Annotated in this window: 40 protein-coding genes and 1 pseudogene; 26 read left to right on the top strand and 15 right to left on the bottom strand. The window is 74.5% G+C overall.

All coding sequences use genetic code 11. The annotated features are described in order from the left end of the window. Nucleotides 1-402: pseudogene (locus tag IEZ31_RS22060) on the top strand (DUF6319 family protein); the annotation flags it as partial. Between the two features lie 689 nt (nucleotides 403-1,091). Further along, nucleotides 1,092-1,820 carry a lysophospholipid acyltransferase family protein gene (locus tag IEZ31_RS22055; RefSeq protein ID WP_190251926.1) on the top strand — a complete coding sequence of 243 codons (729 nt, stop codon included), beginning with the start codon at nucleotides 1,092-1,094 and terminating at the stop codon, nucleotides 1,818-1,820. A gap of 49 nt (nucleotides 1,821-1,869) precedes the next feature. Here the strand turns inward: IEZ31_RS22055 and IEZ31_RS22050 are convergent, their stop codons facing one another. From IEZ31_RS22050 to IEZ31_RS22025, 6 genes are all read right to left on the bottom strand, one after another. Beyond that, nucleotides 1,870-3,030 carry an RNA polymerase sigma factor gene (locus tag IEZ31_RS22050; protein WP_190251823.1) on the bottom strand — a complete coding sequence of 387 codons (1,161 nt, stop codon included), beginning with the start codon at nucleotides 3,028-3,030 and terminating at the stop codon, nucleotides 1,870-1,872. Next, complete coding sequence (locus IEZ31_RS22045) at nucleotides 3,027-3,434, bottom strand: YciI family protein (RefSeq protein ID WP_190251822.1); 408 nt, start codon at nucleotides 3,432-3,434, stop codon at nucleotides 3,027-3,029. Before IEZ31_RS22045 ends, IEZ31_RS22050 begins: the two co-directional genes overlap by 4 nt. A gap of 100 nt (nucleotides 3,435-3,534) precedes the next feature. Beyond that, nucleotides 3,535-4,032, bottom strand: a complete 498-nt coding sequence (locus IEZ31_RS22040; protein ID WP_190251821.1) for a pyridoxamine 5'-phosphate oxidase family protein — start codon at nucleotides 4,030-4,032, stop codon at nucleotides 3,535-3,537. Nucleotides 4,033-4,130: 98 nt separating this feature from the next. Further along, nucleotides 4,131-5,309: an erythromycin esterase family protein gene (locus IEZ31_RS22035; protein ID WP_190251820.1), complete on the bottom strand. Its 1,179-nt coding sequence runs from the start codon at nucleotides 5,307-5,309 to the stop codon at nucleotides 4,131-4,133. Between the two features lie 85 nt (nucleotides 5,310-5,394). Beyond that, a complete protein-coding gene (locus IEZ31_RS22030) occupies nucleotides 5,395-5,946 on the bottom strand; it encodes a LuxR family transcriptional regulator (protein ID WP_190251819.1) in 552 nt (183 codons plus the stop codon). A gap of 91 nt (nucleotides 5,947-6,037) precedes the next feature. After that, the gene (locus IEZ31_RS22025; protein WP_229835728.1) at nucleotides 6,038-8,578 is read right to left on the bottom strand and encodes a LuxR C-terminal-related transcriptional regulator; all 2,541 of its coding nucleotides are present in this window, start codon (nucleotides 8,576-8,578) and stop codon (nucleotides 6,038-6,040) included. Nucleotides 8,579-8,850: 272 nt separating this feature from the next. On the opposite strand from IEZ31_RS22025, the gene IEZ31_RS22020 reads away from it, so the two are divergent. The 4 genes from IEZ31_RS22020 to IEZ31_RS22005 all read left to right on the top strand — a co-directional run bounded on the left by IEZ31_RS22020 (nucleotide 8,851) and on the right by IEZ31_RS22005 (nucleotide 13,862). Then, entirely contained in the window at nucleotides 8,851-10,365 is a 1,515-nt protein-coding gene (locus IEZ31_RS22020) for a dynamin family protein (RefSeq protein WP_190251817.1), read from the top strand. Nucleotides 10,366-10,429: 64 nt separating this feature from the next. Then, the gene (locus IEZ31_RS22015) at nucleotides 10,430-11,248 is read left to right on the top strand and encodes a nucleotide exchange factor GrpE (RefSeq protein ID WP_229835727.1); all 819 of its coding nucleotides are present in this window, start codon (nucleotides 10,430-10,432) and stop codon (nucleotides 11,246-11,248) included. Further along, nucleotides 11,245-13,161, top strand: coding sequence for a dynamin family protein (locus IEZ31_RS22010; RefSeq protein ID WP_190251816.1), 1,917 nt, complete (start codon nucleotides 11,245-11,247; stop codon nucleotides 13,159-13,161). Before IEZ31_RS22015 ends, IEZ31_RS22010 begins: the two co-directional genes overlap by 4 nt. 14 nt (nucleotides 13,162-13,175) lie before the next feature. Next, nucleotides 13,176-13,862 (top strand): hypothetical protein, encoded by a 687-nt coding sequence (locus tag IEZ31_RS22005; protein ID WP_190251815.1) that lies wholly within the window; start codon nucleotides 13,176-13,178, stop codon nucleotides 13,860-13,862. 55 nt (nucleotides 13,863-13,917) lie between these two features. Here the strand turns inward: IEZ31_RS22005 and IEZ31_RS22000 are convergent, their stop codons facing one another. Further along, the gene (locus IEZ31_RS22000) at nucleotides 13,918-15,468 is read right to left on the bottom strand and encodes an Hsp70 family protein (protein ID WP_229835726.1); all 1,551 of its coding nucleotides are present in this window, start codon (nucleotides 15,466-15,468) and stop codon (nucleotides 13,918-13,920) included. A 105-nt stretch (nucleotides 15,469-15,573) separates the two neighbouring features. On the opposite strand from IEZ31_RS22000, the gene IEZ31_RS21995 reads away from it, so the two are divergent. Together IEZ31_RS21995 and IEZ31_RS21990 are read left to right on the top strand one after the other, a co-directional pair. Beyond that, on the top strand, nucleotides 15,574-16,338 hold the full coding sequence (locus IEZ31_RS21995) for a glycerophosphodiester phosphodiesterase family protein (protein WP_229835725.1): 765 nt from the start codon (nucleotides 15,574-15,576) through the stop codon (nucleotides 16,336-16,338). Between the two features lie 26 nt (nucleotides 16,339-16,364). Further along, a complete protein-coding gene (locus IEZ31_RS21990; RefSeq protein WP_229835724.1) occupies nucleotides 16,365-17,741 on the top strand; it encodes an MFS transporter in 1,377 nt (458 codons plus the stop codon). On the opposite strand, the gene IEZ31_RS21985 is transcribed toward IEZ31_RS21990, so the two are convergent. Then, a complete protein-coding gene (locus IEZ31_RS21985) occupies nucleotides 17,731-18,672 on the bottom strand; it encodes an endonuclease/exonuclease/phosphatase family protein (RefSeq protein ID WP_190251813.1) in 942 nt (313 codons plus the stop codon). The genes IEZ31_RS21990 and IEZ31_RS21985 overlap by 11 nt on opposite strands. 59 nt (nucleotides 18,673-18,731) lie before the next feature. Here IEZ31_RS21985 and IEZ31_RS21980 point away from each other — a divergent pair, with 59 nt between their 5' ends. The 4 genes from IEZ31_RS21980 (at nucleotide 18,732) to IEZ31_RS21965 (ending at nucleotide 23,445) form a co-directional block, all read left to right on the top strand. Continuing rightward, a complete protein-coding gene (locus IEZ31_RS21980; RefSeq protein WP_190251812.1) occupies nucleotides 18,732-19,715 on the top strand; it encodes a LacI family DNA-binding transcriptional regulator in 984 nt (327 codons plus the stop codon). Next, nucleotides 19,712-20,911, top strand: coding sequence for an MFS transporter (locus IEZ31_RS21975; RefSeq protein WP_190251811.1), 1,200 nt, complete (start codon nucleotides 19,712-19,714; stop codon nucleotides 20,909-20,911). The genes IEZ31_RS21980 and IEZ31_RS21975 overlap by 4 nt, the downstream gene beginning before the upstream one ends. Nucleotides 20,912-20,960: 49 nt before the next feature. Then, the gene (locus tag IEZ31_RS21970; RefSeq protein WP_229835743.1) at nucleotides 20,961-21,635 is read left to right on the top strand and encodes a thymidine kinase; all 675 of its coding nucleotides are present in this window, start codon (nucleotides 20,961-20,963) and stop codon (nucleotides 21,633-21,635) included. 124 nt (nucleotides 21,636-21,759) lie between these two features. Beyond that, a complete protein-coding gene (locus IEZ31_RS21965) occupies nucleotides 21,760-23,445 on the top strand; it encodes an acyl-CoA dehydrogenase family protein (RefSeq protein ID WP_190251810.1) in 1,686 nt (561 codons plus the stop codon). Here the strand turns inward: IEZ31_RS21965 and IEZ31_RS21960 are convergent. Then, entirely contained in the window at nucleotides 23,427-24,389 is a 963-nt protein-coding gene (locus IEZ31_RS21960; RefSeq protein ID WP_190251809.1) for a tyrosine-type recombinase/integrase, read from the bottom strand. The two genes, IEZ31_RS21965 and IEZ31_RS21960, sit on opposite strands and share 19 nt — an antisense overlap. An 11-nt stretch (nucleotides 24,390-24,400) precedes the next feature. After that, entirely contained in the window at nucleotides 24,401-25,039 is a 639-nt protein-coding gene (locus tag IEZ31_RS21955; protein WP_190251808.1) for a class I SAM-dependent methyltransferase, read from the bottom strand. Nucleotides 25,040-25,278: 239 nt separating this feature from the next. Here IEZ31_RS21955 and IEZ31_RS21950 point away from each other — a divergent pair, with 239 nt between their 5' ends. From IEZ31_RS21950 to IEZ31_RS21910, 9 genes are all read left to right on the top strand, one after another. Next, nucleotides 25,279-25,572, top strand: coding sequence for a hypothetical protein (locus IEZ31_RS21950; RefSeq protein ID WP_190251807.1), 294 nt, complete (start codon nucleotides 25,279-25,281; stop codon nucleotides 25,570-25,572). Then, nucleotides 25,566-26,225: a hypothetical protein gene (locus tag IEZ31_RS21945; RefSeq protein WP_190251806.1), complete on the top strand. Its 660-nt coding sequence runs from the start codon at nucleotides 25,566-25,568 to the stop codon at nucleotides 26,223-26,225. The genes IEZ31_RS21950 and IEZ31_RS21945 overlap by 7 nt, the downstream gene beginning before the upstream one ends. 21 nt (nucleotides 26,226-26,246) lie before the next feature. After that, the gene (locus IEZ31_RS21940; RefSeq protein ID WP_190251805.1) at nucleotides 26,247-27,428 is read left to right on the top strand and encodes a winged helix DNA-binding domain-containing protein; all 1,182 of its coding nucleotides are present in this window, start codon (nucleotides 26,247-26,249) and stop codon (nucleotides 27,426-27,428) included. Between the two features lie 48 nt (nucleotides 27,429-27,476). Then, complete coding sequence (locus tag IEZ31_RS21935; protein WP_190251804.1) at nucleotides 27,477-29,723, top strand: sensor histidine kinase; 2,247 nt, start codon at nucleotides 27,477-27,479, stop codon at nucleotides 29,721-29,723. Then, entirely contained in the window at nucleotides 29,720-30,364 is a 645-nt protein-coding gene (locus IEZ31_RS21930; protein WP_190251803.1) for a response regulator, read from the top strand. The genes IEZ31_RS21935 and IEZ31_RS21930 overlap by 4 nt, the downstream gene beginning before the upstream one ends. A 97-nt stretch (nucleotides 30,365-30,461) precedes the next feature. Beyond that, on the top strand, nucleotides 30,462-30,932 hold the full coding sequence (locus tag IEZ31_RS21925) for a hypothetical protein (protein ID WP_190251802.1): 471 nt from the start codon (nucleotides 30,462-30,464) through the stop codon (nucleotides 30,930-30,932). A gap of 6 nt (nucleotides 30,933-30,938) precedes the next feature. Next, nucleotides 30,939-32,393 carry a multicopper oxidase family protein gene (locus IEZ31_RS21920; RefSeq protein ID WP_190251801.1) on the top strand — a complete coding sequence of 485 codons (1,455 nt, stop codon included), beginning with the start codon at nucleotides 30,939-30,941 and terminating at the stop codon, nucleotides 32,391-32,393. A 12-nt stretch (nucleotides 32,394-32,405) separates the two neighbouring features. Further along, on the top strand, nucleotides 32,406-33,044 hold the full coding sequence (locus tag IEZ31_RS21915) for a hypothetical protein (protein WP_190251800.1): 639 nt from the start codon (nucleotides 32,406-32,408) through the stop codon (nucleotides 33,042-33,044). Further along, on the top strand, nucleotides 33,001-33,912 hold the full coding sequence (locus IEZ31_RS21910; RefSeq protein ID WP_190251799.1) for a hypothetical protein: 912 nt from the start codon (nucleotides 33,001-33,003) through the stop codon (nucleotides 33,910-33,912). Before IEZ31_RS21915 ends, IEZ31_RS21910 begins: the two co-directional genes overlap by 44 nt. An 88-nt stretch (nucleotides 33,913-34,000) precedes the next feature. On the opposite strand, the gene IEZ31_RS21905 is transcribed toward IEZ31_RS21910, so the two are convergent. The 4 genes from IEZ31_RS21905 to IEZ31_RS21890 form a co-directional block, all read right to left on the bottom strand. Further along, on the bottom strand, nucleotides 34,001-34,306 hold the full coding sequence (locus IEZ31_RS21905; protein WP_190251798.1) for an ArsR/SmtB family transcription factor: 306 nt from the start codon (nucleotides 34,304-34,306) through the stop codon (nucleotides 34,001-34,003). Between the two features lie 9 nt (nucleotides 34,307-34,315). After that, the gene (locus tag IEZ31_RS21900; protein WP_190251797.1) at nucleotides 34,316-36,664 is read right to left on the bottom strand and encodes a HelD family protein; all 2,349 of its coding nucleotides are present in this window, start codon (nucleotides 36,662-36,664) and stop codon (nucleotides 34,316-34,318) included. An 85-nt stretch (nucleotides 36,665-36,749) separates the two neighbouring features. Beyond that, nucleotides 36,750-37,508 (bottom strand): ABC transporter permease, encoded by a 759-nt coding sequence (locus IEZ31_RS21895; RefSeq protein ID WP_229835723.1) that lies wholly within the window; start codon nucleotides 37,506-37,508, stop codon nucleotides 36,750-36,752. Further along, nucleotides 37,505-38,419: an ATP-binding cassette domain-containing protein gene (locus IEZ31_RS21890; protein ID WP_190251796.1), complete on the bottom strand. Its 915-nt coding sequence runs from the start codon at nucleotides 38,417-38,419 to the stop codon at nucleotides 37,505-37,507. Before IEZ31_RS21890 ends, IEZ31_RS21895 begins: the two co-directional genes overlap by 4 nt. 142 nt (nucleotides 38,420-38,561) lie before the next feature. Between IEZ31_RS21890 and IEZ31_RS21885 the strand changes: the two genes are divergently transcribed. The 5 genes from IEZ31_RS21885 (at nucleotide 38,562) to IEZ31_RS21865 (ending at nucleotide 42,843) form a co-directional block, all read left to right on the top strand. Beyond that, a complete protein-coding gene (locus IEZ31_RS21885; protein WP_190251795.1) occupies nucleotides 38,562-39,026 on the top strand; it encodes a MarR family winged helix-turn-helix transcriptional regulator in 465 nt (154 codons plus the stop codon). A gap of 48 nt (nucleotides 39,027-39,074) precedes the next feature. Beyond that, nucleotides 39,075-40,541 (top strand): MFS transporter, encoded by a 1,467-nt coding sequence (locus IEZ31_RS21880; RefSeq protein WP_190251794.1) that lies wholly within the window; start codon nucleotides 39,075-39,077, stop codon nucleotides 40,539-40,541. Between the two features lie 266 nt (nucleotides 40,542-40,807). Further along, nucleotides 40,808-41,938, top strand: coding sequence for an NHL repeat-containing protein (locus tag IEZ31_RS21875; protein ID WP_190251793.1), 1,131 nt, complete (start codon nucleotides 40,808-40,810; stop codon nucleotides 41,936-41,938). Nucleotides 41,939-41,986: 48 nt separating this feature from the next. Further along, the gene (locus tag IEZ31_RS21870) at nucleotides 41,987-42,307 is read left to right on the top strand and encodes a DMT family transporter (protein WP_190251792.1); all 321 of its coding nucleotides are present in this window, start codon (nucleotides 41,987-41,989) and stop codon (nucleotides 42,305-42,307) included. A 56-nt stretch (nucleotides 42,308-42,363) separates the two neighbouring features. Continuing rightward, nucleotides 42,364-42,843 (top strand): TetR/AcrR family transcriptional regulator, encoded by a 480-nt coding sequence (locus tag IEZ31_RS21865; protein ID WP_229835722.1) that lies wholly within the window; start codon nucleotides 42,364-42,366, stop codon nucleotides 42,841-42,843. Nucleotides 42,844-42,919: 76 nt separating this feature from the next. Here the strand turns inward: IEZ31_RS21865 and IEZ31_RS21860 are convergent, their stop codons facing one another. Continuing rightward, nucleotides 42,920-43,804, bottom strand: a complete 885-nt coding sequence (locus tag IEZ31_RS21860; RefSeq protein ID WP_190251791.1) for an ABC transporter substrate-binding protein — start codon at nucleotides 43,802-43,804, stop codon at nucleotides 42,920-42,922. Nucleotides 43,805-43,886: the final 82 nt, after the last annotated feature.

Here is a 43,886-nt window from a genome sequence, read left to right as displayed (position 1 = left end):
GCTGACGGCAAAGCTGACGGCAAAGCTGACGGCAAAGCTGACGGCAAAGCTGACGGCAAAGCTGACGGCAAAGCTGAGGTGAAGCCGGCGAAGGCGGCCCCGGCGAAGAAGGCCGCCCCGAAGGCGAAGGCCCCGGCCGGTCTGACCGTCACCCTCGCCTACGCCGACGGCGAGTGGACGGTGGCGGCGAGCCAGGGCACGAAGGCCCTCGCCAAGCCATACGTGATCAAGGCCGGCGAGGCGCTGAAGATGGTCGGGATGCTCGACGTCCCCGGCGTCCACGAGGCCGTCGAGGAGATCGTCAACGCGGCCCGCGCCGAGGCCGAGGCGGAGGCGGAGCGGCTGCGGGCCGAGCTCGCCGAGATCGAGGCCCGCCTGGCCGAGCTCCGCGACACCGAGTAGCCCGAGGCCCCGGGGCTTCCGTGGCTTTCCGGGCGGATCTCGGGGTTCCCGGCCGCGCCTGGGCGCCTGCACTGTGCGGGGCGCGGCGTCGGGACGGCACGCGCCGGGCGGGTTGGTGAGTGACCGGCCCGCTCCCCCGGCGCCTGCCGCCCCGCGGTCTCCAGCCCGTAGGAAACGAGCCGGAGACCGCGGGACCAGCCAGCGGACCGAGCAGCGGGATGGGCAGCGGGATGGGGTATCGGTCGGGGACGTGACTGCGTCGTGGCGGCCCGGCGCTACCGTTCCCGGGTCGGTTCCACCCCCGGAGCCGGCCTGAGGACCGCACAGGGCCGGCCACCGGCGACGCCGACGACACAGGCGACGGGGCACGGCGGGAACGGACGGACGTGACCGACGGCGACACACCCGCCATAGCGACAACCCGGCCGGTAGCGGAGCCGCCTGCCGTCACCGCGCCCACGTCGGGCGCCGGCCCGGCCCCCGACCCCGCGGTGGTTCCCGCCGACGCGCCGGCCCAGCCGCGAACCGAGCCGCGAACCGAGCCGCAGTCTCAGTCCGCGCCGTCGGCGGACCCGGTCGCCACCGCTGTCACCACTGCTGCCCCGGCGGCGGGCTCGGAGGTTCGCCGCGGCGCCTCGGGTCCCGTCGTGGCGGACGGGGGGTGGCGGGTGCCGTGGGTGTGGCGGGTGATGCTGCTGCTGGCGCGGGTCGTGGTCGGGGCGGTGGCGCGGCTGCGGGTCACCGGCGACGTGCCGGCCGGGCTGCGGGCCGGGCCGGTGATGTTCGCCGCGAACCACATCGGGCCGTTCGACCCGATCGCCATCACCGCCGCGTGCGGGAAGGCGCGGCTGGCGCCGCGGCTGATGGCGACCGGTGGGCTGTTCCGGGCGCCGGTCGTCGGCGGGGTCATGCGGGCGGCCGGGCACATCCGGATCAACCGGCGGCAGGCGGACGTGGCCGCGGCCGTCGACGACGTCGCGGCGGCGCTCGCGGTCGGGTCGCACGTGCTCGGGTACCCGGAAGGGCGCATCACGCTCGACCCGGGGATGTGGCCGGAGCGCGGGAAGACCGGCATGGCCCGCGTGGCGTTGCGGACCGGGGTGACGGTGGTGCCGGTCGCGCAGTGGGGTGCGCACGAGGTCGCGGCGTGGGGCGGGTTCGGGCCGACCGTGCGCACGGTGTGCCGGTCGCTGGTGCGCCGGCCCGTGGTGCGGGTCCACTTCGGTGCGCCGGTCGACCTGTCCGGCCTGGACCCGGCGGTGCCGGGTGCGGCGCAGCAGGCCACCGACCGGATCATCGACGCGATCACGGCCGAGCTGCGGGCGTTGCGTCCCGACGAGCCGCGGCTGCCCCGCTACGTCGACCCGGTCCGTCCGCTGAGCATCCAGCGCCGCCACCGCCCGCGCCCCGCCCCCTGAGGACCCGCTTCCCATCGGGCAATCACGGCCTGGGCGGTGCGGTGGTCGATCAGCCGCGCAGCTGCGCGTTGAGTCGGGCGGCCTGGCGTGTGAGATGGTCGCGTTCGGGGAGGTTCGACGCTGCCCGGGCGGCGTCGGCGTACAGGCGTGCCGCGGTCACCGGGTCGCCGGCACGTTCGTGCAGGTACGCTGCGGCGGCCGGGTGGCGGGGCAGGGTGGGGTCGAGGTCGGCCAGGGCCGCCAGACCGGCCCGCGGGCCGTCGGCCTCACCGACGGCGACGGCCCGGTTGAGCCGGGCGACGGGGCTGCCAGTCAGGCGTACCAGTTCGTCGTACCACTCGACGATCTGGACCCAGTCGGTCTCCTCGGCCGTGCGGGAGTCGGCGTGCAGCGCGGCGATGGCCGCCTGTGCCTGGAACTCGCCCAGCCGGTCGCGGGCGAGGGCCGCCTGCAGCACGTCGACGCCCTCGGCGATCAGGCGGGTGTCCCACCGGCCGCGGTCCTGTTCGGCGAGCGGTACCAGGCTGCAGTCGGGGCGGGTGCGCGCCGGGCGGCGCGCGTGGTGCAGCAGCATCAGCGCCAGCAGGCCCGCCGCCTCCTCGTGCTTGGTCATGACCGCCAGTTGGCGGGTGAGCCGGATCGCTTCGGCGGCGAGGTCGACGTTGCCGGAGTAGCCCTCGTTGAAGACGAGGTAGAGCACCCGCAGGACCGTGGTGAGGTCGCCGGGCTGGTTGAGCCGGATGCCGGACACGGTCCGTTTGGCTCGGCTGATCCGCTGGGCCATGGTCGCCTCCGGTACCAGATAGGCCTGGGCGATCTGGCGGGTGGTCAGCCCGCCGACCGCGCGGAGGGTGAGCGCGACCGCCGAGGCCGGGGTCAGGGACGGATGGGCGCACAGGAAGTACAGCTGCAGCGTGTCGTCGACGGCCGTGCCCGGTTCGGGTGGGGGTGGGGGTTCGGCGCGGGCGAGTTCCTCACGCTGCCGGCGGGAGGTGTCGGCGCGGGCGGCGTCGAGGAACTTGCGCCACGCCACGGTGATCAGCCAGCCCTGGGGGTCGCGTGGCCGATCGTGCGGCCATACACGTACCGCTTCGATCAGGGCGTCCTGTACGGCGTCCTCGGCCGCCGCGAAGTCTGCTCCGCGGCGGCCGAGGACGGCGATCACTGCGGGGGTGAGGGTCCGCAGCAGGGTCTCGTCGACCGTGGTCATTCGGTGATGGTCGGGGGTGCGGTCATGAACGGGCGGACCTCGAGCCACTCGTGGATGGGTTTGCCGCCGGCGCCGGGGGCCGCGGACAGTTCGCCCGCCAGTTCCAGCGCCCGCGCGTAGCTGTCGACGTCGATCACCATCCACCCGGCGATCAGGTCCTTGGTCTCCGCGAACGGGCCGTCGGTGACGGGTGGGCGGCCCGGGCCGTCGGAGCGGACGAAGGTGCCCTCCGGTGACAGTGCCTGGCCGTCGACGAACTCGCCGGTGGCTTCGAGCCGCGCGGCGAAGTCGTGCATGTACTGCATGTGGGCCGAGAGTTCCTCGGGCGTCCACTGGTCCATCGGCACGTCGTTGAGCGCCGCCGGCGCGCCGCGGTAGTGCTTGAGCAGCAGGTACTTGGCCATGGTGTTCTCCTTGATGCGGTACGGCCCATTCTGGCCGGGTTCACCCTGGGATGCAGCCGGGTGCGGGATCTCGACAATGCTGGTCTCGACGGGTCGGTGTTCAGGCGTGCTGGCGCTCGGCGCGCCGGCGGACGAGTTCCTCGACCGCGCTCGGCAGTGTCGTGTCGAAGTCGATGAGCTTCGCCCACGTGGGGGTGACGACGATGCGGACCATGCCGTCGTAGAGCGAGCGGACCTCCGCCTCCCACTCGACCCGCTGCTGGGGCGTCATCTGGTAGGTGCCGTTCATCGTGAGGTACTCCTGCGGGATGCCGTCGACGACGTCGAGTTCCGCGTGGCCGCGCAGGAGCAGGATCTTGGGTGGGTGCACCTCGGTGTCGATGGTGAGGGCGACGGTCGGGTGCACGCGCAGGGCGTGGAGTTTCGGGGCGTTCTTCGTCGTGCACAGCACGATCTGGGTGCCGTTCCAGGTGAACGCGATCGGGATGGTGCGGGGTGTGCCGTCCTTGGCGACGTAGGCCAGCCGTGTCAGGTCGCGGGCCAGCAGTTCCCGGCTGAGCGGCCGGTTCAGGATCTCGGTGATCTCGTCGGGTTGCATGGCTGTTCCTCCCATTGGTTGCCGGTGCTGTCTGCGGGACGGAGCGGGTGCCGTGTTCTCGACATCCCCCGGGACGTCCCGCTCCGGCCGGCGGGCGGCTAGGGCTGGGGGCAGTCCCGGATGTAGACGATGCCGTCGGTGTTGGGCAGGTGGGCGGGGTCGAGCCCGGCGTAGCCGAACCACTCCGACACCCGTGGGGTGCCGGTGAACGTGGCGGCCAGCGTGTGCGGGTCGACGAGGAACGGGTCCTGCCGGTCGAGGGTGTACAGGTGGCCCTCGACGGTGTCGGCCGGTGGGGTGCCGACGCCGTGGTGGCGGATCGTGCCCAGGGCGGTGGCCAGGAACGCGTAGCCGGTGCCGAGGCGGGCGGCGGTGAGCGCGCCGGCGCTGCACCACCGCAGGTGGTGGTCGCCCATCCGCATGCTGCTGGCGTCGCGTTGCAGGTGGCTGTTGTGGGCGTACACGAGGGTCGGGCCGCGCTCGGCGAGGGCGAGGAGGTTCTCGGCCATCATCGTGTCGCGGATGCGGACCAGGTGGTCCAGGCGGGACGGGGACGGGTCGGCCATCCAGGCGTGGTAGCGCAGCAGGCCGGTGGCGGTGCGGGCGTGCAGGCGGGCGCGGTCCCACGCGTCGCGGGACGTGGCGGCGATCAGGTGCGGGGTGTCGGCGTCGACGAGGGCGGCCAGGTCGTCGGCGATGAGGCGCAGTTCGCGGGCCTGTGGGGTGCGGCCGATCGACGTGGCCGGGTCGTACATGGTGGCCGGGTTCGTCCACGGCTCGTCGGCGCCGAGGAGGGCGTCGAGGGTGTCGGCGGTGCAGGGCAGCAGGTCGGGGTTCAGGTGGGCGGTGAGGTAGGTGTGGAGGGTGGTGAGGGCGGTGCGGGGGCTTTCGGGGCCGCTGATCTCCAGGGGGCCGTCGATGCCGGCGAAGCGGAGCCGGTCGGCCGGGTCGCGGTGCTGGTTCGACTCGCGCATCCAGCGGACCAGGTCGCGGTTGGCGGCGGAGGTGCCGAAGTTGTGGGAGAAGCCGTTGGTCATGGCGTCGTCGAGGGTGCCGGGGCCGCCGGTGACGTAGTCGTCGACGGTCAGGGCGAGCAGGCAGTCGCTCTCGACGGCGACGGTGCGGTAGCCGGCCTCGTCGATGAGGTGGCGGAACAGGTGGTTGCGGACGTCGAGCAGGAGGTCCTCGCCGTGGGTGGGTTCGCCGAGGGCGAGGACCCGCGGGTGGGTCGGCAGCAGGGACAGCACGCTGGTGGCGTCGACCGGATGGGTTCGCATTTCTTCGACCGTACCGCTGAACCGACGGGTGAGGGTTTTCCGGGAAACGCGCAGGATGGGGTGCTGGAAACCTCAAATGATGGGGTCAGGCGCCCTCGCGGCGCATGCGCAGGTATGCGAGGACGGCCTCGCGGGTGGTGCGCACGCCCAGGGCTTCGCGGGCCTCGGCGATGCGGCGGTTCGCGGTGCGCAGCGACAGGAACTCGGCCGCGGCGGCGGCGGCGATCGTCTCGCCGCCGGCCAGGCGCTCCAGCAGGGCCCGCTGCTCGGGGGCCAGTTGCAGGCCGCTCGCCGCCGGTTCGGGGGCGGTGCCGAGTTCGGCGTCGGGGTCGGTGGAGACGGGGCCGATGCGGCCCAGGTCGGCGAGCAGGGCGCGGCCGATCTCGCCGGTGGCGTCGCTGATGGCGACGATGCCGGCGCCGCGGGCGGCGGCGAGGAGGGCGAGTTCGGCGGTGTCGGCGTCGGTGACCCGGCCGAACAGGGCCAGGCGGGCGTCGGAGACGTCCCACTGCTGGTCGGTGAGGGCGAAGCCTTCCCGGGTCGTCCAGCCGGCCCGGGCGAGGCGGCGCAGGACGGTGGTGGCGTCGCCGCCGGTGGCGACGACGTAGCGGGGCGCGAGTGCCGGGTCGCCGGCCATCAGGCAACCGTCCGTCGGGTCCGGGTGGGCCGCGTCAACATGCGCCCACCATGCGATGAAGTTGCCGTCCGGCACAAGACCAGACCGTTGCTCATCCAAGTTCCTCAATGGCCAGGGCGGCGGCCTCGGTGCGGGTGCGGGCGCCGAGCTTGCGCATCCCCGAGCGGATGTGGGTCTCGACCGTCTCGCGGGAGATGCCGAGCTGCCCGGCGATGCGGCGGGTCGGTTCGCCGTTGGCGACGAGGCGCAGCACGTCACGTTCCCGGTCGGTGAGCTCGTCGCCGGCGCGGCGGCCGCGGATGTCGCGCCGGATCGAGTGGCGGCGCAGCGCCCGCCGGGCCCGGCCCAACAGTACGACCAGGCCGGCCTCCTCGGCGAGGCGTTCGGCCTCCAGCAGCGGCGGCACCGCCCGCTCCGCGGTGTCCTCGAGCAGGCCCCGGGCGAGCAGGCAGCGGACCTCCTCGCGGCGGGCGAGGGCGCGCCAGGCGGCGGCGGCCTCGGCGAAGCGGTCCGGGGACTTCCACGCCTCCAGGGTCGCGACCACCGGCGGCAGGGCCGCGTCGAGGGCGGCGTCACCGGCGGCGTCACCGGCCGGGAGGGCGTCGCCGGTGACGCCGGCGTCGTAGGCGGCCCACCGGGCGGTGATGCGGCGCAGCCCGTCGACGAGTGGCGGCGCCGGATAGTGCAGCGGGTCGGCGGACGGGGCGGTGGCCTGGTCGGGCTGGCCGTCGAGCCAGGCCGCCTCGCGGGCCACCCAGTCCAGGACGGGGCCGGTGCCGGCCGGGCGGTTCGGCAGCGCCTCCAGGCGGGCCCGGGCCGGGGCGAGCAGACCGCCGTCGGCCTCGGCGAGGGACGCGGCGGCGACGGCGTAGCCGCGGGCGAGCGCCGGCAGGGTCCGGTCGGTGAGGTCACCGGCGCGGCGGACGACCTCGTCGATCTCCTCGCCGCGCAGCGCGTCGCACCACAGCTGCGCGGCGATGAACCGGGTCTGCCAGCTGTAGGCGAGGTCGCCGGCGCAGGCGGCGGCGGCCGCGGCGGCGGCCTGGGACGCCTCGGCGAGGCGGGCGTCGGCGGTGAGGGTCTCCACCAGCAGCCACGCCGACCAGCGGGCGGCGAGCGCGTCGCCGGCCTGCCCGGCGGCGGACGCGGCCGAGGCCAGGCCGTACTCCCAGCCGGGCTGACGGGTGCCGGCGCGGACCGCGGCGACGGCGGCGCGCAGGCCCGGGTGGGTGGGTGCGTCGCCGTGGACCTTCAGCAGTTCCTCGGCGCGGGCGACGGCGCCGGCCGGGTCGGTGGTGAGCATGCTCAGCAGCCGGATGCGGTCGCGGCCGCCGAGGACGTCGGCCGGGGCGTCGTCCGGGACGGCGGCGACCGCGGCTGCGGCGGCGACCGGGTTGCCCTGCTGCAGCAGCGCCTCGCCGCGCAGGACGGCGGCGACCGGGTCGGTGGTGTCCGGGTCGATGACCCGCAGGCACGAGCCGGGCCGGCCGGCGGCGAGGGCGGCGCGGGCCGCGGCGACCCGCACCGACGCTTCGGCGTCGACGCCGGGCAGGTCGCAGGCGAGCAGCAGCAGCTCGGCCCGGTCGCCGGACGACTCGGCGGCCGCGGCGGCGCGCACGGCGACCTGGTAGGCCTCGGCGGGGGCGCCGGCGGCGGCGAGGTGCCGGGCCGCTTCCCGGGGCGGGACCAGCCCGGCGAGGCGGCGGTGCAGGGCGGCGCGTTCGGCCGGGTCGAGCAGGCCGGCGGCGACCTCCGCCGTGTACGGGGACACGGGCGCGGCCACGCCGTCGGTGAGCTCGACCAGGCCGGTCCCGGTGAGCTCGGCGAGGCCCTCGCCGAGGACGGAGGCGGTGACCGGGCGGCCGAGCAGGCCCAGCGCGGCCATCGCGGTGCGGGCCGGGCGGGTCAGGTCGGCCAGGGCGCCGGCGACGGCGTAGGCGAGGCCCTTGTCGAGATCCGTGCCGGTGTCGCGGGGTGTGCCGCCCTGCGCGACGTGCCGGGCGAGGGTCGTCACCGCCAGCGGCACGCCGCCGGCCCGGCGGACCAGGTCGGCGACGACCGTCGACGTCGCCGACGGGGCGATCTGGCGGACCAGGGCGGCGGCGGTGTCGGCCGGCATCGCCGGCATGTTCAGCCACTGGGTCGCGGTGCGGCGCAGCGCCGCCTCCGCGTCGCCGGGGAGGCGGTGCGGGGTGCGCAGAGTGACGACTATCCGACAGTGTTCGGCGATCGCGGGGAGCGCGGCCACGGTGAGCGGGTCCGCCCACTGCAGGTCGTCGATGAGCAACAAGCCGTGACGGACGCGGGAACGGACGGCCTCGGCGAGCAGCGGCGCGTCGTGTGAGGGAAGTCGCACCCGCACCGCCCGCGACAGGGCGAGGGCCGGCACGCCGCGCAGCATCGCCAGGGCGCCGCCGGCGAACACGGCCCCGCGGAACGCCTCACCGAGGCGCTTCAGGACCGTCGAACGGCCCGTGCCGGGCGCGCCGGCGATGACGACCAGACCGGGGTTACGCAGGGCATCCACGGCGGCGGCGACGAGATCGGCAGGCGGCCACGCCGCGGCACCAACCGTCGCCCGGCCGGCGGCTGCCGGGGTCGCGACGGGTTCGTCGATCGGTGCCTCGGGCACGGGTCGCCTCCATTCGTGGCACGAACATGGGATCCTGCGCGCGCAGGATATTCGTAATGTGTGTGCCGTACGTGCGTGACATGACGGTACTGATTGCACCCAGGAGCGAATAATGAGCGAGGTCCACCCCTTGGACACCCGAGGGTACGTCGGCATTGTGGCTGAACCCACCGGCCTCGCGCAGTCGGCGATCAGTCTGTCCGTCCGTGCATCAAGACCTGCTCCGACGGCCGACGGCACGGCCGCGGCGACGCAGAGCCGGAGCTGACGCCGTGGCTCCAGGACCGTTGAGCTCCCGGGTCGCCGACCTGTGCGCCGAGGTCGGTAACCGCCTCGGCGGTGCCGCCCAGGCCCAGGTGATCGACGTGCGGCGGCGGCTCGGCGAACCGCTGCGGGTGGCGATCGCCGGCCGGCTCAAGTCCGGCAAGTCGACGCTCGTCAACGCGCTCATCGGGCGGCGGGTCGCGCCGACCGAGGTCGGTGAGTGCACCCGGATCGTGACCCAGTTCCGGTACGGCACGTCCGACCGGGTCGACGTGGTGAAACGCAACGGGGCCCGGGTCAGCCTGCCCCTCGACGAGGCCGGGATGATCCCGCAGCGGCTCGGCGTCGCCCGGCACGAGGTCGCCTACGTCGACGTGACTCTCACCAGCGACCACCTGCGGGACCTGACCGTCGTCGACACCCCCGGCCTGTCGTCGGCGAACACGGCCGTGTCCGACCAGGCCCGCCGGTTCCTGTTCACCGAGGCGCCGATCGACGACGACCTCGACTCCGACTCCGCCGGGGCGCTGTCCGGCGCCGAGGCGATCATCTACGTGTTCACGCAGTCGGTCCGTGAGGACGACGTGCAGGCGCTGGAGGCGTTCCGGTCCGTGTCGGCGCGGCTGTCGTCGAACCCGATCAACTCCCTCGGCCTGTTCAACAAGGTCGACAAGCTCGCCGGCGGCGGGCAGGACCCGTGGCCGATCGTCGCGCCGCTCGCCGGTGACCAGTCGAAGGTGCTGCGGCGGGTCGTGTCGGACGTGGTGCCGGTCGTCGGTCTGCTGGCCGAGACGACCGAGGCGGGCCGGCTCACCGCCGCCGACTGTGAGGCGCTGCGGCAGCTCGCCGCGCTCCCGCAGGGCGAACGGACCGTGCTGCTCGCCTCCGTCGACCTGTTCACCACCCGCGACTGCGGCATCACCCGCGAGGCCCGGGAACGGCTGCTGCGGCTGCTGGACCTGTACGGGATCAGCTTCGCCATCGCCCAGCTGGTCGACAAGCCGACCCTCGCCACCGGTGAGCTGGTGCGGATGCTGTTCCAGGCGTCCGGGTTCCCGCGGCTGCGGCAGACCCTCGACCACGCGTTCCGGTGGCGCACCGACGCGATCAAGGCCGGGTGGGCGCTGTCGAGCCTGGAGAAGATCGCCAGCCATGCCGAGCGGCCCCACGACCGGGAACTGCTGCGCGACGCCATCGAACGGGTCCTGCAGCAGCCCGAGTCGCACCGGCTGCGGCTGCTGGAGGTCGCGCAGCTGGTCACGACCGGCGCCGTCGACCTGCCCGACCAGATGGAGGGCGAGCTGACCCGGCTGGCGCTGTCCAACGACCCCGGCTGGATCCTCAACCTGCCGCAGGCCGACCGGGACCAGATGGTCCGGGCCGCGCTGGACGCCGCGACCCGCTGGCGTGCCTACGCCGTCGCCGGGGCCAGCCCGTCCCAGTCGCGGGTCGCGCTCGTCGCGCACCGCGGCTTCTACCTGCTGTCCCAGCGCATCCGCGGCGGTCAGGCGCATGCCCGGTAGCCGCAACACAGCCCAGATGCCCACCGTGTCCCCTGTTCGTGGCCCCCACCCCCAGGAGCCGAAGATGTCCTCCAACAGCCTGCGTCTCGTCGCGGTCGCCGTCGCGCTCTTCGTCGCGGTGCTCACCGGCGCGGCGACCGGCCTGCTCAGCGGCGCGCCCGACTGCCCGGCGGTCACCGTGACCCCCGGCGCGCAAGGCGGCGGGCACAGTTCCGCACCCGCCGGTGACGGCGGCGGCGCCGCCGCGGGGGTCGGGATCGGCGACGCCATGGGCGGCAGCACCCCGAAGCAGCAGCCGGAGCAGCAGAGCACCGCCCCGGCCGGGCAGCCGCAGGCGCAGACCGTGCCTGCCTGCGACAAGCAGCAGTCGTTCGGGTTCCAGCCGGCGCTCGTCGCGTTCGCCGGTGCCCTGTTCCTCGGCGCGGCCCTGCTGCTGCTGTTGCTGCTGTCCTCCCGCAAGGCCCCCGCAGCGGCCGGCCAGACCGGCCAGGCCGGGCGGGGTGCCCCCGCCGGCGGCGGTGCGGCCGACGCGGACCGGCGGGCGCTCGTGCAGGCCTGCATCTACGTGCGGGACCGGGTCACCAGCAAGGCCCTCGGCGACCGGCTCGGCGCCGCCCTCGCCGAGGCCGGCGTCACCGTCCTCGAACCGGTCGGGGTGCGGTTCGACCCGGCCCACCACGAGGCCGGCGGCACCACCCCCGCCAGCGACCCCAGCCAGGTCGGGCAGATCTCCGCCGTGGAGGTCCCCGGCTACGTCGACCGGGACGGGCGGGTCCTGCGGGCGCCGATCGTCACCGTCTACCAGGCCCCCCGCACCGCGGGCGGGCCCACCGGCGCGCACCAGACCGTCACACAGCAACCACGTAAAGGGCAGCAGCGATGACGCAGACCTCCAACGCGGCGCCGGCCGGCGCCGGGAAGAAGCCGGCCGACGCGACCCAGGCGCTCGGGAAGCTGCTCAAGGCCGGCGTCGACGGCAGCCTCGCCTACCTGCGCAAGATCGACCCCGACGCGGCCGCGGACGTCGACACCGAACGGCGCCGTGACGTGCAGCGGCCGCGGATCGTCGTCGTCGGCGAGACGAAACGCGGCAAGAGCTCCCTGACGAACATGCTCATGGGCGTGCCGAACCTGTCCCCGGTCGACGCGGCCGTCGCGACCGCGTCGTACCTGGAGTTCACGCACAACAAGCAGCACGGCGCCCGCGCGTACATTCCCGGCCGGGAGGACCCGGTGCCGCTCGGCCTCGGCGACCTGCGCGACTGGGGCACCGTCCTGGGCCGGCTGCCCGACGGGATGCGCCCGCCCCGGCGCATCGAGGTGCACCACTCCGCGCCGCTGCTGCAGTACCTCACGCTCATCGACACCCCCGGCACCGGCGGCCTGGACTCGATGCACGCCGAGGTCGCCATGGACGCCGTGGAGAAGGCGACGGCCCTGCTGTTCGTCGTCGACTCGTCCTCGCCGTTCTCGAAGCCGGAGATGAACTTCCTCATCGAGGCCAGCAAGAAGGTCAACTTCGTGCTGTTCGCGTTGACGAAGGTCGACGCCTACCCGGGCTGGCGGACCATCCTCGCCGACAACAAGGGCCAGCTGCAGACCCACGCGCCCCGGTTCGGGTCCGCGCCGTGGTTCCCCGTCTCGGCCCGGCTCGCCGAACTGGCGATGCAGATGCCGAAGGACGCCGCCGGCGACCTGATCCGCGAGTCGCGCATCGCCGAGCTCCAGCACGCCCTCATCGACCTGGCCAGCAAGGGGCACCTGCTGCAGCAGGCCAACGTGCTGCGGTCCGTGCGTTCGGAGTACATCCGCATCGACCAGGAGGTCGGTGACCGGATGAAGGCCACCGACCCCGACCCGGCCGACGCCGAACGGGCGAAGGAGGAACGCGCCCGGGTCGCGACCCGCAAGCGGACCGAACAGCGTCAGTGGTCCCTGGCGCTGTCGACCGAGACCCAGCGGGCGAGGGTCGAGGCCACCACGCGGCTGCGTAACTACGTGACGCAGCTGCAGGAACAGTTCATGGAGAAGATCGACAAGGGTGGGCGCGGCGACATCCAGAACCTGCCCCAGGAGGTCGACAAGGCGCTGTACGCGCTGTCCGTGCGGCTGTCGCACGACCTGGAGTTCCGGTTCCGCAAGGTCGGCGAGCGGGTCCTCGCGCAGGTGTTCCACCCCAACGAGCTGCAGCACGTGCTGCGGCAGCTCAACGCGAAGCTGCGCCACGCCCTCGGCACCAAACCGCGCCGCGACGGCGGCAACGGCGACGGGGCCATGGTCGTCATGTCCTCGGCCGGTATGGCGATGATGGCCGGCCGCGGCGCGATGGCCGGCGCCGGCGCGATGGGCCTCGCCGGGATCGCCGGGGCCGGGCTCGTCATCCCCGTCATCGGCATCGGTCTCGGCCTCGCCGCCGGCGCGTACATGATCTTCAAGCGGAAGAGCATGACGGACAAGGTGCAGACCCGCACCTGGCTGCGGGAGGTCCTCGGCGAGGCCCGCGCCGCCCTGTCCGACGAGATCATGCACCGGTTCACCGACCTGCAGTACGCGCTGACCCTCGCCCTCGACGAGGCCATCGAACGGCGGCTCAAGCAGCTCGACGCGCACATCGCCGCCATCGACAAGTCCCTCGCCGAGGACAAGGCCGAACGGGCCAAGCGCAAGGCCGCGCTCAACACCGAACGGGAGGCGCTGCGCTCCCGGATCAAGCAGGTCGACGAGGTCCTCGTGCGGATCCGGGCGCTCACACCGAACGCGCCCGGCGACACCGCCGCGGACCCGGCCGAAGCGTAGGGGGTTGACACGACATGGACGGGCACTGGGAATGGTCCGACGGCGACGACGCCGACACCGCCGACCTGGGCGGTGACGGCGGCGGACCGGCCGACTTCGGCGCCGACTACGGCCACTTCGGCGACGCCGGCTTCGACCACGGCGACCTGGGGCACGACCTGGGGGGCGAGCACCACGACCTGGGGCACGACCTGGGGCACGACCTGGAGGAGCCGCTCGGCACCGAGCACGCCGCCGCGGACTACGACCACGCCGTCGAAACCGCCGTCGAAACCGCCGGCACAGACGACGCCGGGGACCCCGGCGACGCCGGCGAGCCCGAGCAGCTCCATGTCGAGGACGTCGACAGCGTCGAGACGGTGGAGGCCGCCGAGGACCCGGTGTTCGGCGTCGACCCCGACGTCGACGCCGGGGCCGACGACCCGGCGTGGCACGACGTGCCGTTCCCGGCCGAGCTGCACCTGGAGGACCCGCCCGAGCCCGTCGACGGGTTCCCGTGGACCGACGTCGACGTGATCGGCGGCCCGCAGGAGGCCGAGTTCGACCCGGCCGTCGGCCCCGGCGAGCCCGCCCAGGCGGCGGACCTCGCCGACTACGACGGCAGCGGCGTGCCCGACGGCGGCGACCCGTGGAGCCTGCTGCTCGGCTCCGAGGACCCGGCCACCAGCAGCCTCGCCACGTTCTGGGCCCCCCAGGGCTGAGCGGACAGCGAAAAAGGGCGCCCCCTTCGACCGGGGGCGCCCTTTTCGGCGTCGGCTAGAAGGCCGTCCAGAGCAGGACGACGAACAGGATCGCGACCAGGACCAGGACGACGACGATGACCGCCATCCAGTTGCGTTCCGTCGCGTCCTCCGGCTGCACCGGCGCCTGCCGCGCCGCCTGCGGCGGGAACGGTCCCGGACGCTGCGGGACGACCGGCTGCGGCACCGGGGCCGGCTGCGGGCGGTACACCGGCTGGGGCGGCGTCACCGGACGCTGCACCGGAGGCTGGACCGGTGGGCGCTGCACAGGCGCGGTCACCGGACGCTGGACCGGCGGCGGGGCCACGGGCGGGCGCTGCACGGCCGGCGACACCGGCACCCCCGACATCGGCGTCGCCGACATGGGTGTGGCCGACACCGGCGCGTGCGCGACCGGCGCCACCGGACGCTGCACCGGCGGCGGGGCCTGCACCGGCGGGCGCTGCGGCACGCCCGCCGGCCGCGGCGTGAACTGCTGCGGCGTGCCCGACGTGCGCACCGGCGCCCCCGCGACCCCGATGCACAGGGCACCCTCGACGACGACCGTCTCCGGCTGCTCCAGCGTCGTGGGGGCCACGCCGAGCTCGGTGTGGATCAGGTGCGCGGCCAGCGGGATGCGCGACGACCCGCCGACGAGGAAGATCCCGACGAGGTCCTTCGGCGACAGCCGGGCCGACTCGATCGCCCGGGACAGGCACTGCACGGTGCGCTCCAGGTGGGGCCGGACGAGGGTCTCCAACTCCTCCCGGGTCAGGTGCGCGTCGATCTCCATCGAGGGCAGGTGGATGTCGGTCGACGCGGTCCGCGACAGCATCTCCTTGGCGCCGCGGACGTCCTCGTAGAGCATGCGGCGCAGCCGCCGGTCGGAGGCGTCGGTCGGGTTCGACAGCGACGCCCACTTCTCCGCGTGGCTCGTCGAATACGTCTTGCCGAGGTGCTCCACGATCGCGTGGTCGAAGTCGAGACCGCCGACGTCGGGCAGGCCGTCCTCGGCGAGGACCTCGAACCCCGACTGGGTGCGGCGGACCACGGTCGCGTCGAACGTGCCGCCGCCCAGGTCGTAGATGGCCAGGCTGCGGCCCACCGGAACGGCGGAGCCGAGCACCGCCGTGAAGTACGACGCGGCGCCGACCGGCTCCGCGATCAGCCGCGGCGTGCCCAGGCCGGAGATGCGCGACGCCTCGGTGAGCAGCGACCGGCGCCGCTCACCCCAGCGGGCCGGGTGGGTGATGCGCACCTCCTCCGGCGCCCCGCCGAGCTGCCGCCGGGCCTCCGTGTTCACCTGCGACAACACGTGCGCGAACAGGCGCGGCACGGGCATCGAATGGTCGCCGATGAACACCTCACCGTCGTCGATGCGCCGCTTCGGGTTCGGCTCGAAGCGGGCCGGGTCGAGCCGAGCGTTGCGCTCGGCGTCCCGGCCGACGAGGACCTTCCCGTCGGCGTTGAAATACAGGGAAGAGGGCAGCAAAGGAGAACCGTCGAACAACAACGGCCGCATCCGCGCGTCCTGGCGGATCATCGCGACCGTGTTCGACGTGCCGAAGTCGATGCCGAGCACGCGCATGTGCGTCACCCTACCTTTGCCGTTCCACGCTTTGCGTCGGCCGTCAAGCCTGCCGTAACCCGCCGTTGCCCCAACTTGCCCGAAGATCACTGCATACTGGCCGACGTGAAGCGTGACGTCCCCTACCTCGACCAGCCAGGACCGCTGGGCTTCGCCCACCGTGGCGGTGCGGCGGCCGGTGACGAGAACACGACAGCGGCGTTCGCCCGTGCGGTCGAGCTCGGCTACCGGTACATCGAGACGGACACGCACGCCACCGCCGACGGGGTCGCGGTCGTGTTCCACGATGACACGCTCAGGCGGCTCCTGGGACGTCCGGGTCGGATGATCGACTTACGGTGGGCGGACCTGGCGAGCGAACGGGTCGGGGGTGCCGCCGCGGTGCCGCGGCTCGACGAGGTCCTGGAGGCCTGGCCGCAGACCCGGTTCAACATCGACGCCAAGACCGACGCCGCCGCCGGGCCCACCGTCGACGTGGTGCGCCGCGCCGGCGCCGAGGACCGGGTGCTGCTCGCCTCGTTCTCCTCCGCCCGGCTGGCCCGGATGCGGGCGGCGGCCGGGCCGCGGGTGGCGACGTCGCTGGGGATGAGCGAGGTCGCGCGGCTCTGGCTGGCGTCGAAGGCCGGGAGGGCGGTGCGGCTGCCGGACAGTGTCGTGGCGATCCAGATTCCCCCGCGGTACGGCAGGATCCCGCTGGCGACGCCGCGCTTCGTCGGCTACGCCCACCGGCTTGGGCTGCAGGTGCACCTGTGGACCATCGACGACGCCACGCAGATCGAGCACTTCCTCGACCTCGGTGTTGATGGCATCATGACCGATCACATCGAGGTGTTGCGTGACGTGTACGTGCGGCGCGGCATCTGGACCTGACCCCGCCGTCCCTGGAAGAGGCAGCCGTGTCCACGTCCACAGTGGAGGAAGAGCAGCTCAGCACCCGCCGTGAGAGGGTCGGCTGGTACTTCTACGACTGGGCGAACTCGGCGTTCTCGACCACGGTCGTGACCGTCTTCCTCGGCCCGTACCTGACGTCGATCGCGGAGAAGGCCGCCGGCTGCGACGGCGACGCCTGCGACGACGCCGTCATCCGGCCGCTCGGCATCGCGATCGCCCCCGGGTCACTGTTCCCGTACGCGGTGTCACTGTCGGTGTTCCTCACCGTGTTCGTGCTGCCCGTCGTCGGCGCCGTCGCCGACCGTTCGGCGCGCAAGAAGGAGCTCCTGGCGCTGTTCGCCTACATCGGGGCGGGCGCGACGGCGGCGATGCTGTTCCTGACCGGCGACCGGTACCTGCTCGGCGCCGGGCTGTTCCTGATCGCGAACATCTCGATGGGCGCGTCCGTCGTCGTGTACAACTCGTTCCTGCCGCAGCTGGCGAACGAGGAGGACCGCGACCGGGTGTCGAGCTTCGGGTGGGCGTTCGGGTACCTCGGCGGCGGGCTGCTGCTGCTCGTCAACGTCGTCGCCGTGCTCATGAAGGACTCGCTGGGGATGACGACCGGCGAGGTCGCGCGGTACAGCATCGTCTCGGCCGGCCTGTGGTGGGCCGGGTTCACGACCATCCCGCTGCTGCGGCTGCGCAACCGGCCCGTCGTCGTCGACCCGGCGGTCGGCGCCGGGACCGGGTCGGTGCTCACCGACGGGTTCCGGCAGCTGTGGCACACGTTGAAGAGCCTCAAGGCGTTCCCGCTGACGCTGTTCTTCCTCGTCGCCTACCTCGTGTACAACGACGGCATCCAGACCGTGATCGCCCTGGCCAGCCAGTACGGGACCCAGGAACTCGGGCTGTCCGACGACGTGCTGGTCCCGACGATCCTCATGGTGCAGTTCCTGGCGTTCGCGGGGGCGCTGCTGCTGGGCTGGATGGCCAGGCGGATCGGCGCGTGGAAGACGCTGCTGCTCAGCCTCGTGCTGTGGACCGTGATCATCGTCATCGCGTACTTCCTGCCCGGCGGTCAGGCGGTGCCGTTCGTCGCGCTCGGCGGCGGTATCGGCCTGGTCCTCGGCGGCAGCCAGGCCCTGTCGCGGTCGCTGTTCTCGCAGCTCATCCCGAAGGGCAAGGAGGGCGAGTACTTCGGCCTCTACGAGATCTCCGACAAGGGCACCAGCTGGCTCGGGCCGCTGCTGTTCGGGCTGGCCTACGACACCACCCGCAGCTACCGGGTGGCGATCATCTCGCTGCTGGTGTTCTTCGTCGTCGGGTTCTTCGCGCTGCTGGCCGTGCCGATCCGCCGGGCGATCGAGCAGGCCGGCAACACCCCGCCGGTCAAGCTGTAGGCAGGGCCAGCTCGGCGACGACGGCGCGGTGGTCGCTGCCGGGGACCGGCCGCACGGCGACGTCCCGCACGCCGATGCGCCGGTCGACGAGGACGTGGTCGAGGGTCACCGCGAGCAGGTGCAGCGGCCGCGGCACGATCGCGAACGGCCACGTGGGGACGAGGCCGCGGCCCCGCTCGGCGGCCGCGTCGCGGTAGCCGCGGCGCAGCAGCCGCCGCAGCGGGCCGTGGTCGAGGGTGGCGTTGAAGTCGCCGAGCAGCACCCGCAGCGGGCCGTCGCCGGCGGCCGGCTGGTCCGCGAGGTCCCGGGCCCAGCATCCGGTGCCGCCGGAGTGCGGGGCGCACGGGTGGGCCGACTCGACCACGACCGGCCCGGCGCCCGGCACCAGCACCGTCGCCCGGACCTGCTGGATACCGCTCGGGCAGCGGCGCACCACCGGCTCGCCGTCGAGCGGGTGGCGGCTGAACAGCGCCGTCCCCCGCCCGCGGGGTGCCGGGTGCAGGGCCCGGAACGGCAGCAGCCCGTCGGCGCCGGCCCGGTCGAACGCCTCCAGGTCCGACGTGTTCGCCTCCTGCAGGGCGAGGACGTCGACGTCGTCGGTCTTGGCCTGTTCGAGCAGCGCCGCCATGTCGCCGCGTTCCCACAGCACGTTCGCGGTCATCACCCGCAGCCGCTGCCCGCCGGCGGGCAGCGGCCTGGGCACCGTCCGCGGGACGACGACGGCGGCCAGCACCAGCCCGGCCCCGGCGGTCACGGCGGCCGGGGCGGGGTCGGTGAACGCGGCGACGGCGCCCGCGGCCAGGGCCCCGCCGGCCGCGTAGGGCGTGAACGCCATCAGCTGCACGAGGGGTGTGCCCCGCTCGAGTCCGGACAGCCGCACGAGCGTGAACGCCGTGACCAGGACCGCCAACACCCACCACACCCACGTCATGGTCGAAAAGGTACCCGCCGCTTCTCGTGAGAGCGCTCTCGCGCGTATTGTTCCCGAGCGTGAACAGGTCAAAGCCGACCATCGAGGACGTCGCCCGGGTCGCCGGGGTGTCCCGGGCGACGGTCTCCCGGGTGATCAACAACGTGCCCGGCGCTTCCGAGCCGCTGCGGGCCAGGGTGCACGAGGCCGTCACGGCACTGGGCTACCTGCCCAACCAGACCGCCCGGGCCCTCGCCTCCGGCCGGCCGCGGGCCCTGGACCTGGTCGCCGTCAAGTTCACCCCGGAGAGCGGCTGGCTCGGCACCGACCCCTACTACAGCCGCGTCCTGGCCGGCGTGCTGTCGGTCCTGGAGGGCCAGGACGTCCACTTGCGCCTGCACGCCGTCGGCTCGGGCGAGGCCATCGACGCGATCGCCGCCGACGCCACCGTCGGGGCGGTGCTGACCAACGTCCCGCCCGACCTCGCCGCCCGCTTCCACCGCCGCTGCCGGCGCGTCGTGTCGGTCGTCGCGACCGCACCGGCGGTCCCGGCCGTCGAGGCCGACAACGTCGGCGGCGCGCAGGCCGCGGTCGAGCACCTGTACCGCCTCGGCCGCCGCCGCGTCGCCGCGATCCACGGCCCCGACGCCACCACCTGCGCCGCCGACCGCCGCGCCGGCTACGAGCGGGCCGTGCGCACGCTCGGCCTCGACGACCTCGGCATCCCCGGCGGCGAGTTCCTCCGCGAGGACGGCCACGCCGCCGCCCGCCGCCTCCTCGCCCGCCACCCCGACGTCGACGCCGTCTTCGTGGCCTGCGACGTGATGGCCGCCGGCGCCGTCCAGGCCCTCACCGAGACCGGCCGGCGCGTCCCGCAGGACGTCAGCGTCGTCGGCTTCGACGACAGCCTCGCCGCCGTCTGCTCCAACCCGCCGCTGACCACGATGCGGGTCCCGGTCGAGGAGATGGCGGCCGAGGCGACCCGCCTGCTGCTCAACGAGGGCACCCTCCCGGTCGGCTACCGCGAGCGGTTCCCGGTCACCCTGGTCCAGCGCAGCTCATGACGAGCATCACCACCGCCGCCCGCGCCACCTACGTGGTGTTCGCCGCCTGCGGGTTCCTGCTGGCCAGCTGGGTCGCCCGGATCCCGCAGCTGCGCGACCACCTGCACCTGACCCCGGCCGCGCTCGGCTGGGTCCTGCTCGGCGCCGCCGCCGGGTCGCTGCTGTCCCGGCCCCTGTCCGGGCCGATCCTGGCCCGCCACGGCCAGCGGCGCACCGTCGCCGCGACCGGCGCCCTCGCCGGCGCCGGCCTGTTCGTCACCGGCCTCAGCGACGTGACCGGCCTCGGCGACGTCACCGGGCGGTGGGTGCTCGTCGCCGGGCTGCTCGCGATCGGGTTCACCGTCTCCGTGTGGGACGTCGCGATGAACGTCCAGGGCGCCGAGGTCGAGCGGCGGATCGGCCGCTCCGTCATGCCCCGCTTCCACGCCGCGTTCGCCGCCGGCACCGTCGTCGGCGCCGGGCTCGCCGCCGGCCTCGTCGCGCTGCACGTGCCGGTCACCGCCCACCTCGGCGCCGTCGCGCTCGTCGTGGCCGTGGCCGTGCCGCTCGCCGCCCGCGACTACCTGCCCGAACAGCCGCGCGGGGACGCGCCGCCCCCGGCGAGCGGCCGCGCCTGGCGGGAACCGCGGACCGTCCTCATCGGGCTGTTCGTGCTCGCGTTCGCGTTCGCCGAGGGCGCCGCCGGCGACTGGATCGGCGTCGCGCTCATCGACGGGCACGGCGCGACCGCCGCGCTCGGCAGCCTCGGCTACGCCGTCTACCTGGCCGCCACCACCGCCACCCGCTGGTTCGGGGCCGTGCTGCTCGACCGGTACGGCCGCGTCGCGGTCCTGCGCACCCTCGGCGCGGTCACGATCGGCGGGCTGCTGCTGTTCGTGTTCGGGCCGAACCTGCCCGTCGCGCTGGCCGGCGCCGCGCTGTGGGGCGTCGGCACCGCCTTCGGCTACCCCGTCGGGATGAGCGCCGGCGCCGACGACCCGGCCCACGCCGCCGCCCGCGTCACCGTCATCTCCACGCTGGGCAAGCTGGCGTCGTTCGCCGGGCCGCCGCTCATCGGCATGGTCGGCGACCACGTCACCGTCCTGCGGGCGCTGCTCGTCGTCGCCGCGTTGCAGGTGGTGGCGGTGCTCGTCGCGGGCGCCACCCGGCCGCTGCGGGCGCCCGAGGCCGTCGCAGCGCCGGCGGAGGTGGGCTGAAGTAGGCTTCGCCGTCGTGACCCCAACCGACTCCGACCCCGACTCCTGCGTGGCCGCCGGCGACAGCCGGCTGCGGCGCGGTGGCTCGCTGAAGTTCTTCTACGGGCCGATGGACTGCGGCAAATCCACCCTTGCGCTGCAGATGGACTACAACCACGCCCGGCAGGGCCGGCACGGGCTGGTGTTGACCACCATCGACCGGGCCGGGCCCGGGCGGCTGAGCACCCGCATCGGGCTGGGCAAGGAGGCGGTCGAGGTCGACACCGGGCTCGACCTGCGGCTGCTCGTGCGGGACCGGTGGGCGCGCGGGATCCGGGTCGACTACCTCATCTGCGACGAGGCGAGCTTCTACACCGTCGCGCAGATCGAGCAGCTCGCCGACCTCGTCGACACCTCCGACGTCGACGTGTACGCGTTCGGGCTGGCCACCGACTTCCGCACCAGCCTCTTCCCGGCCGCGCAGCGGCTGTTCGAGCTGGCCGACGAGGTGACCCGGGTCCAGGTCGAGGTGCTGTGCTGGTGCGGGCGGCCCGGCCTGCTCAACGCCCGCATCGTCGACGGCGCCATCGCCCGCGAGGGTGACCAGGTCGTCATCGGCGACACCGACGACAGCGACGACGACACCCCCGCCGACGTGCGCTACCAGGTGCTGTGCCGGCGCCACCACCGCACCGGGGACCTCGGGCCGGCCGCCCGCACCGGCGGGCAGCTCCGCCTCGTGTAAGCCTTCGTTCGAGCGTCCCTGCGAGCGTCCCTGCGAGCGTTCGTGCGAGCCCCGTGACAGCCCTGTGCGAGCCCGCACGTGAGGGCTGGTGTGCGCCGGATTACCGGACGGTAACCTCGGGGGTATGACGCGTTTCACGCAGCAGCCGCCGACGCTCCGCGACCCCTACAGCGCCGACCCGCAGCTGCGCGGCTGGCTCGACCGGCTCCTCGGCGACGCCGGGCACGCCGCCGCCAAGGGCCGCCTCGCCGAGCTGTCGGCCGAGGTCCTCGGGCCGCTGCGGGCCGCGCACCACGACGCCGAGACGCACCCGCCCGTGCTGACCCGGTTCGACGCGTGGGGCAACCGGATCGAGCGGGTCGACACCGCCGCCGGGTGGCGGGCCCAGCGCGACGCCGCCGCCCGGCACGGCGTCGTCGCCCTGCCGTACCTCGCGGACAGCCGCGCCACGTGGGGCGCCGGCGCCCGCGTCGTGCAGCACGCCCTGCTGCACCTGTGGGGGCCGGAGTCGGCGACGTTCAGCTGCCCCGTCGCCATGGCGGACGGCGCGGCCGCGCTGCTGTCGCTGCCGGGCGCGGCACACGCGGTACACCGGGACTGGCTGGACAAGCTGACCAGCACGGATCCGGCCGTGGCGGTGACCAGCGGCCAGTGGATGACCGAGTCCCAGGGCGGGTCCGACATCGCCCGGTCCACCACGACCGCCCGCCGGACCCCGCACGGGTGGCGGCTCACCGGCGACAAGTGGTTCTGCTCCGCGATCGACTCGGCGATGGCGATCGCCCTGGCCCGGCCCGAGGGCGCCGGCCCCGGCAGCCGCAACCTGGTGCCGTTCCTCGTGCCGCGCTACGCCGGCGACGGCGTCAGCCCCGCCGCCGGGCTGCAGGTGCTGCGCCTCAAGGACAAGCTCGGCACCCGCGCCGTGCCGACCGGCGAGGTCCGCCTCGACGACGTCGCCGCCCACCCCGTCGGCGACCCCGACCGGCCCGGCCTGCACACGATGATGACGCTCGTCGTGGTGACCCGGCTGCACAACGCCGCCGCGGCCGCCGGCGGGATGCGCCGCGGCCTCGAGTACGCGCGCAGCTACGCCGCCGAGCGCACCGTCGCCGGCGGGCTGCTGGCCGCGAACCCGCTGCACCGCGCCACCCTCGGCGGGCTCGCCGTCGACACCGCCGGCGCGTTCGCGCTCGCCGCGCACGCGTTCGCGCTGCTCGGCCGGGCCGAACACGGCGACGCCGAGGCCGCCGCGGAACTTCGCCTCGTCGCGCCCCTGGCCAAGCTGACCACCGGACGGCTCGCGCCGGCCGCCGCCGGCGAGTACCTGGAGGCGTTCGGCGGCGCCGGATACGTCGAGGACACCGGCATCCCCCGGCTGCTGCGCGACGCGCAGGTCCTGCCGATCTGGGAAGGCACCACCAACGTGCTGTCCGTCGACGTGCTGCGCGCACTCACCTCCGCGGACGGGGCCCGGCCGCTGCTGCGCCGGTTCGAGGCCGCCGCCGACGCCGCCGTGCACGGGCTGCCCGGCGTCGCGGAGGCTGTCGTCGCCGCTGCCCGGCGCCTCGCCGCCGACGTGGAGACCGCCGCCGCCGACCCGCGCGACCCGCGGGTCCTCGCCGGGGCGCGGGAACTGTCGCTGCGGCTCGGGCACGCGCTCACCGCCGCGCTGCTGCTCGAACACGCCGCCTGGGCCCTCGACCGCGGCGACGAACGGCCCGCGCTGCTCGCGTCGCTGTGGACGCTGCGGCAGCTCGGCCGCGCCGACGTGTCGGCCGAGCTGCACGAGCACTACGACGAACTGGTGTGACCGCGCCGGGCCCGGGCCGCGGCCAGCGCATACGCGGGGTCGCGGTCCAGGTTGTGGCGGTCCCGGTCGTAGCGGCGGGTCGTGCGCGGGTCGGCGTGTCCCATGGCGTCCTGGACGTCCTCCAGGGGCACGCCCTCGTCGCGGGCCGCGGTCGCGAACGCGTGCCGCAGCGAGTGCGGCGACAGCCGTTCCCACGCCGGCACCCCCGCGTCCCGGGCCAGCCGCCGCACCAGCCGGAACACGGCGTGCCGGTCGACCCGCCCGCCCGTCGCCGTGGTGAACAGCGGCCCCGGCTCGTCGCCGCGGCGGGCCAGGAACGTGTCGATCGCGTGCGCCGCGGCCGGGGTCAGCGCCCGCCGCCGCGGCAGGCCGCCCTTGCCGGTGAACCGGACCGTGCGGTGCCCCCGCTCCACGCCGACGTCGCCCAGGTCGAGGGCGACCACCTCACCGACCCGCAGCCCCAGGTCGGCCAGCAGGGCCAGGACGGCCCGGTCCCGGTCGGCGGTCGGGCCGGACAGCCGGGCCGCGGCGGCGAGCATCGCGTCGACCTCGCCCGCCGACAGCCCCACCGTCGACGACACGTCCCGCGCCACGCGGGGCCGGTCGACACCGCCGACCGGGTTGTTCGACACGACCTCCAGCCGCACCAGGAACTGGTACCAGCTCGACAGCGCCGACAGCTTCCGGGCCACGCTCGCCGGGGCGAGGGGCCGGCCGGTCCGTCCGTCCACCGTGGACTCCAGGTCCCGGCCGTAGGCGTTGACGTGCAGGAACGAGGCGGCGACCGGGTCGACGCCGCGCTCGGCGCACCAGGCGAGGAACTGGTGCACGTCGCGGCGGTACGCGGCGCGGGTGTGTGCGGACAGCCGCCGGTTGGCGAGCCAGCCCTCGGTGAAATCGGCCAGCCCACCGGAGGGCGGCGGCAACGGCGAGAGGGTGGACATCGCCGCAGAGTCTAAGGATTCACACGCCAGACGGTGGTTCGCTTGACCGGCGTGTCTTCCAGCGTCTGCGGCACCGGCACGTCGTAGGCGGCCACCAGCGTCAGGTGCTCCCGCGGCAGGTAGGCCCGGCCGGGGTCGCCGGCCAGCACCGTCGCGCCGGTCGCCGCGGCCGGGCGCAGGAAGCCCAGCATGCGGGCCGTCATCTCCCGGCTGTAGAAGACGTCGCCGGCCAGGACCACGTCCGCGTCGACCCGCTGGTCGAGCACGTCGGCGAGCAGCGGCGTCACGGCGACGGCGTTGGCGGCCGCGTTGACCTCGATCGCGGCCACCGCCAGGGGGTCGATCTCCACCGCGGTCACCTCGGCCGCGCCGGCCAGCATCGCCGCGATCGCCACCAGCCCGGAGCCGGCGGCCAGGTCGAGCACCCGCCGCCCCGCGACCAGGGCCGGTTCGTCGAGCACGTGCCGGGCCAGGGCCTGCCCGCCCGCCCACGCGAACGCCCAGAACGGCGGCGGCAGCTGCGCCCCGCCCCGGTCGGACTCGGTGCGCTGCCACAGCTCGATCGCCTCGTCGGCCTGGTGCAGCAGCACCTCCGGGACGAGGGGGACCTTGGCGAGGCGGGTGTTCGCGCGGACGAAATCTGTGGTCATCGCCGCCGACGCTACCAAGTCACTCGTGCGTGCGACGCCGCGCATCGGGACTCCTCGGTACCGTCGATGCATGGGGGGCAATGCCGTATTCGTCTGGATCATCCTCGGCCTCGCGGTGGCCGTGCTGATCCTGATCGCCCTGTACGTGGACTCCTGGCGGCGCAAGGACGACGCCTAGTTATCCACAGGCGGCGATCCGGTCTTCCGGGCGTTCGGGCGGGCCGCCGAGGATGGTGGGCATGCCACCACCGACGCCGGAGACCATCACCGCCGCGGTCGCGGCGCTGCGCGACGACGCCGCCGCGTGGCTGGCCGCTGCCGCCGACCTGTCCGGTTGCCGGCTGCCGTCGCTGACGCCGGCCGAGCTGTCGGGCGCCGCGGGGCACTTCGCCGCGTGCATGAACGGGACCACCGAACTGCTCGCGTCGGGCGCGTCAGCCTGCGCGGCGACGGCGATCGCCCTGCAGACCGCGGCCGCCGCGTATGAACGGGACGAGGCGGCAGCCGTGCACCGCCTGCGCCAGACATGGTGACGCCGGTCGCGGTCGACGACGTGCTGCGCCTGGCGCGGCGGCTCGCCGACCTCAGCGACGACGCCGACCTCGACGGGCTCGTCCGCGACGTGCGGGAGCGGCTCGCGGCGCTGCTGCGCGACCCCGGCGACCCGGCCGCGTTGTGGCGGGCCGCGCAGCGCTGGTCCGCCGCCGCGGCGCTGGTGACCCGGCGGGGCGAGCGCCTCGGCGCCGACACGCTGCGGGCCGACGACCGGTGGACCGGGCCGGCCGCCGACGCCTACCTGCAGGGGCTGCGCACCCAGCGGGCCGCGTTCGCCGAGGCGGCCGGGGCGGCGACGGCGGTCGCGTCGGCGCTGCGGGAGCTCGCCGTCGCGCTGAGCGTGTTCTGGGCCGCCCTCGGGGTGGCGGTGTCCGCGCTCGCGGTGCGGCTGGCCGCGGCGATCTCGGCCTGTGCCGTGCCGCTGGCGATTCCGGCCGCGAGCGCCGCCGGGGTGGGCGCGCTCGCCGAGTTCCTCGCCGAGGCGGGGCTGCTGCTCGGCCGGCTGCACGACACGGCCGGGCGGCTGCTGCGACACCCGCCCGCCGCGCGGTGGCCGGCGCTCGCCGATCCCGCCCTCGCCGACGGCAGCATGACCGACGGCGACGGCAGCGGGTGGCGGCTGCGGCACTGACAGTGCGGTACAAATAGGGCCGTGAAACCGCACATCGACACCGCGCAGCGACGGGCGAGGCTCGCCTGGCGGCACGGCCTGGCCGGGCCCGTCACCGCCGGCCACGGCCCGGCCGACGTCGCCACCGGCCTGGTCGCCCTGCACGCCACCGACGCGGCCACCGTCCACCTGTCCATCGCCGCGCGCCTGCACACCCCGCTCGTCGAGGGCGTCGAGCACGCGTTGTACCAAGATCGGACGCTGCTGCGGATGCTCGGCATGCGACGCACGATGTTCGTCGTGCCGGTCGGGTTCGCGCCGGTCGTGCAGGCCGCCGCGACCCGCGCGATCGCCGCCGCCCAGCGGCAGCTGCTGGTCAAGCAGCTGCGGGAGTGCGGGGTCGGCGACGCGGACTGGCTCGCCGAGGTGGAGGCCTCGACGTATGCGGCGCTCGTGGCCCGGGGCAGCGCGACCGCCGCCCAGCTGGCCGCCGACGAGCCGCGGCTGCGGACCGAGCTGGCGTTCCCGCAGGGCAGCCAGTATGCGACGAGCCGGGTGCTGTTCCTGCTCTCGGCCGACGGCCGCATCGTCCGCGGCCGGCCGGTCGGGTCGTGGCTGAGCAGCCAGTACGTGTGGTCGCCGGCCGCCGCGTGGCTCGGCGCCGACCTGCCGGAGCCGGACCCGGCCGCGGCGCGGGCCGAGCTGGTCCGGGCCTGGCTGGCCCGGTACGGTCCGGGCACCCTCGCCGACCTCAAGTGGTGGACCGGCTGGACGGTGACCCACACCCGCGCCGCGCTGCGGGCGGTCGAGGCGGTCGAGGTCACGCTCGACGGCGGCGACAGCGGCTGGGTGCTGCCGGACGACGTCGACCCGGTCGAGGCCCCGCCGCCGTGGGTGGCGCTGCTGCCCGGCCTCGACCCGACGATGATGGGCTGGGTCTCGCGGGAGTGGTACCTCGGCGAGCACGCCCCCGAGCTGTTCGACCGCACCGGCAACGCCGGCCCGACGGTGTGGTCCGACGGGCGCGTGATCGGCGGATGGGGCTGCCCACCGGCGGGGGGCGCCGCCGTGGAGCTGCTGGAGGACGTGCCCGCGCCGGTCCGGGCGGCGGTGGCGGCGGCCGCCGGGGAGCTGTCGGGCTGGCTGGACGGCGTGCGGGTGACGCCCCGGTTCCGCACGCCCCTGGAGAAGCGCCTCGCGGGTGCGCCCTCCGCTGCGTTCTGACCGACCGTCCGGCAGACTCCGCGGCGCCTCATCGGCGATGATGACGACGTGTCCGCTCCCGTGCGGCGGTCGCGCCGCAGCCCGGCGGTGGTGGCGATCGTCATCGCCGTGCTGGGCGTCGTCGGCGTCGCCGTCCGGCTGGACGCCACCGGCGACGGGACGATCCTGCCGCTGGGCTGGTCGGCGCTGCGCCCCGAGGCCGTCGTCGTCGTGGTCCCCGACCCCGGCGGGACCCCCCTGCGCACCGGCGACCTGGTCACCTCGATCGGCGGGCACCGCCTCGCCGACGGCCTCGGCACCCTGCAGCGGCCCGAGCCCGGCGCCGCGATCCCCTACGACGTCGCCCGGGACGGCTCGGCGCAGGCGCCGGTCGTCCGGGTCGAACGGCCGGCGATCCGGGCGCTGGCCGGCCAGGCGTGGGGCAACCTCGTCTTCGTTCTCGCCCTGGCCGTGCTCGCCGCCGCGTGCTACGTCCGCCGCCCCGAGGAACCGTCGACCGGACCGCTGCTGGTGCTCGGGGCCGGCCTGCTCGGCAGCACCGCCGTCGTGGTCGCCGGGCTCCCCGCGCTCGCCCTGGCCACCGGCGGCCCGGTGTTCTGGCTGTTCCAGCTCAACGCCGTCGGCGTCTACTCCGTCGCCTGGGGCGGCCTGCTCGCCTTCTCGCTGACGGTCGTCGGCGGGCACCCCTGGGGCGGGCGCCGGGCCGTCCGGATCGCGTACGCCGGGCCGCTCGCCGTCATGCTGGCCTGGACCGCGATCGCCGGCCTCCTCGCGCCGAACCAGCTGCGCTGGCTGGCCCTGGTGCACAGCGGGCAGACGGCGGTCGCCGCCGTGGCGCTGCTGGTCAGCACGGTGTCCGGCGTGGTCGCCTACCGGGCGGTGCCGGATCCGCTGATGCGCAGCCGGTTGCGCTGGCTCGGCGGCGGCGGCGCTGCCGCGGCCCTGCTCAGCATCCTCGGCTGGCACCTGCCGCAGCTGGTGACCGGCGACCAGCTGCTGCCGTGGGGCGACCTGGGCCTGGCCGGGTTGCCGTTCGTCGCCGCGATCGGGGTGGCGCTGCGCCGCCAGTACCTGTTCGACATCGAGCGGCTGGCGAACCGGTCCCTGGTGTACGCCGCGACCGTCGCCGTCCTGGTGGCCGGGTACGCGATCGTGGTGGCGCTGCTGGTCAGCGGCCTGCACCTGTCGGACACGGTCGCGGCCGCCCTGGCCGCGGCCGCGGCGGCGGTCGCGCTGGCTCCCCTGCGCACGGCCGCGCAGCGGGCCGTCGACCGGCTGATGTACGGCGACCGCCACGACCCGGCCGGAGCGCTGGACCGGCTGGGGGCGCGTCTCGGCTCGGCGATGCTGCCGGCCGACGTGCTGCCGGCGGTGGTGCAGACCGTGGCCCGCTCGCTGCGCGTGCCGTACGCGGCGATCGACCTCGCGGACGGCGCGGGCGGTTTCCAGCCCGCCGCCGAGTACGGCGTGCCGACCGAGCCGGTGCACGTGGAGCCGCTGCACTATCAGCGGCGGTCGGTCGGCCGGCTGCGGGTGTCGGCGCGCGGGCGCGACGACCCGCTCGACGCGGCGGACGTGGCGCTGCTCGGCTCGCTCGCGCGGCAGGCCGGCGTGGCGGTGCAGGCCGTGCGGCTGCACGACGACCTGGTGCGGTCCCGGGCCGACGTGGTCGCCTCGCGGGAGGACGAGCGGCGGCGGCTGCGCCGGGACCTGCACGACGGGCTCGGCCCGACGCTGGCCGCGATCGGGCTGAAGGCCGAGCTGGCCGCCCGTGACGTGCCCGCCGGCTCGGCGGCGCACGCGCTGCTCGCCGAGATCTCGGCCGAGGCGACCGCCTCGGTGACCGACGTGCGGCGCCTGGTGGAGGCGCTGCGGCCGCCCGCCCTCGACGAGCTCGGCCTGGTCGGGGCGGTGCGGTCCCGGGCGGACGCGCTCGGCGGCGCGGTCGCCATCGAGGTCCGCGGCGAGGAGGACGGCGCCGCGGCGGCGCCGCTGCCGGCCGCGGTGGAGACGGCGGCGTACCGCATCGCTGTGGAGGCGATGACCAACGTGGCGCGGCACAGCGGCGCCACCTCGTGCACGGTGCTCATCGCCCGGCGTCCGGACTCGGTCGAGGTGACGGTGGCCGACGACGGCCGGGGGCTGGACCCGGCGCGGCCGGACGGGGTCGGCCTGCGTTCGATGCGTGAGCGCGCCGCCGAGGTCGGCGGCGAATGGTCGATAGGCTCCACGGCCGGGGGCGGCACCCTCGTGCACGCACACCTGCCGCTGCCCCCGGGCGGGAGGACGAGATGATCCGGCTGCTGGTCGCCGACGACCACCCGATGTTCGTGTCGGGGCTGACGGCGCTGCTCGACGCCGAGGAGGACATGAGCGTCGTCGCGGTCGCGGCGACCGGTGCGGATGCGCTGCGCGCCGCCACCGAGCACGCGCCGGACGTCGCGGTGCTGGACGTGAACATGCCCGGCGGCGACGGGCTGACGGTCGCGGCCGGGCTGCGGACGGCCGGGCTGCCCACCCGGGCGCTGATCCTCACGATGTTCGACGACGACGAGAACGTGCTCGCCGCGCTGCGCGCGGGCGCCTACGGGTACGCGCTCAAGGGCTCCGGCCCGCAGGAGATCGTGGCGGCGGTGCGGGCGGTGGCCCGCGGCGAGGCCGTCTTCGGTGCCGGGGTCGCCGCGAAGCTGCTCGGCCACTTCGCCCGGGCGGCGGTGGCGTCGCCGTTTCCCCAGCTGACCGAGCGCGAGCACGAGGTCCTCGGGCTGCTGGCTCGCGGCATGGACAACACGGCCATCGCCCGGCGGCTCGGCATCAGCGGCAAGACGGTGCGCAACCACGTCTCGAACGTGATCATGAAGCTGCACGTGGCCGACCGGTCCGGCGCCATCCTGCGCGCCCGCGAGGCCGGGCTGGGCGGGTCTGAGCCGCGCTGAACCTCCCGACCGGGACGGGACATCGTCCCGTGACACCGGGACACCCCTCCCCGGACGCTGACGGCACCACACAGCCGAGGCGAGGGGAAGCACGGTCATGCGAACGGTCTACAAGGTCCTGGCGTACGCCATAGCGGCCGAGGTCGTCGTCCAGGCGATGATGATCGCGTGGGCGGTGGCCGGCCTGGACGCCTGGGTCGACGGCGGCGGCGTCTTCGACAAGTCGGTGATGGAGAGCGAGCAGGTGCCGTTCACCGAGGTCGCCGGGATCATCGTGCACGGGATCAACGGCAGTCTGCTGGTCCCGGTCCTCGCCCTGCTCCTGCTCATCTCGTCGTTCTTCGCGAAGGTGCCGGGCGGGGTCAAGTTCGCCGCGCTCGTCCTGGTGCTGGTGGCCGTCCAGGTGACGCTCGGCTACGCCGGCCACGGCCTGCCGATCGCGGGCCTGCTGCACGGCGGCAACGCGCTGCTGTTGTTCGCCGCCGCCCTCCACACCGCGCGCCGGGCCGGCCGGGCCGCCGTGACGCCGGCCGGGCGGCCCGCCGACCAGGTCGCGAGCGGGGTCTGACCGGCGATGCCGCGTGCCCGCCGGATCCGCCTGGCCGTCGCCGTCGCCGCGACGCTGCTCATCGTCGGCCCGCTCGCCTGGCTGTGGCAGGACAGCCGGCTACCGCGGCAGTACTCGATCATGTCGATGGGGTACGCGGACCACGGCGGCGGCGCGGAGAGCCACCACGGCGGCCACGGCGGACGGGACGTGACCACGCTCGTCGCGGACCGCGGCCGGCCCGCGGACGTCACGGTGACGCTGACCGCGCGGCAGGAGCGGTTCCGGCTCGCGTCGGGCCGCACGGTGGACGGCTACACGCTCAACGGCGCCTCGCCCGGCCCGACGATCACCGCCCGGGCCGGGCAGCTGGTGCAGGTACGGCTGGTCAACGACAACGTCCGCGCCGGCATCACGCTGCACTGGCACGGCGTCGACGTGCCCAACGCCGAGGACGGCGTGGCCGGGGTGACCCAGGACGCCGTGCGCCCCGGGGCCGAGCACGTCTACCGGTTCGTCGCGCCGGCGCCGGGCACCTTCTGGTACCACTCCCACCAGGTCTCGCACGAGCAGGTGGCCCGCGGTCTGTTCGGGGCCCTGGTGGTGCTCCCGCCGGACCCGCCCGCGGTCGACGTCGTCGCGCTCACCCACCTCTACGACGGGGTGCGCACGATCAACGGCGACAGCCGCGACCTGCGCGTGGCCGCCGAGCCGGGGACGGTCGCCAGGGTGCGCCTGATCAACAGCGACAACGGCCCGGTCTCGGCCTGGGTGGCGGGCACCCCGTTCCGGGTGGTCGCCGTCGACGGTACCGAGGTGCACGGGCCCACGCCCGTCTCCGACACGTCGCTGCTCGTCACGGCGGGCGGCCGGATCGACCTGGAGTTCGTCGTGCCGGACAGCGGGTCGCCGGTGCGCGTCCAGGTCGGCGGCGCGCTGTCGGTGATCCTGGGCGCCGGCGAACCGCCCCGCGTCGCGCAGCCGGCCAGGGCGCTGGACCTGCTCGGCTACGGCGCCCCGGCCGCGCTGGGGTTCGACCCGGGCGCGGCCGACCGCACCTTCCGGTACGAGATCGGCCGTCGGCCGGGCTTCGTCGCCGGCCGCCCTGGAATGTTCTGGACGATCAACGGCCACCTGTACCCGGACGTTCCGATGTACACGGTCGCCGAGGGCGACGTGGTGCGGATGACGATCGTCAACGCCAGCGGCGAGGTGCACCCGATGCACCTGCACGGCCACCACGCCGTGGTGCTCAGCCGCGGCGGTGTGCGCGCGACCGGCAGCCCGTGGTGGTTCGACTCGCTCAACGTCGGTGACGGGGAAACCTACGAGATCGCGTTCGTGGCGGACAACCCGGGGATCTGGGCGGATCACTGCCACAACCTGAAGCACGCGGCCGACGGGCTGGTCGCGCACCTGATGTACGCGGGATACGCGACGCCGTTCGTCCTCGGTGCGGCGACCGGCAACAGCCCGGAGTGAGAGGTGAGCCCAATGCGATGGTGGGCCCTCGCCAGCGGTGTGGTCGGCCTGGTCGCCGATCTGCTCCTGGTGGCGTTCTACGCGGTGGCGCAGCCCTGGACGGACACGCCGCACGAGACGTGGCTCGGCACCGCCAACGACTACCTGGTGATCTTCCAGTTCGCCGCGCTGCTGCCGGTCGCCGTCGGCCTGGGCCGGCTGCTGCCGCCGGCCCGCCGGGTCCGGGTGTGGACCGCGATCGGGACGCTCGCCTGCGTGGCCGTGGTGGTGCTCCAGGTGCTGCTGGTCACCGGCGTACTCCCGTTCGACGTGCAGGTCGGCCTGGTCGCGGCCGGGAGCGTCGCGTCGATGTTGTGGGCCGGGGCGATCAGCGACAGTCCGGCGAACCCTCCGCCGGTGCGGCGCCTCGGCCGGATTCTGCTGGCCGGCGTACCGGTGGCGATGCTGGCGTTCCTCGCCGGCGCGATCGTCACGGCAGCGGCGGGCGTCGACTGGGCCTGGGTGGCGGGCGGGGCCGTGGGCACGGTCCTGTGGTTCCTCTTCCCGCTCTGGGCTGTGCTGATCGGCCTCACGCAACCGGTCGTGCAACAGGCCGTAAGGTCGATGCATGGTCCGGATCGAGCGGGGGGTGCCGGCCGAGCTGTCCGGTGAGGGGCGGCGGTGGCTGGACGGGCAGGCCAGGCGGCTGGCCGCGTTCCGGGCCGCCCTGCCGGCCGGGCTCGGCCTCGACCTCACGCCGGCGTCGCTCGTGCTCCTCGAGCCGCTCGTCGTGCGGCGGCTCGGCGGCGGTCGTGAGCGGGAGTTCCGCGAGGGCGTGATCGGGTACGCCGGGGAGGTGCTGCTGCGCGTCGGGGGCGGGCGGTGGGGGTACGACATGCGGCCCGTCGTCGAGTTCGACCCGGCGCTGCGGCTCGAACCCGTCGCGCCCGGGGACCTGGTCGAGCTGGCCGTGCGGCGGCAGGACGGGGCCGTCTTCGAGGAGACCCTCGGGGAGATCGCCGGCGTGGTCGAGCGGCTCCGGGCCTTCAACCGGGGGTGGGAGCCGACCCGCCTGGCCACCCCGGCCGACGACAGTGGCGCGGACGACGCGCCGCAGAACGCCGACGACGACCTCGTGTGGTGGCTGCGGCGGCAGGAGGTGGCGTTCCAGGAGTGGGTGGCCGGGCTGGGCGGCGGGGCCCGGACCTGGGACTGCTCGCCGCGGTCCGTCGAGACCCTGGAGCGGGTCCTGCTCGGGCTGCTGCCCGTCGGCAGCGTGCGGACGGCCGACGACGGCAACCCGGTGGTGCAGGCCGCCGCGTGGTACCTCGGGGAGGCGATGATCCGCGGCGCCGGCGGGCGGTGGGCGTTCACGCCCGGGGTGCCGCGGGACGACGACCTGCTCACCGGGCGGCCGTACATCGCGCCGGCGGCGGCGGGCCGGCGCGCCGCGGTGCCGGGGATCATCGTGGCCAACCTGGTCATGCGGCAGGAGGCCGGTTATCTGGTCGCGCGATTCCGGCAGTACCTGGAGCAGTGACCCCGCGGCAAGGTCGCCGGGTGGGGTGTTGCTAGGCTCACGTCGGTTCGGTGAGCGTGCTGGAGTCCGACCCATCACGCTCCCACCATCAACTCCCCATGTCGTCGAGGGTCGCCTCGAGCCGGTCCAGGTGGCGGTGCCACAGCCGGCGGTAGGGGGCGAGCCACGCGTCGATCTCCGCGAGCGGCTCCGGGCGCAGTTCGTAGTAGCGGCGCTGCGCGTCCTGCCGCACGGCGACCAGCCCGGCCTCCCGCAGCACCCGCAGGTGCTTCGAGGTGCCGGGCTGGGTCAGGCCGAGCCGCTCGGTGAGCGCGCCGACGGGCTGCGGCCCGTCCAGCAGCGCGTCGAGGATGCGGCGGCGGGTGGGCTCGGCGAGCACGTCGAACGGAGGCACACCTCCAAGCTATATGCCCACCACGGCATACAGCGAGTCGGGCAGCGTGCCCGGGTGCAGGATGCCGAGCCGCTGGGTGGCCCGGGTGAGCGCGACGTAGAGGTCGTTGGCGCCGCGTGGCGACTCGTCGACGAGCCGCTGCGGGTCCACGACGATCACCCCGTCGAACTCGAGGCCCTTGGCCTGCTTGACGGTGAGCACCACGACCCGCGACGACAGCTCGGGCTCGTCGCCGACGGCGGCGTCGGGCGCCGCCTTGAGCACCGCCGGCGCCAGCTCGGAGAACAGCCCGGTCGGCAGGATCACGCCCAGCCGGCCGTCACCGGCCGCCTCGGCCTCGACCTCGACGGCCTCGGCGAGCGCCTCGGCCAGCCGGGCCGGTGGCACGCCCCGCACCCACGGGTCGATGCCGGACTGGCGCACCGACCGGGGTGGCTCCAGCGCCGGGTCGATGCCGGCGAGCACGCCCGCGGCGACCGCCATGATCTCGGTCGGGGTGCGGTAGTTGACGGTGAGCTCGCGCAGCCGCCAGCGGTCGCCGACGTAGGGCTTCAACGCGTCGTCCCACGCCGCGGCCCCGCCGAGGTCACCCGTCTGGGCAACGTCACCGACGACGGTCATCGACCGGCTCGGGCAGCGGCGCATGAGCAGCCGCCAGGCCATCGCCGACAGCTCCTGCGCCTCGTCGACGATGACGTGCCCGAACGCCCACTTCCGGTCGGCGGCGGCCCGCTCGGCCGGGGTGAGCTTCTCCTCCTCGTCGTGCCGCTCGGCGAGCCGGTCGGCCTCCAGCAGGTCGGTGACGGACAGCAGCTCCGGGTCGTCCTCGTCCTCGACGTCGATGGACCGGGACCCGAACGCGATCTCCAGAGCCCCCTCGGCGTAGGCGATCTGCTGCTTGCGACGCCGCTCGGCGAGGATCTCCCGGACCGTCTCGTCCTCGCCGAGCAGCTCGGCGGCCTCGTCGAGCAGCGGCACGTCGGCCGGCGTCCAGCCGTCCTTCGTTTCCTTGGCGCTGCGCTTGAGCAGCGGCGACGCGCCCGCCGCGGCGAGGCGCTGGTCGGAGGCGAACAGGCCGGCGACGAGCTGCTGCGGGGTGAGGATCGGCCACAGCCAGTCGAGCGCGCCGAGAACCTCGGCCTCCCCGCGCAGCTCGCGGCGGATCTCGGCCAGGTCGGCCTCGTCGAGCAGCTGCGGGTCGCCGGGCGCGTCGTCGCCGCCGAGCGGGTCGTCGGCATACGGGTCGATGCCGATGGTGTCGGCGACGACCAGCGACAACGCGTGGATGATCTCGGTGTCGAAGGTCGGGCGGGCCAGGTTGTGCAGCTTGCCGGAGCGGCGGGCCCGCTCCTGGGCGTCCTCGATCACCGCCGGCTCGAGCAGGACGGCGGCGCCGTCGAGCATGTCCAGGTGCAGGGTGAGCGGCTCGTCGGGCACCCGCTGCCGGTCGCGGACGGCGGCGGCGAGCACGTCGACCATGTCGGCCCGGCCCTTGAGCGCGGCGATCTCGGCCGGCTCCTCGCGATGGGCGACGACGCCGGGGAACAGGTCGCCCATCGTGCCCAGCAGCACGCCGGTCTCGGCGAGCGAGGGCAGGACCTGCGAGATGTACTTCAGGAACGTCGTGTTCGGCCCGACGATGAGCACGACCCGGGACGAGAGCATCTGGCGGTGGGTGTACAGCAGGTACGCCGCCCGGTGCAGCGCGACCGCGGTCTTGCCGGTGCCGGGGCCGCCCTGCACGACGAGCACCCCGCCGAGGTCGGCCCGGATGACGTGGTCCTGCTCGGCCTGGATGGTCTCGACGATGTCCTTCATCCGGCCGGTGCGGGTGGCGTTGAGCGCCGACAGCAGCGCCGCCTCGCCGGTGACGCCGTCATGCGCGCCGCGGCCGGTGCCGTGCGCCTCGGTGAGGTCGAGGACCTCGTCGTCGAGGCCGGTGACGGCGCGGCCCTCGGTGCGGATGTGGCGGCGCCGCCGCACCCCGTCGGGTGCGGCGGCGGTCGCGAGGTAGAAGGGCCGGCTGGCGGGCGCCCGCCAGTCGATCAGCAGCGGCTCGTAGTCGTTCTCCTCGTCGAAGATGCCGATGCGGCCGACGTAGCGCCGCTCGCCGTCGGTGAAGTCGAGCCGGCCGAAGCACAGCCCGTTCTCCACCGCGCCGTACTGGGCGATGCGGTCGCTGTACAGGGCGGTCGCTGAGTCGCGGTGGGACCGGTCGGCTGGGGTGCCACCCGTCTGCAGCAGCGCCTTCTGCAGCTGCCCGGAGGCCTCCTCCCGGAGCGCGTCGAGGTGCGTGTAGAGCGTCGTGAGATGCCCCTGCTCCTCGACGATGTCGGCTGTGTCGGATGAGTTTGACAATCCGTCTCCAGTCGGCTAACGTCATCGACATTCAGGCGCCCATTGACGGCGCCTTTTTCGTTTTCTCAGAACGCTCTACGCTACCTCATCGTGACAGCCTCCGGTACTGCCGGATCGACAGCGGGAAGAAGACCGCCACGAGCGCGAGCGGCCACGCCACAGCCTTCCAGACCTGCCCCTCCCCCGGGTTGCCGAACAGTGCGCGGGTGGCGTCGGCCGTCGCCGACAGCGGGTTCCAGGCGCTGAGCGCCCCCAGCCACGACGGCATGTCGGCGGGTGAGGCGAGCGCGCTGGAGAGGAACGCGACCGGCCACACCAGGATCTGCACCGCCATGAGCAGGTTGGGGTTGCGGCTGAGCAGGCCGAGGTACACGCCGACCCACAGCACCGCGAAGCGCAGCAGGAGCAGCAGGCCGACCGCGGCCAGGGCGCCGGCCGCGCCGTTGTGCCAGCGCCAGCCGACCGCGAGCCCGCAGCCGACCATCACCAGCAGGCCGAGCGCGGAGGTGATGAGGTCGGCGAGGTTGCGGCCGAGGACCTGCCCGGCCGGGGACATCGGCAGCGACCGGAACCGGTCGGTCACGCCGCGGTTGAGGTCGGTCGCGATGGCCTGGAACGTCGACTCGACGCCAAACATCATGGTCATGGCGAACATGCCGGGCAGCAGGTACTCCCGGTAGTCGCCGCCGCCGTCCACGGTCATGCCGCCGCCGAGCACGAACGCGAACATCACCACGAGCAGGACCGGGAACAGCAGGGTGATGATCAGCTGGGCGGGCTGCCGGGCCAGGTGGGCCAGCTCCCGGTGCGTCATGATCCAGCCGTCGTGCAGCGCCCACTTCACGCTGTGGCTCCTTCGGTTGCTTCGGTTGCTTCGGTCAGGTTCAGGAACACCTCGTCGAGGGTCGGGCGGCGCAGGGTGACGTCCTCGACCTCGTGGCGCATTGCCGCGTTGAGCGCGGCCATGCGGTCGCGGACACTCACGGTGACCTTGCGTTCGTCGCGGTCGACGGTCACCGGCCCGAACGCGGCCATGGCCGCGGCGAGCGCGTCGGGGTCGCCGCGGAGTTCGAGGCGGTCGTCGCCGAGGCGGGCCTTGAGCTCGTCGGGCGTGCCGTCGGCGACCACCCGGCCGTGGTTGACGACGCTGACGCGGTCGGCGAGCTGGTCGGCTTCGTCGAGGTACTGCGTGGTCATCAGCACCGTCGTCCCCTGCCGCGCCAGGTCGCGCACGGCGGCCCACACCTCGGCCCGGCCGCGCGGGTCGAGGCCGGTCGTGGGCTCGTCGAGGAACAGCACCCGCGGCGCGAGGATCATCCCGGCGGCGAGGTCGAGCCGCCGGCGCATGCCGCCCGAGAAGTGCTGCACGGCCTTGTTCCCGGTGTCCGCGAGGCCGAACTGGTCGAGCAGCTCGCCGGCGCGCGCTCGCGCGTGCGCGGTGGGCAGGTGGCAGAGGCGGCCGAACATCACGAGGTTCTGGGTGGCGCTGAGCACCTCGTCGACGGCGGCGTGCTGGCCGACGAGGCCGATGGCTTGTTTCACCTTGTCGGGCCGGCGGGCGACGTCGAACCCGGCGACGGTCGCCGTCCCGCCGTCGGCCTTGGCGAGGGTCGTGAGGATGCGCACGAGGGTGGTCTTGCCGGCGCCGTTGGGCCCGAGCAGCCCGTGGACGCTGCCGGCGGCCACGCTGAGGTCAAGCCCGTCTAGCGCGGCGTTGCTGCCGTACCGCTTCCGGAGGTCGTTGGCTTCGATCACACTTTACAGTGTACGGAGTTTTGGTCCGTTCGGCGAACGCGGAGGTCAGAGAGCTGTTTCAGCGGGCGGCGATGCGGGGCGTGCGCCAACCCCGCGCGAGTTACCGCAGACGGTCTGCCAGCAGATTATCTATGCTGGGACGATGGCCGCCACGCTCACGCCGGACCTCTCCTACCTCCTCGACCACACCGGTCACGTGCTGCGCACGCGGATGGCCGCCGCGCTCGCCGAGATCGGCCTGACCGCGCGCATGCACTGCGTGCTCGTCCACGCGCTCGGCGAGGAGCGTACCCAGATCCAGCTGGCCGAGATCGGCGGCATGGACAAGACCACGATGGTGGTCACCGTCGACGCCCTCGAGAAGGCCGGGCTGGCCGAGCGCCGCCCGTCGAGCACCGACCGGCGGGCCCGGATCATCGCCGTCACCCCGGCCGGGGCCGAGATGGCCGCCCGCAGCCAGGAGATCGCCGACTCGGTGCACGCCGCCGTCCTCGACGCGTTGCCCGAGGAGGAGCGGTCGGTGCTGGTCGGCGCGCTGACCCGGCTCGCGCAGGGGCTCCTGGCCACCCCGGTCGAGGCGCAGGGCGTGCGGAGGGCCCGCCAGTAATCCCCAACAAGATTGTTCCGTAGCAGACGATCTGCTACGGTCGGACCCATGCGGAAGAACAAGTGGCTCGCGCTCGCCGTGATCGCCGCCGGGACGCTGATGGTGGTCCTCGACGGCAGCATCGTCACGGTCGCGATGCCCGTCATGCAGGGCGATCTCGGCTTCACGCCGGAGGGCCTGACCTGGATCGTCAACGCCTACCTCATCGCGTTCGGCAGCCTGCTGCTGCTCGCCGGCCGCCTCGGCGACCTGCTCGGCCGCAAGCGGGTCCTCGCCGCCGGCACGCTCGTCTTCGTCGGCGCGTCGGTGCTGGCCGGGCTGTCGGTCAACGCCGGGATGCTGGTCGCCGCACGGTTCCTGCAGGGCGTCGGCGGCGCGATGTTCAGCGCGGTCAGCCTCGGCATCCTCGTCACGCTGTTCCCCGCGCCGCGGGAGCGGGCGACCGCCATCGGCGTCTTCTCGTTCACCGGCGCGGCCGGCGCGTCGATCGGCCAGGTCCTCGGCGGCGTGCTCACCGACCTGCTGAGCTGGCACTGGATCTTCCTCATCAACGTGCCGATCGGGCTGGCGACGCTCGCGCTCGCGGTGCCGTACCTGCCGTCCGACCGCGGCCTGGGCCTGCGCGCCGGCGCCGACGTGCTCGGCGGGCTGCTCGTCACCGCCGGGCTGATGGCCGCGATCTACGCCGTCGTCCAGCCGCGCAGCCTGCTCGCCATCGGTGCTGCCGCGGTGCTGCTGGCCGGGTTCGTGGCGCGGCAGGCGACCGCCCGCACGCCGCTCATCCCGCTGCGGATCTTCCGGTCGCGGCAGGTGTCCGCCGCCAACGTGCTGCAGATCCTGTTCATCGGCGCGATGTTCTCGTTCCAGATTCTCATCGCGTTGTACATGCAGCGCGTGCTCGCCTACACCGCGCTCCAGACGGGCCTGGCGATGCTGCCGGCGGCGCTGGCGATCGCGGCCGTGTCGCTCGGGGCGTCGGCCCGGCTCATCGCCCGCCTCGGCGAGAAGGTCGTGCTCATCGCCGGGCTCGCGCTGCTGGCCGCGGCGCTGGGCTGGCTGACCCGGCTGCCCGCCGACGCGCGGTACGCGAGCGACCTCCTGCCGGTCATGGTGCTCGTCGCCGGCGGCGGCCTGGTCCTGCCGGCGATCACCGGCCTGGGCATGTCCGGCGCGCGCGGGGACGACGCCGGGCTCGCGTCCGGGCTGTTCAACACGACGCAGCAGCTGGGCATGGCGGTCGGGGTCGCGGCCCTGTCGACGCTCGCCGCGCACCGCACGGGCACGCTGCTCGCGGCCGGCGCCGGCGAACCGGACGCGCTGACCGCCGGCTACCGCCTGGCGTTCACGATCAGCGCCGGCCTGCTGGTGCTGTCGATGGCCGGCGCGGCGCTGCTGCTGCGCTCACCGCGACGCGCGGGCGGCGCTGATGACGGCGATGCCCAGCAGCACCACGGAGACGCCCCCGACGGTCTCGCCGACGGCGTCGACGATCGGCTTGCCCAGCACACGCCATGAGACCGTGAACCAGCCGCCGGTAAGCGCGGCGATCCCCACCAACCCGAGCCGATCCCGCATGACGCCTCCCCCCAGGTCGCTGTCCCGAATGTAACGCCAGGAGTGGAAGGGGCGCATCAGGGCATTCGCCGGATGATGTCCTCCCCGAGCTGCTCGGGGAGGCTGTGGCCCACGCCGGGGGGTCACGGCGGCCAGGTCCCGCCCGCCGCTGACGCATCCGCACCCGTGATCGGTGACCATGGGATGCGTCTGCCAGACTGTCGCGCATGTTGCAGCGGATCGGGGGCGGCCTCGCGGTCGTGGCGGTGGTGGTTGGTGTGGCGGCGGGGCCCGCGGCGGGCTACGCACCGTCCGAAGGGCCCTCGGCGGCCGCGTCGACGGGGCCCTCGGTCGCCGGGACCCCGGTGTGCACCATCAGCGACCCGCAGGTGACCGAGGTGTCCGGCCTGGCCGCGACGGCCGACGGGTATGTCGTGATCAACGACAGCAACATCGACCGGACCAGGACCAGGATCATGTTCCTGGACGCGAGCTGCAAGCTCGTCCGGTCGGTGGCCTACCCGACCAGCGCGTTCGACCCCGAGGACCTCGCGGTGGCCAAGGACGGGACGGTGTGGGTCGCCGACGTGGGCGACAACACCACCGCGACCGGCGGGTCCGGCAACCGCCGCTCGACGATCGCACTGTGGAGCCTCGCGCCGCAGGCGAGCGCGCCCGTCATCCACCGGCTCGTGTACCCCGACGGCAAGCCCCGCGACGCCGAGGCCCTGCTGATCTCCGGCGACGGCACGCCCGTCATCGTCACCAAGGACCCGGCCGGCGAGGTGTACGTGCCGGACGGGCCGCTGCCGTCCAACAACGCGGCCGGGTTCAAGCTCAAGCAGGTCGGCAAGTTCGTCACGCAGGCGACGGGGACGGCCAACCCGCTGGGCATCCTCGGCCAGGGCGTGGTGACCGGCGCGGCGGTGAGCCCCGACGGCAAGCGGGCCGTGGTGCGCACCATGTCCGACGCCTACGAGTTCGACGTCACCGACGGCGACGTGACCGCGGCCATCACGACCGGCACGCCGCGGATCACCCCGCTGCCCAACGAGCCGCAGGGCGAGGCGATCGCCTACACGCTCGACGGCCGCAACTTCCTGACCGCGTCGGACCAGCCGAAGCCCGTCGCCATCCTGAAGTACACCCCGTTCGTGCCGCCGAAGCCGACCCCGTCCGCCGCCCCCGCGGCCGCACCGGCGCCGGCGAAGGACCAGTCGTTCCTGGACAGCCTCTCGCTGCGGGACGTCACCTGGATCGTGACCGGATTCCTGGTGCTCGGCGTGCTGCTGATCGCCGTCGGCGTGTTCGGCGTGCGCCGCTCCCGGGCCGCGCGGCGGGCACAACTCACCCCGTAGGGGTTCCTGTACGATCGTACTAGTACGGTTGTACAAGGAGTGGAGAACATGGCCTACGTCTTCCTGGCGTTCGCGATCGGCGTCGAGGTGGTCGCGACCAGCATGATCAAGTCGACCGAGGGCTTCACCAGGCTGTGGCCGACGGTCGGCACCCTGGTCGGCTATGCCCTGTCGTTCGTCTTCCTCGCCCAGGCGGTGAAGGCGGTCCCCGTCGGGGTCGCCTATGCGGTGTGGTCGGGCCTCGGCACCGCGGCGATCGTCGCCATCGGCGCCGTCTTCCTCGGTGAGCCGCTGAGCCTCACCAAGGTCGTCGGCGTGGCCCTGGTCATCGGTGGCGTGGTGATCCTGAACCTGGGCGGTGCGCACTGACCGCCCGGCGTGACCCCGAAGGCCGCCGCCGCGCCCTGGCCGAGGCGGTCGTCGAGGTGGTGGCCGAGGTCGGCGTCGGCCGCACCACCCACCGGGCGGTCGCGGCCCGGGCCGGGGTGCCGCTCGGCGCCACGACGTACTACTACCCGACCCTGAGCGACCTGATCGCCGCCGGTCTGGAGCTGGCCGCCCAGCAGGTCGACGCCGAGGTGGCTGCCCTGGCCTCGCAGGTGCGCACGGCCGATGACGTGCCCGGCGCGCTCAGCCGGATGGCCGCCGAGTCCGTGACGGACCGGCCGCGGGCGCTGCTGGAGTACGAGCTGTACCTCGCCGCCGCCCGCACCCCGTCCCTGCGGCCGCTGGCCCGGCAGTGGATCGACGGCCTGCACGCGGTCGTCGCCCCGCACACCGGGCCGGCCGCGGCGACCGCGATCATCGCCCTGGTCGACGGCGCAGTGCTCCAGTCGGTAGTGACGGGCGACGAGGTTGCCGTGGAGCCCCTGGCGTCGGCGATCTCCACCCTCATGCCCTCCTGACGCGCGTTGATCTTGCAGTTGTGGTGCCACGACACTCCCACGATGTCCGGGTTTGTCAGGCACCACAACTGCAAGATCAACACAGCAGGGCGGTGGCGGACGGCGAGTACGGCGGCACGGCGTCCGGGTGCAGGATCGCGGCGATCGTCTCGACGCCGTCGACGAGCCGCGGGCCGGGCCGCACCACGATCCCGTCCGCGTCGATCGCCCACACCTGCGCCGACGGGAACCGTTCCTTGACGGTGAGCGCCTGCCGAGCGGCGCCGCCGAGGTGGAAGCCGCACGGCGCGACCAGCACGACGTCGGGCGCGGCGGCCGCGAACTCCGCCCACGTCGTCTGCACCGAGCGGGCGCCCGGCCGGGCCGCGACCGGCTCACCGCCGGCCGCCGTGACCAGGTCGGGCACCCAGTGGCCGGCGGTGAACGGCGGCTCGACCCACTCGACGACCGCGACCCGCGGGCGGGGCCGCCCGGCGACGGCCGCCGCGACCGCGTCGAGCCGGGCCCGGAGCGCGGCGACGAGCGCGGCCGACCGCTCGGGGACGCCGGCCGCGGCGCCGACCTGCTCGATCGTGCCGAGGACCTCGTCGAGGGTGTACGGGTCGAGGGAGAGGACGTCGGCGCGGCAGCCGAGGTACCCGAGGGCGTCCTCGACCTGCCCGGACGGCAGCGCGCAGACCCGGCACAGGTCCTGGGTGAGGATCAGGTCGGGGGCGAGGCCGGCGAGGGCGTCGGCGTGCAGCGTGTACAGGTCGCCGCCCGCGGCGAGTTCCGCCTTGACGTAGTCGTCGATCTCGCCGGGAGTCATCCCGCGGGTGTCCCGCCCGCCGACGACGACGGTCTTGTCGCGGCGGGCGGCCGGCGGCTCGTCACACTCGAACGTGACGCCCACGAGCTCGTCACCGAGCCCGAGGGCGTACACGATCTCCGTCGCGGACGGCAGGAGCGAGACGAGACGCATGCCTCAGCGGAACTGTTCGCCGCGGGTGGCTTTGTCCAGCAGGAGCTGTGGCGGTTCGAAGCGGGAGCCGTAGCGGGCGGCG

Source organism: Dactylosporangium sucinum (genome assembly GCF_014647515.1).
GTDB classification, from domain to species: domain Bacteria; phylum Actinomycetota; class Actinomycetes; order Mycobacteriales; family Micromonosporaceae; genus Dactylosporangium; species Dactylosporangium sucinum.
The sequence above is the reverse complement of the archived record's forward strand: the minus strand, read 5'-3'. Positions and strand labels throughout refer to the sequence as shown.

Bases quoted from the DNA above. Each gene is read 5' to 3' on its own strand.
- IEZ31_RS22035 (WP_190251820.1), bottom strand. From the start codon at position 5,309: ATGCGAACCCATCCGGTCGACGCCACCAGCGTGCTGTCCCTGCTGCCG.
- IEZ31_RS22000 (WP_229835726.1), bottom strand. From the start codon at position 15,468: ATGCGCGTGCTCGGCATCGACTTCGGCACGTCGAACACGGTCGCGATG.
- IEZ31_RS21885 (WP_190251795.1), top strand. From the start codon at position 38,562: ATGGCCGCCACGCTCACGCCGGACCTCTCCTACCTCCTCGACCACACC.
- IEZ31_RS21860 (WP_190251791.1), bottom strand. From the start codon at position 43,804: ATGCGTCTCGTCTCGCTCCTGCCGTCCGCGACGGAGATCGTGTACGCC.
- IEZ31_RS21880 (WP_190251794.1), top strand. From the start codon at position 39,075: ATGCGGAAGAACAAGTGGCTCGCGCTCGCCGTGATCGCCGCCGGGACG.
- IEZ31_RS21875 (WP_190251793.1), top strand. From the start codon at position 40,808: ATGTTGCAGCGGATCGGGGGCGGCCTCGCGGTCGTGGCGGTGGTGGTT.
- IEZ31_RS21985 (WP_190251813.1), bottom strand. From the start codon at position 18,672: ATGACGTGGGTGTGGTGGGTGTTGGCGGTCCTGGTCACGGCGTTCACG.
- IEZ31_RS21950 (WP_190251807.1), top strand. From the start codon at position 25,279: ATGCCACCACCGACGCCGGAGACCATCACCGCCGCGGTCGCGGCGCTG.
- IEZ31_RS21945 (WP_190251806.1), top strand. From the start codon at position 25,566: ATGGTGACGCCGGTCGCGGTCGACGACGTGCTGCGCCTGGCGCGGCGG.
- IEZ31_RS21965 (WP_190251810.1), top strand. From the start codon at position 21,760: ATGACGCGTTTCACGCAGCAGCCGCCGACGCTCCGCGACCCCTACAGC.
- IEZ31_RS21975 (WP_190251811.1), top strand. From the start codon at position 19,712: ATGACGAGCATCACCACCGCCGCCCGCGCCACCTACGTGGTGTTCGCC.
- IEZ31_RS21910 (WP_190251799.1), top strand. From the start codon at position 33,001: ATGGTCCGGATCGAGCGGGGGGTGCCGGCCGAGCTGTCCGGTGAGGGG.
- IEZ31_RS22040 (WP_190251821.1), bottom strand. From the start codon at position 4,032: ATGCAACCCGACGAGATCACCGAGATCCTGAACCGGCCGCTCAGCCGG.
- IEZ31_RS21930 (WP_190251803.1), top strand. From the start codon at position 29,720: ATGATCCGGCTGCTGGTCGCCGACGACCACCCGATGTTCGTGTCGGGG.
- IEZ31_RS22015 (WP_229835727.1), top strand. From the start codon at position 10,430: ATGTCCTCCAACAGCCTGCGTCTCGTCGCGGTCGCCGTCGCGCTCTTC.
- IEZ31_RS21915 (WP_190251800.1), top strand. From the start codon at position 32,406: ATGCGATGGTGGGCCCTCGCCAGCGGTGTGGTCGGCCTGGTCGCCGAT.
- IEZ31_RS21870 (WP_190251792.1), top strand. From the start codon at position 41,987: ATGGCCTACGTCTTCCTGGCGTTCGCGATCGGCGTCGAGGTGGTCGCG.
- IEZ31_RS21955 (WP_190251808.1), bottom strand. From the start codon at position 25,039: ATGACCACAGATTTCGTCCGCGCGAACACCCGCCTCGCCAAGGTCCCC.
- IEZ31_RS21920 (WP_190251801.1), top strand. From the start codon at position 30,939: ATGCCGCGTGCCCGCCGGATCCGCCTGGCCGTCGCCGTCGCCGCGACG.
- IEZ31_RS22010 (WP_190251816.1), top strand. From the start codon at position 11,245: ATGACGCAGACCTCCAACGCGGCGCCGGCCGGCGCCGGGAAGAAGCCG.
- IEZ31_RS22045 (WP_190251822.1), bottom strand. From the start codon at position 3,434: ATGGCCAAGTACCTGCTGCTCAAGCACTACCGCGGCGCGCCGGCGGCG.
- IEZ31_RS21925 (WP_190251802.1), top strand. From the start codon at position 30,462: ATGCGAACGGTCTACAAGGTCCTGGCGTACGCCATAGCGGCCGAGGTC.
- IEZ31_RS22055 (WP_190251926.1), top strand. From the start codon at position 1,092: ATGCTGCTGCTGGCGCGGGTCGTGGTCGGGGCGGTGGCGCGGCTGCGG.
- IEZ31_RS21960 (WP_190251809.1), bottom strand. From the start codon at position 24,389: ATGTCCACCCTCTCGCCGTTGCCGCCGCCCTCCGGTGGGCTGGCCGAT.
- IEZ31_RS22050 (WP_190251823.1), bottom strand. From the start codon at position 3,030: ATGACCACGGTCGACGAGACCCTGCTGCGGACCCTCACCCCCGCAGTG.
- IEZ31_RS22005 (WP_190251815.1), top strand. From the start codon at position 13,176: ATGGACGGGCACTGGGAATGGTCCGACGGCGACGACGCCGACACCGCC.
- IEZ31_RS22030 (WP_190251819.1), bottom strand. From the start codon at position 5,946: ATGGCCGGCGACCCGGCACTCGCGCCCCGCTACGTCGTCGCCACCGGC.